At 41.0% G+C, this 57,671-nt stretch carries 52 protein-coding genes and 1 riboswitch (2 of these 53 running past the window's edge); of the genes, 40 read left to right on the top strand and 12 right to left on the bottom strand.

Annotated features, from left to right (window positions below; genetic code table 11):
• On the bottom strand, positions 1 to 556 hold the 5' portion of the coding sequence (locus T344_RS0107615) for a hypothetical protein (protein WP_027628207.1). Its footprint begins 266 nt before the window's first position; the window shows 556 of its 822 coding nt (coding positions 1-556); the start codon lies at positions 554 to 556; its stop codon lies off the left edge, out of view.
• A 270-nt stretch (positions 557 to 826) separates the two neighbouring features.
• Here T344_RS0107615 and bcp point away from each other — a divergent pair, with 270 nt between their 5' ends.
• Positions 827 to 1,288 carry a thioredoxin-dependent thiol peroxidase gene (bcp, locus tag T344_RS0107610; RefSeq protein WP_027628206.1) on the top strand — a complete coding sequence of 154 codons (462 nt, stop codon included), beginning with the start codon at positions 827 to 829 and terminating at the stop codon, positions 1,286 to 1,288.
• A 62-nt stretch (positions 1,289 to 1,350) separates the two neighbouring features.
• Entirely contained in the window at positions 1,351 to 2,502 is a 1,152-nt protein-coding gene (locus tag T344_RS0107605) for a copper amine oxidase N-terminal domain-containing protein (protein ID WP_027628205.1), read from the top strand.
• Here T344_RS0107605 and T344_RS0107600 read toward each other — a convergent pair.
• Positions 2,494 to 3,372, bottom strand: a complete 879-nt coding sequence (locus T344_RS0107600) for a PHP domain-containing protein (RefSeq protein ID WP_027628204.1) — start codon at positions 3,370 to 3,372, stop codon at positions 2,494 to 2,496. The genes T344_RS0107605 and T344_RS0107600 overlap by 9 nt on opposite strands.
• Before the next feature lie 91 nt (positions 3,373 to 3,463).
• Positions 3,464 to 4,210 carry a 3'-5' exonuclease gene (locus tag T344_RS0107595; RefSeq protein ID WP_027628203.1) on the bottom strand — a complete coding sequence of 249 codons (747 nt, stop codon included), beginning with the start codon at positions 4,208 to 4,210 and terminating at the stop codon, positions 3,464 to 3,466.
• Positions 4,211 to 4,410: 200 nt separating this feature from the next.
• On the opposite strand from T344_RS0107595, the gene T344_RS0107590 reads away from it, so the two are divergent.
• The 8 genes from T344_RS0107590 (at position 4,411) to T344_RS0107555 (ending at position 15,471) form a co-directional block, all read left to right on the top strand.
• A complete protein-coding gene (locus T344_RS0107590) occupies positions 4,411 to 5,325 on the top strand; it encodes an NUDIX hydrolase (RefSeq protein ID WP_027628202.1) in 915 nt (304 codons plus the stop codon).
• A 75-nt stretch (positions 5,326 to 5,400) separates the two neighbouring features.
• The gene (locus T344_RS0107585) at positions 5,401 to 6,072 is read left to right on the top strand and encodes a cysteine hydrolase family protein (protein WP_027628201.1); all 672 of its coding nucleotides are present in this window, start codon (positions 5,401 to 5,403) and stop codon (positions 6,070 to 6,072) included.
• A gap of 13 nt (positions 6,073 to 6,085) precedes the next feature.
• Positions 6,086 to 7,525, top strand: coding sequence for a nicotinate phosphoribosyltransferase (locus T344_RS0107580; RefSeq protein ID WP_027628200.1), 1,440 nt, complete (start codon positions 6,086 to 6,088; stop codon positions 7,523 to 7,525).
• 113 nt (positions 7,526 to 7,638) lie between these two features.
• Positions 7,639 to 10,179 carry a DUF2339 domain-containing protein gene (locus tag T344_RS0107575; RefSeq protein ID WP_027628199.1) on the top strand — a complete coding sequence of 847 codons (2,541 nt, stop codon included), beginning with the start codon at positions 7,639 to 7,641 and terminating at the stop codon, positions 10,177 to 10,179.
• The gene (locus T344_RS0107570; protein ID WP_027628198.1) at positions 10,157 to 11,356 is read left to right on the top strand and encodes a hypothetical protein; all 1,200 of its coding nucleotides are present in this window, start codon (positions 10,157 to 10,159) and stop codon (positions 11,354 to 11,356) included. The genes T344_RS0107575 and T344_RS0107570 overlap by 23 nt, the downstream gene beginning before the upstream one ends.
• A 19-nt stretch (positions 11,357 to 11,375) precedes the next feature.
• Positions 11,376 to 12,050 carry a response regulator transcription factor gene (locus tag T344_RS0107565; RefSeq protein ID WP_027628197.1) on the top strand — a complete coding sequence of 225 codons (675 nt, stop codon included), beginning with the start codon at positions 11,376 to 11,378 and terminating at the stop codon, positions 12,048 to 12,050.
• A gap of 245 nt (positions 12,051 to 12,295) precedes the next feature.
• Complete coding sequence (locus tag T344_RS0107560) at positions 12,296 to 13,687, top strand: sensor histidine kinase (protein WP_027628196.1); 1,392 nt, start codon at positions 12,296 to 12,298, stop codon at positions 13,685 to 13,687.
• 140 nt (positions 13,688 to 13,827) lie between these two features.
• A complete protein-coding gene (locus T344_RS0107555; protein WP_027628195.1) occupies positions 13,828 to 15,471 on the top strand; it encodes a vWA domain-containing protein in 1,644 nt (547 codons plus the stop codon).
• 50 nt (positions 15,472 to 15,521) lie between these two features.
• Here the strand turns inward: T344_RS0107555 and T344_RS0107550 are convergent, their stop codons facing one another.
• Positions 15,522 to 17,390: an APC family permease gene (locus tag T344_RS0107550; RefSeq protein ID WP_027628194.1), complete on the bottom strand. Its 1,869-nt coding sequence runs from the start codon at positions 17,388 to 17,390 to the stop codon at positions 15,522 to 15,524.
• A 348-nt stretch (positions 17,391 to 17,738) separates the two neighbouring features.
• Between T344_RS0107550 and T344_RS0107545 the strand changes: the two genes are divergently transcribed.
• Positions 17,739 to 18,395, top strand: coding sequence for an S-layer homology domain-containing protein (locus T344_RS0107545; protein WP_027628193.1), 657 nt, complete (start codon positions 17,739 to 17,741; stop codon positions 18,393 to 18,395).
• Between the two features lie 113 nt (positions 18,396 to 18,508).
• Here T344_RS0107545 and T344_RS0107540 read toward each other — a convergent pair whose 3' ends face one another.
• Positions 18,509 to 19,831, bottom strand: a complete 1,323-nt coding sequence (locus T344_RS0107540) for a helix-turn-helix transcriptional regulator (RefSeq protein ID WP_027628192.1) — start codon at positions 19,829 to 19,831, stop codon at positions 18,509 to 18,511.
• 291 nt (positions 19,832 to 20,122) lie between these two features.
• On the opposite strand from T344_RS0107540, the gene T344_RS0107535 reads away from it, so the two are divergent.
• The 6 genes from T344_RS0107535 to T344_RS0107510 all read left to right on the top strand — a co-directional run bounded on the left by T344_RS0107535 (position 20,123) and on the right by T344_RS0107510 (position 24,571).
• A complete protein-coding gene (locus tag T344_RS0107535) occupies positions 20,123 to 21,433 on the top strand; it encodes an MFS transporter (protein ID WP_027628191.1) in 1,311 nt (436 codons plus the stop codon).
• Positions 21,434 to 21,587: 154 nt separating this feature from the next.
• Complete coding sequence (locus T344_RS0107530) at positions 21,588 to 22,211, top strand: hypothetical protein (protein ID WP_027628190.1); 624 nt, start codon at positions 21,588 to 21,590, stop codon at positions 22,209 to 22,211.
• Between the two features lie 105 nt (positions 22,212 to 22,316).
• Positions 22,317 to 22,871 (top strand): PadR family transcriptional regulator, encoded by a 555-nt coding sequence (locus tag T344_RS0107525; protein ID WP_027628189.1) that lies wholly within the window; start codon positions 22,317 to 22,319, stop codon positions 22,869 to 22,871.
• A gap of 38 nt (positions 22,872 to 22,909) precedes the next feature.
• On the top strand, positions 22,910 to 23,662 hold the full coding sequence (locus T344_RS0107520; RefSeq protein ID WP_027628188.1) for an MBL fold metallo-hydrolase: 753 nt from the start codon (positions 22,910 to 22,912) through the stop codon (positions 23,660 to 23,662).
• 140 nt (positions 23,663 to 23,802) lie between these two features.
• Positions 23,803 to 24,081, top strand: a complete 279-nt coding sequence (locus T344_RS0107515; RefSeq protein ID WP_004623510.1) for a hypothetical protein — start codon at positions 23,803 to 23,805, stop codon at positions 24,079 to 24,081.
• Positions 24,068 to 24,571, top strand: a complete 504-nt coding sequence (locus T344_RS0107510) for a GAF domain-containing protein (protein WP_027628187.1) — start codon at positions 24,068 to 24,070, stop codon at positions 24,569 to 24,571. The genes T344_RS0107515 and T344_RS0107510 overlap by 14 nt, the downstream gene beginning before the upstream one ends.
• 172 nt (positions 24,572 to 24,743) lie before the next feature.
• Here T344_RS0107510 and T344_RS0107500 read toward each other — a convergent pair whose 3' ends face one another.
• Entirely contained in the window at positions 24,744 to 24,956 is a 213-nt protein-coding gene (locus T344_RS0107500) for a hypothetical protein (RefSeq protein ID WP_004623544.1), read from the bottom strand.
• Between the two features lie 253 nt (positions 24,957 to 25,209).
• Between T344_RS0107500 and T344_RS0107495 the strand changes: the two genes are divergently transcribed.
• The 3 genes from T344_RS0107495 to T344_RS0107485 all read left to right on the top strand — a co-directional run bounded on the left by T344_RS0107495 (position 25,210) and on the right by T344_RS0107485 (position 28,108).
• Positions 25,210 to 25,461 (top strand): hypothetical protein, encoded by a 252-nt coding sequence (locus T344_RS0107495; protein WP_004623569.1) that lies wholly within the window; start codon positions 25,210 to 25,212, stop codon positions 25,459 to 25,461.
• A 325-nt stretch (positions 25,462 to 25,786) separates the two neighbouring features.
• The gene (locus tag T344_RS0107490) at positions 25,787 to 26,509 is read left to right on the top strand and encodes an NfeD family membrane protein (RefSeq protein WP_027628186.1); all 723 of its coding nucleotides are present in this window, start codon (positions 25,787 to 25,789) and stop codon (positions 26,507 to 26,509) included.
• A 159-nt stretch (positions 26,510 to 26,668) separates the two neighbouring features.
• Complete coding sequence (locus tag T344_RS0107485) at positions 26,669 to 28,108, top strand: flotillin family protein (RefSeq protein ID WP_027628185.1); 1,440 nt, start codon at positions 26,669 to 26,671, stop codon at positions 28,106 to 28,108.
• Positions 28,109 to 28,219: 111 nt separating this feature from the next.
• Here the strand turns inward: T344_RS0107485 and T344_RS0107480 are convergent, their stop codons facing one another.
• Both T344_RS0107480 and T344_RS0107475 read right to left on the bottom strand, forming a co-directional pair.
• Positions 28,220 to 28,561: an ArsR/SmtB family transcription factor gene (locus T344_RS0107480; RefSeq protein ID WP_027628184.1), complete on the bottom strand. Its 342-nt coding sequence runs from the start codon at positions 28,559 to 28,561 to the stop codon at positions 28,220 to 28,222.
• Position 28,562: 1 nt separating this feature from the next.
• Positions 28,563 to 28,802: a hypothetical protein gene (locus T344_RS0107475; protein ID WP_027628183.1), complete on the bottom strand. Its 240-nt coding sequence runs from the start codon at positions 28,800 to 28,802 to the stop codon at positions 28,563 to 28,565.
• A 241-nt stretch (positions 28,803 to 29,043) separates the two neighbouring features.
• On the opposite strand from T344_RS0107475, the gene T344_RS0107470 reads away from it, so the two are divergent.
• Positions 29,044 to 30,600, top strand: coding sequence for an ABC-F family ATP-binding cassette domain-containing protein (locus T344_RS0107470; RefSeq protein ID WP_027628182.1), 1,557 nt, complete (start codon positions 29,044 to 29,046; stop codon positions 30,598 to 30,600).
• A 74-nt stretch (positions 30,601 to 30,674) separates the two neighbouring features.
• Here the strand turns inward: T344_RS0107470 and T344_RS0107465 are convergent, their stop codons facing one another.
• Complete coding sequence (locus T344_RS0107465; protein ID WP_004623565.1) at positions 30,675 to 31,052, bottom strand: L,D-transpeptidase; 378 nt, start codon at positions 31,050 to 31,052, stop codon at positions 30,675 to 30,677.
• A 190-nt stretch (positions 31,053 to 31,242) separates the two neighbouring features.
• Between T344_RS0107465 and T344_RS0107460 the strand changes: the two genes are divergently transcribed.
• The gene (locus tag T344_RS0107460; protein ID WP_027628181.1) at positions 31,243 to 33,114 is read left to right on the top strand and encodes an LTA synthase family protein; all 1,872 of its coding nucleotides are present in this window, start codon (positions 31,243 to 31,245) and stop codon (positions 33,112 to 33,114) included.
• A 374-nt stretch (positions 33,115 to 33,488) separates the two neighbouring features.
• On the opposite strand, the gene T344_RS0107455 is transcribed toward T344_RS0107460, so the two are convergent.
• Positions 33,489 to 33,830, bottom strand: a complete 342-nt coding sequence (locus T344_RS0107455) for a P-II family nitrogen regulator (RefSeq protein WP_004623500.1) — start codon at positions 33,828 to 33,830, stop codon at positions 33,489 to 33,491.
• A gap of 256 nt (positions 33,831 to 34,086) precedes the next feature.
• Here T344_RS0107455 and iorA point away from each other — a divergent pair, with 256 nt between their 5' ends.
• The 11 genes from iorA to T344_RS0107400 all read left to right on the top strand — a co-directional run bounded on the left by iorA (position 34,087) and on the right by T344_RS0107400 (position 47,735).
• Entirely contained in the window at positions 34,087 to 35,877 is a 1,791-nt protein-coding gene (gene iorA, locus T344_RS0107450) for an indolepyruvate ferredoxin oxidoreductase subunit alpha (RefSeq protein ID WP_027628180.1), read from the top strand.
• Positions 35,870 to 36,499 (top strand): indolepyruvate oxidoreductase subunit beta, encoded by a 630-nt coding sequence (locus T344_RS0107445; protein ID WP_027628179.1) that lies wholly within the window; start codon positions 35,870 to 35,872, stop codon positions 36,497 to 36,499. Before iorA ends, T344_RS0107445 begins: the two co-directional genes overlap by 8 nt.
• 57 nt (positions 36,500 to 36,556) lie before the next feature.
• The gene (locus T344_RS0107440) at positions 36,557 to 37,018 is read left to right on the top strand and encodes a methylglyoxal synthase (RefSeq protein WP_027628178.1); all 462 of its coding nucleotides are present in this window, start codon (positions 36,557 to 36,559) and stop codon (positions 37,016 to 37,018) included.
• A 528-nt stretch (positions 37,019 to 37,546) separates the two neighbouring features.
• Positions 37,547 to 38,788 (top strand): phenylacetate--CoA ligase family protein, encoded by a 1,242-nt coding sequence (locus T344_RS0107435; protein ID WP_027628177.1) that lies wholly within the window; start codon positions 37,547 to 37,549, stop codon positions 38,786 to 38,788.
• Positions 38,789 to 39,345: 557 nt separating this feature from the next.
• On the top strand, positions 39,346 to 41,262 hold the full coding sequence (locus T344_RS0107430; protein ID WP_027628176.1) for an efflux RND transporter periplasmic adaptor subunit: 1,917 nt from the start codon (positions 39,346 to 39,348) through the stop codon (positions 41,260 to 41,262).
• A gap of 110 nt (positions 41,263 to 41,372) precedes the next feature.
• On the top strand, positions 41,373 to 42,050 hold the full coding sequence (locus T344_RS0107425; RefSeq protein ID WP_027628175.1) for an ABC transporter ATP-binding protein: 678 nt from the start codon (positions 41,373 to 41,375) through the stop codon (positions 42,048 to 42,050).
• Positions 42,051 to 43,229 (top strand): ABC transporter permease, encoded by a 1,179-nt coding sequence (locus T344_RS0107420; protein ID WP_027628174.1) that lies wholly within the window; start codon positions 42,051 to 42,053, stop codon positions 43,227 to 43,229.
• Between the two features lie 65 nt (positions 43,230 to 43,294).
• Entirely contained in the window at positions 43,295 to 45,274 is a 1,980-nt protein-coding gene (locus T344_RS0107415) for an S-layer homology domain-containing protein (RefSeq protein WP_027628173.1), read from the top strand.
• Positions 45,275 to 45,434: 160 nt separating this feature from the next.
• Complete coding sequence (locus T344_RS30965; protein ID WP_154669425.1) at positions 45,435 to 45,707, top strand: hypothetical protein; 273 nt, start codon at positions 45,435 to 45,437, stop codon at positions 45,705 to 45,707.
• A gap of 223 nt (positions 45,708 to 45,930) precedes the next feature.
• A riboswitch (THF riboswitch) is annotated at positions 45,931 to 46,033 on the top strand.
• A 159-nt stretch (positions 46,034 to 46,192) separates the two neighbouring features.
• On the top strand, positions 46,193 to 46,711 hold the full coding sequence (locus tag T344_RS0107405) for a folate family ECF transporter S component (protein WP_242842037.1): 519 nt from the start codon (positions 46,193 to 46,195) through the stop codon (positions 46,709 to 46,711).
• Between the two features lie 88 nt (positions 46,712 to 46,799).
• The gene (locus T344_RS0107400; protein ID WP_027628170.1) at positions 46,800 to 47,735 is read left to right on the top strand and encodes a DUF4097 family beta strand repeat-containing protein; all 936 of its coding nucleotides are present in this window, start codon (positions 46,800 to 46,802) and stop codon (positions 47,733 to 47,735) included.
• A gap of 61 nt (positions 47,736 to 47,796) precedes the next feature.
• On the opposite strand, the gene T344_RS0107395 is transcribed toward T344_RS0107400, so the two are convergent.
• Positions 47,797 to 48,387 carry a hypothetical protein gene (locus T344_RS0107395; RefSeq protein ID WP_027628169.1) on the bottom strand — a complete coding sequence of 197 codons (591 nt, stop codon included), beginning with the start codon at positions 48,385 to 48,387 and terminating at the stop codon, positions 47,797 to 47,799.
• 312 nt (positions 48,388 to 48,699) lie between these two features.
• Between T344_RS0107395 and T344_RS0107390 the strand changes: the two genes are divergently transcribed.
• The 5 genes from T344_RS0107390 to T344_RS0107370 all read left to right on the top strand — a co-directional run bounded on the left by T344_RS0107390 (position 48,700) and on the right by T344_RS0107370 (position 55,481).
• Entirely contained in the window at positions 48,700 to 49,704 is a 1,005-nt protein-coding gene (locus T344_RS0107390; protein WP_027628168.1) for an alpha-L-fucosidase, read from the top strand.
• 244 nt (positions 49,705 to 49,948) lie between these two features.
• Positions 49,949 to 51,931 (top strand): DNA gyrase/topoisomerase IV subunit B, encoded by a 1,983-nt coding sequence (locus tag T344_RS0107385; RefSeq protein WP_027628167.1) that lies wholly within the window; start codon positions 49,949 to 49,951, stop codon positions 51,929 to 51,931.
• A gap of 83 nt (positions 51,932 to 52,014) precedes the next feature.
• Positions 52,015 to 54,204 carry a DNA gyrase/topoisomerase IV subunit A gene (locus T344_RS0107380; RefSeq protein ID WP_027628166.1) on the top strand — a complete coding sequence of 730 codons (2,190 nt, stop codon included), beginning with the start codon at positions 52,015 to 52,017 and terminating at the stop codon, positions 54,202 to 54,204.
• 23 nt (positions 54,205 to 54,227) lie between these two features.
• The gene (locus T344_RS0107375) at positions 54,228 to 54,791 is read left to right on the top strand and encodes a flavodoxin family protein (RefSeq protein ID WP_027628165.1); all 564 of its coding nucleotides are present in this window, start codon (positions 54,228 to 54,230) and stop codon (positions 54,789 to 54,791) included.
• Between the two features lie 45 nt (positions 54,792 to 54,836).
• Positions 54,837 to 55,481, top strand: coding sequence for a histidine phosphatase family protein (locus T344_RS0107370; RefSeq protein WP_027628164.1), 645 nt, complete (start codon positions 54,837 to 54,839; stop codon positions 55,479 to 55,481).
• Positions 55,482 to 55,488: 7 nt separating this feature from the next.
• On the opposite strand, the gene T344_RS0107365 is transcribed toward T344_RS0107370, so the two are convergent.
• Positions 55,489 to 56,799 (bottom strand): MFS transporter, encoded by a 1,311-nt coding sequence (locus T344_RS0107365; RefSeq protein ID WP_027628163.1) that lies wholly within the window; start codon positions 56,797 to 56,799, stop codon positions 55,489 to 55,491.
• A gap of 188 nt (positions 56,800 to 56,987) precedes the next feature.
• Here T344_RS0107365 and T344_RS0107360 point away from each other — a divergent pair, with 188 nt between their 5' ends.
• Positions 56,988 to 57,509, top strand: coding sequence for a peptidylprolyl isomerase (locus T344_RS0107360; RefSeq protein ID WP_027628162.1), 522 nt, complete (start codon positions 56,988 to 56,990; stop codon positions 57,507 to 57,509).
• Positions 57,510 to 57,622: 113 nt separating this feature from the next.
• Positions 57,623 to 57,671 carry the start of a hypothetical protein gene (locus tag T344_RS31810; protein ID WP_027628161.1) on the top strand. The gene runs 302 nt beyond the window's last position, so the window shows 49 of its 351 coding nt (coding positions 1-49); its start codon is at positions 57,623 to 57,625; its stop codon lies off the right edge, out of view.

The raw sequence follows: 57,671 nt of genomic DNA, 5'->3' as shown, positions 1-57,671 counted from the left end.
TGGCCTTGTTTTCCACATCTTCAAACATATAGGTAAGACAAAATTCTATTATGTCACCTTTCTTATAGCTCTTGCCGAAATAAACCTCAAGCTGCTGAAAAGCATCTCTCTTTGCAGTCATTAAAATCTTATGGTCTTTCACATTGCTTGTAATGCTGACTTTTCCGTAACCGGTCCAATTGTATTTATCATAATACCTATCAATATTTTTTCCAGTTACTTTGAGTTTGATTCTCTTTTTATACTCCATGGTTGTATAACTTTTATATTGATAGGTACAGTACTTTTTTAGTATTACGTATTTAAAATCGGTTTTTAAATAAATTTTATATACGGGATTATGCAGACGGAATATATAAATGCAGAAAAAGCCTATGCCTAATGCGGCAGACAGGGACAGAATTATCGTATAAGGAAGCAGATATTTGTTATTAGTGGCATAGGCATGTGTTATAACACCGGTAATTCCGGCCAGACAGATTGCCAGCTGATACCTTAGTGCCTCATAAGCTATTTTATTCAAGAAGCCCGCAAGAAATTTTTTTATACTGTCCATAGCTTACCTCCCTAATACCAAATATATTTAATAGTATTGGTCGCGATAACCGCAGCAGGTTATTTGTACAACCTATTGGTATATAGTATTAAGGAGTGAAACAAAATATTCCATTTTTCATTTTTTTCTGATATAAATAATATAGAAACCTATTTTAATAAGAGTACAAACTTTACCATCCGCAACCCTTATGTTTACCATTGGCCATAGGTGGTACATATATTCAATAGATGTTAATATTACGTAGCGACATAGCGGAGGTGTATGCAAATGCTCAAGGCAGGAGAAAAAGCTGTGAATTTTGTGCTTAAGACAACTGATGATAAAGAAGTCAGTCTCTCTGATTTCAAAGGCAAAAAGATCGTTTTATATTTTTATCCCAAGGATGATACCCCTGGCTGTACCAAAGAAGCATGCGGCTTCAGGGATGTTTATGATTATATTCTCGAGGCAGGAGCGGTAGTTGTGGGAATCAGTCCTGACGGGGAAAAATCTCATGATAAATTCAGGAATAAATACAATCTACCTTTTTATCTCCTGAGCGATGAGGATCATAAGGTTTCCGAAGCCTACGGTGCCTGGGGAGAAAGGAAGATGTATGGAAAAACGTATATGGGCATCATAAGGTCTACTTTTATTATTGATGAGGAAATGGTGATTCAAAAAGTGTTCCAAAAGGTATCTCCTGAAGGACATGCTGAGGAAGTACTGGATTTGTTGACAAAAAGGTGACCTTTTTGTCAGTTAAATTAAATATGTGTGATAAGCATTTATAGTAAAAGGTGAAGAAATACATGAAGAAAATTATAGCGGGATTATTGTCGGCATTGTTAATTTGCCTGGGTGTTAACAGTTATTCATATGCTGCCGTCAACATTGCGGAAAGTGCAAATGTTAAAGTGTTTGTCGGCGGGCAGCAGGTCAGGTTCAGCAGCAATCCGATTACTGTCAACGGTCAGATACTGTTAAACGGTAAAGAACTGCTGGTCAAGCTTGGGATTCCCAATGACAACAAGCATATCCAACTGGACAAAAACCAAAAGAACCTGATAATCAATACCGGCAAAAAGCAGATCAAAATGACGGTTGACAGCACAAAGGCAGCAGTGGGTAAGTCCTCGGAAGTACTCAATGCTGCGCCTGTTTTTTATAAAAATATATATTACATACCTGCAAAATCCACAGCGCAGCTGCTGGATATGAAATATGCATGGGATGCTGAACAGAAAAGCGTATATATTCAAAAGCCCAGCGATTATAACAGGGTTAAAGCTGCTCTTGATAAAGCTGTTGCCGCATCAAAAGCGGCTGGCAGATATGAAGTGGAATACTCAAAGGAATCCATATCGGATTACGGGGATTATCCGGTGACCGGTAAAGCGTCAACAGTGAGCAAGGTTGATAAGGAAAAAATGATAATGACTATAAAGGGTAATGGAAGGGACTCTGCGAATGGTTCAGATACCGGTATCAGTGAGTATTATCTAAATAATAACTATATATATTCAAAGAATTTCTTTAAGGACCGGTGGGAAAAGAAATTAATTTCAGAACAGGAGTATAAGGACTGGATACTGAACTATGATGCAGGCAGCTTTGAAATTTCCGACATATTGTATTGCGGGCTGACCATTCAGGAAAATAAAAAAGACAATACAATTCTTCTGAAAGGAAATGCATTTCTGCATGCAAATAAAGAAGATTATGAATTTGAACCTGTAGATACTTATCTGGAAATCAGTATAAATAAAAACAATCACCTTATAGACAGGATCACTCTAACCCATAGTGAGTATCTGGATTCGGATTATTTCGGAAGGTATCTTTACAGCTCAAGCGAAACCTATGAATACCGCAATTATAATGGGAATTTTGCTGTTGAAACACCGGATGAAAGCCAAATGGAGGTTGAAGGCGACCAACAAGCATTAAATGCTTTATATTAAATTTGACGGAAGCCATGGTGCCAATATATCGTAAGGTATTTTTACCCCTCTGATGCTTTCTCCAAGGTTAACGGCGGGTTTAAGTTTGCCGTGATAATCACTTCCTCCCGAAGAGTACAAATTGTGCTCACGGCAGTAATCGAGAAGATACCTTGTCCTGTCGGCTGAATGGAGAGAGTGGTAGCATTCTATACCATCGAGAACGTTGAGCATTACTATGGAGTCCAGAAATTCTTTATAATCCGTTTCAAAATATACGTAGGGATGAGCCAGAAATGCCTTCCCGCCTGCAGCTTTGATCAGGCCGGCAGTTTCCCCGGCCGATAGGCAGTCTTTTAGCTGATCCAGGAAAAAAGGACTGCTTTCATTGGTGACACAAGTCCTGTAAAAGGCATTCAAATTCTCCCAGATAGCTTTTCCCATATATTTTTCATTTTCGGGATACTTTCTCAAATCTGAATGCAGCACCTGTGATGCAAAATATTTCGTACCCTTTATTGACAGCTCTTTGCTATACGTAAGATTAAGGTCTTCACACACTTCCATCAATTTTTTCAGGTATCCGTTTTCTCTTTGAAGGAATTTTTCATCTGAAACAATACCGGCGGCTTCTATTATATCTAAATCAATACCGTAACCCAGTATTTCAATGGGTTTTCCATTGTGTACCGCAGTGAACTCACAGCCGGGTATGATTTTACCTTTGAAAAGATTTCTTGTATTATTCCTGCTCAGCTTTTGGTACGCACCAATAGAATCGTGATCAGTGATGGAGATATACTCCAACCCCAATTGACCGGCTTTCTTAAGAATTTCTTCAGGTTCCTCGGAGCCGTCCGAGGAGGTTGTATGAATGTGTAAATCAATCATTGGCTTGCCCCCGTAAATAACTCTTTTAAATAGTATAAATTATGTTGAGTAAAATTGCAAAAATGTATGCATATTTAAATGGGTAAATAAGTTATTTTAGGAACTGGCCTGTTTTTCCCATTTTAAACGCAAGTAATATCATGCCTTTCTCTTCATGGGTGAGCTCTCTGTCATACATTTTTTCAAATTGCATTACAAGACCTTCAATATCGATGGACCTCTTAGGCTGTCTCGGAGGCCTGTCAGGAATAACAGAGGGATCATAAAACTTTGGCTGCATAAAGCAATTGTAGATTTTCTTAAATATTTCGGCGGTATAGTAAGCATCATGAAAGGCATTGTGAAAGGCATAATCAATGGGAATGTTCAGGGCTTGAACCGCATGTTCAAGTCTTAGCAGGTTTTTTACCGGAAAGTTGAAATATAAGGAGGCATATGGCTGAATATTAATATATTTTTTTGACAAAAACCCGGTGCTCAAACCATGGATTCCCGCATTTCCGAATAATACCTTCACATCGGAGGAACCCCATACACAGAAAACAGAGCCGGTCCCCCCTGTAAATTCTTTAAAATGCCTGTATACTTCAGGAAATGTTTCTTCTGTCTGAAGCTGTTCGGTGGTTATTCCTGTCAATCCTGTTATAAATGGATTTATTTTTTCATAAAACGCAGGTTTTACATACCGGTTAAAGGTATTAACGGTATTGAACTCCCCGTCCAGTTTAACAGCACCTATCTGAATGATCTCAAAGGGTGCGGAGGCTCTATTGGCATATTTATTCTGTGATGAAGAGAAGTCCTGATTAAGTTCCAGATCAAAAACAATATAATACATGCTGCACTCCTGAAGGCTGATATTTGATCATTTTTAATATATACGATCCCTGATAGAAATTATATAATGAAAAGCTGCATACTGGAAGGGGGAAGATTGACAATAAACCATGTCTGGAATATAATGTTATTAACAATATGATAATAACAGAATGGTAAGAACAAAAGCAAATAAAATAATAGAAAAAATAGGTGGATGTAATGGCTTCTAATGAAAAACTAAATTCGCACGGGCAGACAGAAAAAGAATTCCTTGCAGCCTATAATCCGTACAAATACGAAAGGCCTTCGGTTACGGTGGATATGCTTATATTTACTGTTACCGACGCGAAGAAAAGGAATTACAGGACTCTTCCCGATAAAGAGCTTAAGCTCCTGCTGATCAAAAGGGGCGAGCACCCGTTTATCGGCCAGTGGGCCTTGCCGGGCGGTTTTGCAAAAATGGATGAAAGTCTTGAACAGGCGGCTGTAAGAGAATTAAAAGAGGAAACCAATATAGACAGTATCTATATGGAACAGCTGTATACCTGGGGGGAGGTGGACAGGGACCCCAGAGCCAGAATCATAAGTACATCCTATATGGCATTGGCTGACAGCAGCACTTTGGAAGTGGTAGCAAACAATGACGCAGCCGATGCCAAATGGTTTTCGGTGCAGTGTAAATTGTTTCAGGAGCACAAGACTTTGACAGGCACCGGATATGAACAGCAAAGGCTCTATAAGTTAAAACTTGCCTGTGAGGGCGAAAAGGATCTGGAGGCTGTAATAAAAAAAGTAAAAACCGTCAGCGGAAGAACTGTAAGAACTTATGGAAGTATAGAAGAATGCAGCGGAATTGCCTTCGACCATGCCGGAATAATCGAATATGCCCTGGAAAGGCTCCGATCCAAAATAGAGTATACCGATATAGCCTTCAATTTGATGCCGGAGCTTTTTACACTCACACAGCTTCAGCAGGTGTATGAGGTGATTCTTGATACTGAGCTGTTAAAGGCTAATTTCAGAAGAAAAACCGCCCATATGGTGATTGAAACGAACCAATATACAAAAGATGCAGGACACAGACCATCTAAACTTTACAGATTCAATACCGACTGGAACAAGGAAAATGAATAAAAGAATAATTTGTAAGGAAAATTGTTAAAGAGTAGTTGGAAGAACAGATTAATGAATTTTAAGGGGGTTGTACCTATGAAATTTACAAGTATGGAGGATTTTGCAAGAGATAGCTCCAAAACTCTGTATGATTTATATAAAATGTTTGAGGAAGCAGGAGCAATAGAACTGGAGAAACTGCCTTCAACACGTACTGCATTGGTAATGATAGACATGATAAACGGTTTTGCCAGGAGCGGAGCCTTAATGAGCAAAAGGGTGGAGGAGCTGATAGCTGAGATTGTAAGCTTATCTGTAAAATGTGATGAACTGGGGATTTCCAAACTGGCTTTTGCCGACAATCATACAGGGACATCACCTGAGTTTGAAGCTTATCCCGTTCATTGCCTGAAAGATACTTACGAGGCAGAGGTGGTTGATGAAATTAAAAATGCGGGAGGTTACAAACTTATCCCGAAGAACTCTACCAATGGCTTTTTGGAAGAGGAATTTCAAAACTGGCTTGGGCAAAATCCGGACATAAATACATTTATTGTCACCGGCGACTGTACCGACATCTGTGTACAGCAGTTTTCAATCACCTTGAAAACCTGGTTTAACAAGCAAAACAGAAGTTCACGGATCATCGTTCCCATAAACTCAGTTGATACCTATGACCTGGGCATTCATAACGGTGATCTGACCAATTTAATGGCCCTCTATAATATGCATATTAACGGGATCGAAATTATTGCCGCACTTATATAAAGGAGATATCTATATGAATAATATGAACTTGACAATGCTTACCGATTTCTACGAAATAACAATGGCCAATGGTTACTTTCAAAACGGCTGGAAGGATAAGATAGCATACTTTGATATGTTTTTCAGAAAGGTGCCTGACAATGGCGGCTTTGCAATTATGGCAGGAGTCGAGCAGGTGATCCGTTACCTTGAAAATCTTAAATTCAGCCGGTCCGATATGGAATATTTGAGAAGAAAACAATTTGGCGAAGACTTTCTTGAATACCTGATGAATTTCAAGTTCAGCTGCGATGTGTGGGCTGTACCCGAAGGAACACCCATATTTCCGGGTGAACCTGTGGTTATTGTGAGGGGGCCTGTAATAGAGGCCCAATTTATTGAAACCATGATTTTACTTACCGTCAATCATCAGAGTCTTATTGCCACAAAGGCAAACAGAATTGTAAGGGCTGCGCAGGGCAGGGAAGTTATGGAGTTCGGTTCCAGGAGAGCACAGGGCTATGACGGTGCCATTTATGGTGCCAGGGCCGCCTACATCGGCGGCTGCGTAGGAACGGCCTGTACCATAGCCGAAAAGGAATTCAACATTCCTGCAATCGGTACAATGGCGCACAGCTGGATCCAGATGTTTCCGGATGAGCTTGAGTCATTCCGCATGTATGCGCGGACCTACCCAGATAACTGCACCCTTCTGGTGGATACCTATAATACGCTGAAGTCAGGGGTTCCCAATGCCATTAGGGTATTCAATGAAGAAATCGTGCCCAGGGGATTCAGACCAAAAGGCATAAGGATAGATTCGGGGGATATTACCTATCTGTCAAAAGCCGCCAGAAAAATGCTGGACGCGGCAGGTTTCCACGATTGTAAAATAGTGGCTTCAAACTCCCTGGATGAGTTTATAATCAGAGATATTTTGATCGAAGGAGCAAAGGTTGATTTGTTCGGAGTCGGAGAGAGATTGATCACTTCCAGATCCGAACCGGTTTTTGGAGGGGTCTACAAACTGGTTGCCATTGAGGAAGACGGAATTATCATACCCAAGATCAAGTTGAGCGAGAATGTGGGAAAGGTGACCAATCCCTGTTTCAAACAGGTTTACAGGTTGTATGACAAAGAGAGCAGCAAGGCAATTGCAGATGTGCTGACAATGCATGACGAAGTGATTGATGAAAATGAGCCCTATGAAATATTCGACCCTGAATATACCTGGAAGAGAAAAACCTTGACCGGCTTCAGAGCTCAAAAGCTGTTGGTGCCCGTTTTTGAGAAGGGCAAATGTGTGTATGAAAGCCCCAATACACAGCAGATAAAGGAGTTTTGCCAAGCCCAGTTGGACACCATATGGGACGAAGTAAAAAGGTTTGAAAACCCGCACAAATATTATGTGGATCTTTCAAAGAAACTCTGGGATGAAAAGCAGGGGCTGCTGCAGAGTTATTCCGTAAAGTAAGTTAATGGCCGGTGTATTTTTGTGTAGAAAAATATACTCTTTATGCAGCTGGTTACAAATTTGATATAATTATGATAAAATTTGGTATGTATAATCGAAAGGGGGCGAAGTTTGTGTTAGAGGTGAATAACCTTAAAGGTATACTAGCCAGGCATAAAGAGATGGTGTCAGACCTTGAGAAGGAAATTTCATCAATTGAAGCCACAGATTTGTTGGGTGAAAACCAAAAACTGGAAGCGGAAATTTCCCAATTAAAAGAGTTTTTTAATAGGGAAAAAGCAGACAATCAAAGGCTGTCCGAAGAAAACAAAAATCTCAGGAATGCTGTTTATGAACAGTTATACAACGAAAAGATCCAGATTCTCAACTCAACAAATAAAAAGTTGGAGGTTTATTTTAAATCCAATATCGAAGGTGAATTAAACAGACTTACTTACTTTGAAATGACCGAAAAGAAACGGATAGATGAAATGGCCGGTATTTTGCAGGCCAACAGGGTGAATCTCCAGGATGAGATATATCCCAGGATATACGAACTTAGAAAATTGCTTGAAGAAAGGGTCAGGGCTGCCAGGGAGGAAATATTAAGGAATTCAAAAGCCTTGAATGAAAGCCGGGCTGCCGGATTCCAGAAGCTGCAGCAGGAACGGCTGACCGAAGAAGAGATTAAAGGCCGGATAAAACAGAACAACATAGAATCCTTTATAGGACTGAATATCATAAATAAACTGGGGATTTTTCTTTTGATAATAGGAATCATAGCAGCTTCCCAGTTTACATATTTCAGGTTGCCGGACATTCTGAAAAGTATTTTCACCTTTGTTATTGGCCTGGTAATGCTGATGGCCGGTGAATTCTTCAACCGCAGGAAAACCAACATTTTTTCAATCGGGCTTACAAGCGGGGGGATTGCAATTTTATACGTAGGATTGGCCCTGAGCTATTTCAACTTTAATCTGCTGAGTATGTTCCCTGCTCTGGGATTAACCGTTCTGGTAACTGCAGGCGCTTTTGTACTGTCCCAAAGATATGGCTCCCAAACCATATCCTGCTTTGCAATTATAGGGGGGTATCTGCCCATACTTTCCATTGAAGGGGATAAGAACATTGTTTACGGTGCGATGGTATATTTTGTTCTGCTCAACCTGCTGGCATTGGTTATTTCGGTAAACAAGCGGTGGCTTGTAACTGCATATATGGGCTTCTGGCTTAATGTTATCGGTTCAATCTATATATTGGCCATCATGTTTGGCGGACGTACAGGCAACACAGGATTTTCAGCGGATGATTTGATATCGATTGCCTATATTGTTCTGGCTTTTATAATATATACCCTCATACCTGTTGCCGGTGCATACAGGTATAAGCTCAATTTCAGGACCTCTGACATTGTACTGCTGGCAAAAAACACTGTTATAAGCAGTATTTTGCTTTACACGGTATTTTACATCACCGGGCTTGAAGACTTCACAGGTGCCCTGGCTGTCGCTTTTGCAGCCGTATATATTGCCATGGGAAGATTTACTGAAAGCTTTATGGAAGAAGAGAGAAAGGCAAGGGCTCTGTTTTACATTACCGGACTTACCTTTGTTGCGCTGATAATCCCCTTCCAATTTGATAAGACCTGGTTCTCACTGGGGTGGCTGATTGAAGGCACAGCTCTGCTTACATACGGCACAATCAGGAATGTAAAAGGCTTTAAGAGAGCGGGAACGGTAATTACCTTCCTGTGTCTTGCCGCGTTTATATTATTTGATATACCAAATTATCACAGCTCGCTGTTTGTATATAAATATCTGGCTGTAACGGCCGGAAGTATCGTAGTTCTAAGCGCATTGCTTTATAAAAATGAAATCTCGGCCGGGTCAACTAAAGTTTATAAATATATTACCCTGATAAATATATGGTTTTTCTCTTTATATTTATTAGGAGTTGAGTTGAAAGACTACTTGTATGAGCCTTTATTGGGCAGTGATTTTAGTCTGGATTATCTGATCAATGCTGCGATGATTTTAGCCGGCTTTATAATTGCATACCTTATACCTAAAATCAATATTATTAAGGATAAAGTGACGGAGGTCATATCCTCCGTACTCTATTTAATAGGAGTTGCCTCATTATTTATCCTTAGTTTCTTTTCACCGGTTGCAGGTTTTCTGAGCAATGCTTCGAGAGGAACGTGTATCCTCGGGACGGTTGAAATAGCCGTAATCTCACTGTTATCCCTATTGGCGGTACGTGAGTTCATAATGAAGCTGGTGGCCAAACGGAAAATCGGAATTGAATTATATCCTCTTATTATCTCATTATATTTTATTGTCATATTGACTCAAAATCTGATAATGCAGTTTAATCTTGGATTTAATAATGCATTAATAAGTGTTGTCTATTTAGTGACCGCACTTTCGTGGATTATTTTCGGATTCATTAAGAAGTATGTGTTAATAAGAAGATTTGGTCTGGGTTTTTGCATTATGGCAGTGGCAAAATTGTTTGTTATTGACTTATCCTTCCTGACACAGGGCTATAGGATCGTTTCATACTTTATATTTGGTTTGACTCTCCTGGCCATTTCCTTTGTCTATCAATACTTTAGCAGGAAGATTAATTTTGTTGGTGAGGTAATGCCTGATGAAAAAAAGAATAATACTTAATATTGCAATATTCATTGTATTCAGTTCAGTGTTTGCATATGCGGCTGATTTTTCATACAGCGCGGATGTAAAAAATCATGGGGAAAAGAATTATAAGGCTGTTAGACTGACGGCTGAAGTTTATAATAATCTGTCTGAAAACATGGCGGATATAATGGTCTTTGATAATAATAACGAGCCTGTGCCATATTTTATAAACAGTTTCAGGGAAAGCAGGGAAAGTATGCATAAGAGCTATGAGCTGGAACTGGTCAATTCCTTTGTCAAAGAGGATTGTTTTTATTATGATTATGTCCTGAGGGATAATGTGCCGTCAGATGTTGCAGCCACGTCCATGGAAATTTCCAGCAGCAGCACAAACTTTGCCAAGCAGCTTGAGCTTTGGGGAAGTTACGATAACACCCATTGGGAAAAAGTTCAGGATGATATTATTTATAATGTGGACGGGAACAGTAAGCTGAATATAAACTTCAGCGGCAGCAGGAAGTATACCTGCTACCGTTTCAAACTTTTCAACAACCTGGAGAGAGTGGAGTTTTCAACTGTTACACTAAACTATGACGGGACATTGCAGAATAAGGAATACTTCATTGAAACACTGGCTCCTGAGTATACTGCCGAAGAGAAGGGAAATACAACTGTTATCAAATTAAAAAATATGAAAAATCTTAAGCTTAATAAGGTCTCACTTAAAACCGGAAGTACCTTCAAAAGAAATGCAACCTTCAACGGCAGCGTGACAAAAACACTTTATAATCTTAAATTTAATAACGTACAGTACCGGGATTTAACAATTCCTCTTGAGTCTTATTTGAGTGTAGAAAATGAAGCTGAAATAACTATAGAAAATAAAGACGACAAGCCTGTGGAAGTAACGGGTGTTGAGGTGGAATATCTGGTTGATGAGCTGGTTTTCAAAGGCTCTGAAACAAAGAATTTTACTTTGAAGTATGGCAGTAATGAAATAAATACCCCGAAAAGTTATGATATCTCAAATTATAAGGATCAAATACTGACAGAGGGCTATGACCTTTTAAATGTTGAGAATACCGACAAAGTTTCGTCTTTAGGGAATTCGGAAGAAATAAATATAAACTATAAACTGATATTTAATATAATCATTTTGATAGTTGCCGGTGTCCTGGGCTTCATAATAATAAGGAAGCTTAAAAAGTAAACAAATTTGAGGTACATATATGAAAAAGATATTGGTAGTAGATGACGAACCTTCCCTGAGGGATCTGGTGGAGCTGGTACTGAAACGGGAAAAATATGAGGTTGCCACGGCAGCTGACGGCAAAACGGCTTTGGCAATGGCGGAAGCCTTTAAACCGGATCTTATTTTACTGGATATTATGCTGCCTGACATGAGCGGTCACCAGGTCTGCAAACAGCTAAACACAAATAAAAGAATTCCCACTATTATGGTCACTGCCAGGCTTGAAACAATAGACAAGGTTCTGGGATTGGAGCTGGGAGCAGACGATTATGTCACAAAGCCCTTTGAGATAATGGAGCTGCTGGCCAGAATCAAAGCACTGCTGCGAAGAGCCAATAAGGAGGAAGAAGCCGAGTCAATAACACACCTGGAGTTAAAGCTTGATATTGCCAATATGGCTGTCTATAAGAATGAAGAGGAAATTGTACTGACAGCCAAGGAATATCAGCTTCTGGAGCTGATGGCCCGGAACATGAGGAAAACCTTCAGCCGGGATGAACTGCTGCAAAAGGTTTGGGGCTATGACTACATGGGTGACAGCCGCGTGGTCGACATATGTATTGCCCGGCTGAGAAAAAAGATTGAAGATGACAGCGGCAGCCCGGCGCATATTGTGACGGTTTTTGGATTGGGCTACCGTTTCGGAGGTTAGAATGTGGCCGCTAAGCGGCTCAAAGCCATAGTATGGCTTGGGAGGTTAGTTTGAAAGACTTCACTTGCGTTTGTCTTCCAAACTAACCTGTGAATTTATGGCCGTGCGAAATATTCAAAGTATTTACCAATACTTTGAAAGCGCACATGGCCAATTAACCTCCTTTATTCACCTTATAGCGGATGAGGGAGTGAACAAATTTCATTATTATTTTGTGGCCGCTATTGCGGCTCATGGAGGTTAATATGAAGTTTAGCACGCGGCTGGTTCTGTATTATTCCCTGACCTCTGTGGTGGTGCTGCTCATAGTAGGAATTTTTGTTTTGAAAAGTATAGAGTTTTATTGGATCAACACCGTTGAGCAGCAGCTGATACAACAAAACAGCACCGTACAGGAATATATAAAACAGGTATTTTTATTTGAAAAAAGCAGCAAAAAAGAACTGAATGAACAAAATGCCAAAATGACAGCGGCCAATCTGAGCTCCGGAATAGGGCAGCTCCTGATATACAATAATGATTTGCAGCTGCTGAGCGGACTGGTTGATGTCTTTGAGCATCCTGATTTTAATATGGGGGAATATGAAAAAAATGTGCTTATTCCTGCTCAGAAGGGTGAAACCGTTAATTATATACAAAATAATATATATTATCTTTCTTCTCCTGTTGAAATGAATGGAAGAACCCTGGGTATTGTAGTAATCAATTACAAACTTGACCTGCTGAACCTGGTTTTAAATAAGGTTGTTTTATTTTTATGTGTTGGTGCGGGAATATTCTGTATGATTATTGTGGTCCTCAGTGTTTTTATATCCCGGAGACTGGCGGTGCCCATAAAAAAGCTTGTGACAACAACCGAAAAGTATGCCAAAAGGGACTTTGAAATGCTGAGAATTGACCGGAATGATGAATTGGGACAGCTGAGCAGGAGTATCAATGATATGGGTATGCAGCTCAAGGAGCATATTGATCGTCAAAAGCAATTTGTTTCCAATGTATCACATGAGCTGCGGACACCACTGGCTGCAATTAAAGGGTACACCGAGTACCTGGCGGATGAGGTGATTGGGGAACCGGGTCTGGATAAAGTCATATATCACCTTAATAATGAAACTTCACGGCTGACAAACATGGTTAATGATCTTCTGCAGATGTCCAGGATGGATTCTTTCAAAGAGAAGTTTACTTTTGAAAAGGTTAATTTGTCCCTTTTAATTGATGAAACTGCAGACCGGATGAAGGAAAGAGCTGCAGGGCATAAGATAGAACTTGTATGTAAAACATTCCCGGATATTTATATCAATGGGGATAAGGATAAATTAATTCAGGTTATGGTTAATCTATTGGATAATTCCATTAAGTATTCACCAACCGGTACCTCAGTAATAATACAGCTTACAGCAGATGATACCAACGCAATCATCACAATAACAGATGAGGGAATAGGAATACCGGAAGAAGATCTGGAAAAGGTATTTGACCGTTTCTATAGATCTCAGAATATTAAAGGGACCGCAGGCAGCGGTCTTGGACTTGCAATATCCAGGGAAATCATTGAGAAGCACAATGGGAGAATTTTCTTGGATACTGCTGAAAAAGGAGGAACCATAGCTACTTTGATATTGCATCTGGCATGATCTGCCGGCAGATTTTTAATGTGTCATTGTACTATAATGTTACAATTTTGTTACAACATTGAATTAGAAAAGAAATAAGCCCAACATATAATGAAATTGAATTTAAAAACAGCAGAGATATAGATAAAGGGGGCTTAAAAATGAAAAGTTTATTAAATGGCATCAGAAGATGGGGAACTTTATGGTTATTACTTATTTTAATTTGTACGGTCCTTTTGGGCAGCTGCGGAAAGTCAAACCGGTCAGACACGGCAGAAGCTACTGCAGGCAATAACAATGAAACCTTAAATGGTTATGTAAGGCCTTCGGAAGATACTTATTCCATCGATGAAGATTCCGGAAACATAAGAGACGGCGGATCCCAAACTGCCGATAATGAAACTGAATCAGGCAAAGCGGCACAGTCACAGGATAAAAAATACAGAGGTACATATTTTAAGGACTATGGAGTAAATCCGTTCAAAGATGTAATGGAGCAGCCGCTGTCAACATTTTCTCTGGATGTGGATACGGCTTCCTATTCCATAGCCAGAAAGTACATTAATTCAGGTTCTTTGCCGCCTAAGGACGCTATCAGGGTCGAAGAGTTTATAAATTATTTTAACCGGGATTATCCCGTCTCATCAGGAGACACCTTTTCAATTTTTACAGAGATGGCTCCTTCTGCTTTTAACAGGGGATATCATGTTCTGGAGGTCGGAATACAGGGTAAGGAGGTTTCTGCTGCCAATCTGAAAAGAACGGCACTGACCTTTGTTATTGATGTCTCCGGCTCCATGGGAATGGATAACAGGCTTACACTTGTCAAGAAGAGTCTTAAAATATTGGTGGATCAGATGGGCAAAAATGATAAAATCGGTATAGTGGTATATGGAACAAACGGAAGAAAGCTGTTGGAGCCGGCTTCGGGAGATGACAAAAAACGTATACTTGGGGCTATTGATAAGCTGGAACCGGAGGGTTCCACCAATGCCGCCGAAGGTTTGATATTAGGTTACGATATGGCTTACAACAGCTTTATGGAAAATGGCAATAACAGAATAATTCTTTGCACCGACGGTGTGGCAAACCAGGGTATAACAAAAGCGGAAGATATTCTGAAAATGGTTGAGGATTATAAAGCAAAAGGAATAACTTTAACAACGCTTGGTTTCGGAATGGACAATTTTAATGACATATTCCTGGAGACACTTGCCGACAAAGGCGATGGTAATTATGCTTATATCGATACACTTGATGAGGCCGGGAAGGTCTTTATAGACCAACTGGCAGGTACATTGGAGGTTATAGCTAAAGACGCAAAGGCACAGATTGAATTCGATAAAAACAGTATTGAAAGTTACAGGCTTATAGGTTATGAAAACAGAGCGTTGGAAGATAAGGATTTCAGAAACAACAGTGTAGATGCGGGAGAAATCGGAGCGGGGCATGCCGTTACGGCATTATATGAGGTGAAGCTTAAGAATACGGCGCAGGAATATATCGGTACGGTTAAGTTAAGATATAAGAACCCCGACACAGACAGAATAACTGAAATAAGCAAGAATATAAAGTCTTCCTTAATCCGTGACAGTTTTTATAATGCGACGCCGAGATTCAAATTTATTACAATGGTGGCCCAGACCGCTGAAATTCTCAAGGGCAGTCCCTGGGCAAGCAATACAAGCCTTGAAGACGTATATAAGGTGTTAAAGGATGAAATGGGTGATATGGACTTAAATAAGGAAGATTCTGAGTTCATAGACTTGATAAGGACCGCTGTTGAGATAAAGGGCAGGGATTGACAAATAAAAAGAGCTGGATGCGCAATAAAGGGTCATCCAGCTCTTTTTATCTATTTATATTTATGCGATTTAAGAACCCTGTCATCATCCTTCATTTGAAGAGGCATGGTACAGATAACAATATGTTTATGCCTTATGAGCTGCCTTTCTATTATAGCTCTTGTATGATTGTGAAGAGCGTTGTTCCACCACCTCTTTACCACAAACTGCGGCAGAATAACGGTAATGATATCACCCTTCTGATAATCGTATTCGGCAGATTCTATAAACATCAGAAGAGGTTCAACTACCCTCCTGAAAGGTGAGTATTTGACAATTAAAGGTATATCGGTGTCCAGCATGTTGTATTTTTCACGTACTTTTTTGCCCTGTTCCTCATCAATAGACACATTAAAAGCCACTACATTGTCTGAGATTGTTCTGGCATATCTCAATGCACGTATACTGGCCCTGTTTATACTTGCAATGGGCACAATAACTCTATTTGTATAAACATCTCTGGGGATACTGACATCCTTCAATTCTTCAGGGCTGATTTTTAACTGCTTGTGCAGAGCCATGTAATGGGTCTTTACTTTCAGCATCAGGAAGATCATAACGGGGATAACAATTACAACGATCCAGGCTCCCATGGTGAACTTTGTTACTGCAATAACGATTACTATTACAAAGGTCACAAATGCCCCAAACCCGTTTATTGCTGCTTTAACGACCCAATTGTCACCCTTGTTTTTTATCCATCTGAAAAACATGCCGGCCTGTGACAGAGTAAATGATATAAAAACTCCAATGGCATATAGACCAATAAGTCTTGTTACATTGGCATTAAATATTAAAATAAGCAGGGCTGCTATAGCCGACAAAGAGATAATTCCATTTGAAAAACTTAATCTGTCCCCTCTCATACTCAGCTGCCTTGGGACATAACCCTCTCTTGCCATTACCGATATAAGATTTGGAAACCCGAAATATGCGGTATTGGCGGCCAGTACCAGAATGGCGAAGGAAAGAACGGTTATGGTGTAAAAGAATATATTTCTTCCGAAAATCATCTGGGCTATCTGGACCAGCATTGCACCCTTCTCGGGATTTATCGGATAGTAATTGACAATAATAGATGTTCCTCCGAAAACAATTAAAACCAGGGTTGACAAAAGAGCCAGCACCGCTTTTGCGTTTTTAGTGGAGGGTTCTTTGAAATTTGGTACTGAGTTGCTCACGGCCTCGACACCTGTAAGTGCAGCACAGCCGTTTGTAAATGCGCTGAGGATTAAAAACAGTGTTACAGGCTGAAAGCTGCTTTCATCCAAAACAAGGGGCTCCGGCTTATATCCTGCAAAAATCTTTATAACGCCTACAACAAGCATTAGAAGGATTGAAAAAATAAAGAAATAAGTAGGAAGGCTGAAAAGCTTGGCAGATTCTTTTATACCTCTCAGATTACCCAGCGTCATGAGTATTATTACAAGCACGCACAGGTAGGAGGTATATGGCTTTAAAACAGGAAATGCAGATACAATTTGCTGGACACCCGATGCAATACTTACAGCCACTGTCAGTATATAGCTGATGCACAGTGATGAACCGGCTGTAACTCCTGCAATCAAACCTATATTTTCTTTAGCAACCACATAAGCACCGCCGCCATTGGGGTAACAGTCGATTGTCTGGCGGTATGAAAGAGTCAGAATACCTAAAAGCACAATAATCGCCAGAGAAATGTAGGCCATGTATTTAAAGGCCAGAAAACCGGCGATGGGAAGCAATACCAGCAGAATTTCCTGCCCTGCATAGGCAACCGAGGAAATTGCGTCGCTGGAGAGTATGGGCAGTCCCCATAAGACACCAAATTTTTCTCCATGAATCTCTTCATTTTTTAATGGTCTGCCGATTAATAATCTTTTTAATCCTTTGTTCATAAAATCCACCTGCGTGTATCATATTATTGTATGCAAAGCATAAGCATATTCCTTTATTATAATTGATAGTTGGATAAATTTAAACAGTATTTATTTAATATTAGAATTTACTTATATCAAATGAATAATGTTTGGAAAATAGTTGATTTATCATACAACCGGTACAGTGAATATTGCGGCAAAGTTTTACCGGGAAGGAGGGATCATATATTATGTGAAAGTAATCATACTGAAATAAATCTGAGATAAATTTGAGATATATATTAGAGCTCTGAAATGGAACATTTTTCTTTTATATATTGTCTAATATTGCATAGTCCTTATAACAAGATAATAAGAGGTGATTTCATGACATTTAAAAAGAAAATAATTACACTTTTATCCGCAGCAGTTCTTTCACTCTCGGTTACACTCAGTGCAGTAGCAGTTTCAATACCATTTAAGGATTTGTCCGACGTACCTGCAAAGGATAAGATAATTTCACTGCAGGAAAGGGGAATTGTAGCAGGTACCAGTGAAGGTATATTTTCACCAAATTCAAGGGTGACAACAGTCCAGGCACTGCACATGCTGGTAAAGGCTCTGGACTTGAACCTTAATCTGGTACGTTTTGCAAAAGAACCAAAAGCCACTGATTATTTTACCAAAGCCGATAATGATGCGTGGTATGCAAATGCTCTGATCACTGCTTCCGTTAATGGAGTAGAAGTAGATAAAGACATAGAGATGAACCGGTTTTGGACAAAAGAACAGTTTACAAACACCCTGGTTACTGCGATGGAAAGGCATTACAAACTGCCTTTGCCGAAAATCATGCCGCCTGAAATAAAGGATGCCGACCAGATGTCGGAGCAGTATGGCGGGGCCATTCAGAGAGCGTTGATATATGGTGTGGCAGAGCTTGATGAAGAGGGGAATTTCTATCCCAAAGACGAGATTACCCGCGCCGAAGCTGCCGAACTGCTCTATAATGCCGTTGAACTTATCAAAGACATTCGGAAGTAATGGTATAAATGGTATAATAAGAAATCTTAGAGAATAATAACAATTTTATTATGCAAAGGATCATAACAAGATAAACAGGTTATGATCCTTTAATGCGATGGACGGTATGTGATTTAAAACAAAATGCTGCCGTTATTTACCTTCTCCTGAAGCTCGTTGGCAATTTTTAAAGCGGTAAAGGCGTTTTTGAAGTCACCTGCTTCGGAATAAATATCGCTTAAGGCCCTGTATGCGTTTACCAAAAATTTTGATTCCTTGAAAAGAGACATTTTCTCAATCCCGTATTTTACCGCCTCAACAGCTTCGTCATATCTGCCGAGTTTATTCAGTATCAGCCCTTCATATACTTTGGCCGACCACATGTTCAGATAGTCAAACCAGTGTGCCTCGCCGGATGGATAATCTACCTTTACTATGCTTTCGTATGCCCGACGGTAATTGCCTGCCAGAAACAGTGCCTTGCCGCGGACCAGATGGTATATGTATGTTTCATATCCCAGGTGGAATTTGATTTTTTCCGAATATTCCAGGGCTCTTTCCCAATTATTCTCTTCCAGTGAAAAATATGCTTCAACAGTGTATATCTTTGCAATGCAAACATTATCTTCTGTAAACTCGGCATATTGTTTTGATTTATCAAGGTTTATTCTATACAGCTCCCGGTCGGAACTCAGATAATTAAAAATTGCATTGAGCCTGTATAATTCTCCGGTTTTGAAGTAAACGGACGTCTGGGAAGAAAGTTCTATTGTCTTGCTGATTGCATCGGATGCACTTTTCATATCCCCTACTGCAAAAAACACCAATATTTTATAATAATACAATTCGATTTCAAACAAGGGTTCTTTATTTATTTCCTTATCATATAGCTCAAAAGCCTTTTCGGACAGTTTGAGGCATTCCTGGTAATCGAACTGCCGGTAGAAGCTGAAAGCCAGCTCGACATAGGCCTTTGCGGCTTCCACGTAAAGATTGGCGGAGACATATTGTTTAATGGATTTATTCAGACAGGCCCTGCTTTCCTCAATACGGCCTGAGCTGTTTAATTTACTGCCCAGCTTTAATAAAAGGTCTGCATATGTTTTTTTATTAATAAAAGCTGTTAAAATAATTTCAGGAACATCAGCAAGCTGTTTTTGGGCAAGCTCAAGCTGGCCTGAGTCTATTAATCGGTTGATTTCGGTTAATATAACCATATCCTCATAAACAGACTGGTCCTGCATGCCCCTTTCAATGTAATTTTCCTCAAGAAAATAGCTCACAGGTTTTCCCAGTCTGTCAGCAAGATACTGAAGTGTTTTAAAGGATGGGTTTGAAATATTGTTTTCAATCTGGCTTAACATACTTTTGGTCAATTCATTGCCGGCCAATTGAGATTGAGTCATTTTATGGGCTTTTCTCAGCGCTCGAATCTTTTCTCCTGCTTTATCTATCAAGATATCCATCCTTTCAAATTGTTTGTTAAACAGAATTTAACTTTATGGTAAACTCTGTTACTGAATTATCTTACTTAATAGAATTATAGTATATTTCTAGAAGATATACAATAGCAGGGTTAAAACTGGATTACCAAAGTTTAACTGTATTAAACAAATTTGTTGACAATATTGGTTTTGGGGATTAATATGAAATATAAGTTAAGTCAAATTAAACTTAACTCGTGAAATACCTGAATGTTTCAGGATACGACGGGTCTTTCAAAATTATATAATTGAGGAGATATTCATATGGATTACTTGGAAAATGTACAGGGTGGGAAAAACAAAAAGAATACATATGCAGAAAAGTTAAATATAACTTTATATTTGACATCCAAAACTATTTCACTGCTTGGAACAAGTATTTATAATTTCGCACTATCGTTGTTCATACTGAAAATGACAGGCTCAGGTGCTTCCTTTGCATTGAACGTTCTGATCGGAATGCTGCCGAGAATAGTCCTGGGCCCCTTTGCCGGTGTGCTGGCGGATAGGATGGACCGGAAAAAGCTCACCATTGCTTTTGATATATTAAGCGGACTGATAGTTGCCGGGCTGCTGGGTTATTCGGAAATGGCCGGGTTCAAGATTCTCCAGATTTACATTGTCAGCTTTCTGCTGTCTGCAATAAATGTTTTTTATGACACATCTTTGCTGTCCTCGCTCCCTGATCTGGTGGATGACCGGAGCCTTGTAAAAATAAATTCCTTTACATCGACGGCAGGGGCTATTGCAGGTGTTATATCTCCCATAATTGCAGGAGTGATATTTGGAATGGTGAGCATTTATTTATTTTTAATCTTGAATGCCGCATCCTTTTTCATTTCAGCTGCCCTGGAATTTTTCATAAATTTTCACTTCAATCAAAAGAAAGATTCATCTGCAATTCCGGATAAGAAGAACTTAAAAAACCTCAAACAGGAAATAAGCGAAATAATTAGTTTTTTGAAACAACAAAAAGTAATTTGTTCATTGCTTAAGTATGTCCTGATCATAAATTTATTTCTCAATGCATGTCTCAGCGTCGTTTATCCATATATCATCAACACTGTACTGAAAATGAATTCTACATATTTCGGAATATTTGAAGGCTGCTATTTCAGTGGAATGATTGTCTGCTCGATTATACTCGGAAGCAGGAAAGAAAGCCGGAAGACCACAAAGGAACTTGCTGCCCAGCTTGCGCTGATCGGAATAATTGTTATAATGGTAGGTCTGCCGGCTTTGGGGCTTCCTGTGCTGAACCTTACAGTCGTATTGGTTGCCTATAACAGCATTCTTCTGCTTGGCTTGGGAGTGGTATTGGTTGCAATCAACACTCCCATATTGGTGGCGCTTCAGAGATTGACTCCCGAAGAGCTGAGGGGGAGATTAACAGGAATACTGGGGACTTTGGCCAATGGAATAGCGCCCCTTGGGATTATTATTACCGGGCTGACAATTGACAGAATACATCCGTTTATTATACTGTCGGTATCAGGACTGGTGATAATCCTGTCGGCAGCTTTTATGTACAGGGACAAAAAAGCCAATTTAATGCAGGCAGTCCATGGGCTCTGAGTATATGCTCAAAGTACTAAAAATTCAACAAAAATACCTGCACTTAAAAATAGTATTGACATTGATGTACTGCCAGCCTATATAATGTAAATTAAGATAAATCAAGGAAATGAATACCGGTCAAATATTTACATGAAAAGAGAGGAACGGGCAAATGGCAAGCAAGCTTTCGGATTTTTGGTATTATTACAGGAATTATGTAATAGTGGGCATACTTCTTCTTGTTACTGCAGTGGCGATTATTGTACTTTCAAGCGGCGGTACCGAGCCGGATATTCAGATCGGATATGTTACCGACGGAAGGGAGATCGAAGAGAAGGCACAGGAGGATGTCAATAAATATTTTGAGACAGTTATCAGGGATGTCAATAATGACAGTAAGAAGGCTTTGGGTTTTGTGCCTCTGATGGGACCCAGGGTTGATCTTGAATTCTCCTCGGATGGCGCCCAGATTGTGCTTGTGGATGGGAATACTCTGCAAATATATAAAGAGCAGGGAGTTTTTGAACCTTTGGATGATGTGGCAAAAAGCCATGGACTGGATGTGGGAAATAACCCCGAAGTAATGTCAAAATTGGAGGGACAAAGCGAAACGCATATATATGCCCTGCCCACCGAAAAAATTAAATTTCTGCTTGATCTGGGCTTTCCCGAAAAAGATTATTATTTGGCTGTCAGGGTTGAGTATACGAAGGATGAGATGGCAAAAGCAAAAAATAAAAATGCTTATTCGGTCCTGGAAAAAATGTTTGATTATAAAGGCGTGGCACAAAACTAATACAAATTTAAATATATGTGAGATATTTTTATGTTATTGACAAAATGTATCAGAGTGATATACTTTCATTATATCACTCTGATACATTTTGTTTAAGGAGAACTTATGAAAAATAAAACGATGTACGCTGTGCTTGGAGTGCTCAGCCTGTTAGGGCCAATGTCTGGCTACGACATCAAGAAATTCTGCGACAAGAGTATATCCTACTTCTGGAATGAAAATTTCGGACATCTCTATCCGGTATTATCACGGCTGGAGAGTTCGGGCCTTATTGCAAGGGATTCCCCCGATGAAGCTGTGAGAAGGAAAAGCTACCATATCACCGATAAAGGAGCTGCAGTTTTGAGAGCCTGGCTGGCTGAACCGGTGGAATACCAGCCTGAAAGATCTGAGCTGCTTCTAAAATTATCCTTTGGCAACAGGATGGAACTCGAAGATATCCTGGCAATGCTTGAGGAGGCAAAGGTAAGGAACGAGCTTAAGTACAAACAGCTGGACCAGATTCATTCCTACTATATGGGCAGTGATGATGCTAAGAAAAAGCCGCAGTACCCTTTCTGGCTGGCAGCCTTAAGATACGGGATAACCTCTCTTGAGGCATCGCTTAAATGGGTTGATGAAACAAAAATTTTTCTGATGGATTATCATAAAAATCAATAAATACAAGATGGAGGTGGAGAGGCCAAGCCTCGCTTATTATGAAAGTAGAAGAAGGATTTGCCGTGCTTGAACTGGAACCCAATGTTCCAAATATGGGATTTATTTATCCTGTTTTATTATGGGATGAAAAGGAGGTTGTACTAATCGATGCAGGACTGCCGGGCCAGACTCAAAGCATAATGGAACTCATAAAAAAGGAGGGGTTCCAGCCTGAGGGGCTCACGAAAATAATTATTACACATCAGGACATGGATCATATCGGGAGCCTGGCGCAAATTGTTAAGACTGTAAATAACGATAAACCGGAAGAAAGTAAAATCCAGATATATTCACATGAACTTGAAAAGCCGTATATCCAGGCCGAACGGATGCCAATCAAATTTACAAAGGAAATGCTGGAGAAAAAGAAACAGGAACTGGCTCAATTGACCCCTGAACAGAGAAAAGAATATGATGAAATGTTTTCAAGCAATAAGCCAGAAGTGACGGATACCCTTAATCACGGGCAGGTGCTGCCCTGCGGCGGCGGTCTGAAGATTATCCATACTGCAGGACATACTCCCGGACATATCAGCATATATCTTGAAAAATACAGGACCCTTATTGCTGGCGATGCACTGAATGCCGGCGATGGAAAGCTTGCAGGACCCAACCCGGTACATACCTATGATATGGTTCAGGCAAGAAAATCACTTGAGACCTTATTGGACTATGATATTGAAAGAGTGGTCTGCTACCACGGAGGACTTGTATCGGGAGAGATCGGAAATCAAATAAGGTTGTTTATATAAAACGTCCCTAAAACTTAATATTCGGATAAATTATTACCAAAATCCGCTGGTTATGTACATGTTATATGTGCTATAATTAAAGTATTATTGGGCAAATAGGATTTGCAGGTTAATGCGGATGTACGGAGGATTTATCATATATGGGTAAAGATATTCTTATTCCTGTAGTTGCGCTGGTGCTTATATTCGGGCCAAGATTGTTTCATGAGGTTAAGGATTACCTGCTGAAAAGACAGCAGCTGAAGGCTGAGATCGAACTGAAGGCCGAAGCCTTGAGACTTAAGAACAGCCTGGAGCTTGAGAAATTCATAAACTCGGAAAATATTTTTAATACGCAGAATGACAGGAAACAAGCAAAAAAGGCTGAACCTGATGACAGCCTCAATCAAAAAAGGAATTCACAATATGAAAGATATTAATGCATCATATCCCGAAGAAAAGGCTGAAATGTATAAATTGCTCCACTCCCAGATGAAAGCATTGCTTGAAGGCGAGCATGATATGACTGCCAATCTGGCAAATGTGTCGGCACTTCTCAATGAAGTCCTGGACAATATCAACTGGGTCGGTTTTTACCTTATGAAAAATAATGAGCTGATATTGGGCCCGTTTCAGGGGAAAGTGGCCTGTGTCCGTATTGCAGCAGGAAAAGGTGTATGCGGAACAGCGGTACTGGAAAACAAAACCCAGCTGGTTGAGGATGTGCACCGGTTCCCCGGGCATATAGCCTGTGACTCGGCCTCGAATTCCGAAATAGTTATTCCATTGAGGTGCAAGGGTAAGGTCGTCGGGGTTTTGGACATAGACAGTCCTTTAATAGGAAGATTTGATACCGAGGATGCTTCCGGACTGGAGAAGCTGGCCGGTGTCATTGAGGAAGCCTGTGACTGGATGCAGGACGGCAAATGAGAAGGTATATGCATGAAATTTTATTTGAATACAAGTGTTTTAGCCGGCAAGCCGCAGAGGCCTTTTGAGCAGCCGCCCGTGACAGGCTGTCCGGGTAATTCTGCCCCAGCCAAAACACTTGAATTCCAATATTGCTGCCATCGGGAACCACTTGAAGCTTTGCGCAATGTGGTTATTTGTTTCTCCAGGAACCGTCCTCGCAGCATACTGACTGTGTGCCGTCTTCGTTGACAATTATTGAACCCACAGCATGTCTTTTATGATCGTAGACACAGAAGGGATCCTTTCCGGCATTGCCGGACGGTTTTTGGGCCGCAGGTTTTACCTCGTTCTGCTCACTTATTATATTAACTGATATACTGTCCTGCTTTTTATGATTTTGCATTATATCAATCCTTTCAAAAATTTACTTGGGTCAATATAAATATGTGTAAATTTTATTAAAAACATTCAAATATATAATTCCAATATGATGTTATTAAGTTGTTATTTGACCGGCTATTAATAACTTCTTAAATAATTTGCATTAAAAGTAATATAATCTTCATAAAATCTACACAAATTATTAATAATTTTAAAGTATAATGTTTATGAAGCATTAAATGGTGGTATAAAATTATTGAAAGGAGTGTGTAGCTTTGTTGGATTCTAAAAAATGTTTGGAAATATATGAATTTTGCCAGCAGCAATATAAAAAGCTGGAAAAGAAAAACGGACTCTACAGTCCCAAACATGACAAAATTGTTATGGAACTTGCAGCTAAAGAGTTTCAAATGAGTGATGCAATCATAAATAAAGCATTTGATTTAGCTGCACAAACACTCAGTAAAAATAACAGGGCAAAGTCTGAGAAAATCATCAGGAATAAGCTGATTGGAAAAATGATTTAAACAATAAATACTTAAAAAAGGGGCATTAACTACTTCGTTAATGCCTTTTTCACAATAAGGCCGGGAACAACACCGGCTTATAGTCTAAACGTATGTCTCAAATTCTGGCAGCAGTGCAAAAACGAGAGAAATGGCAATAACAACACTAAATAAAAGCTTTGAACTGCACCTGTACACAAAGCAAATGCAAATGCTTAAAACAGTTGAGTTCATTCTAAATAGGTTCATATTGCTATTTGTGAAAAGCAAGTGATTCAGTTATAATTAAATCAATGAATTCAGAGGAAAATTTATACAATTGGTAAATGATGGGGGTGAAGGCGGTATGTATTACTTTTATATAGTAGTATTTTTGGTGGGGGTTTTTTACACCTTTGTATCTCTGGTGATCAGCGGTATATCAGGTGCCTTTCACGGAGGAGGGGATGTGGGCTCCGGCGTGGACGGACATTTCGGACATCACGGTCATGTGGATATAGGCCATGCTGAAATAGGGCATGCTGAAATAGGGCATATCCATTCGGATGCCGGAAGCATGGGGCAGGTAGACCACAGCCCGGGACACCATGGCGGTGATATGCATGGGGATCATGGTGCTCCTGAAAACACAGGAGGGTCCCATGGCATATTATCCTGGTTTTCGGTATTGATTAACCCTTTGGTGGCCGTATCCTTTCTTACGGTTTTCGGCGGATTTGGAATAATGGGAGTCAAGCTTTCCAGCTGGAGTTCGGCAATTGTTTTTGCCGCAGCACTGGTATCGGCCATAGTTGTTTCTGCCATTCTTTATAACTTTGTTGTAAAGCCTGTCTACAAAAGCGAAAACACCTCCAACGTATCAAGAGAGCAGTTGATAGGAATACAGGCTGAAGTTACGACCAATATTTTGGAAGAAGGCTTTGGCACCATTCAGTATACTGTCAATTCCTTAAAGTGTACCGGACCTGCCAGACATATCGAAGATAAAGCCGTAAGCCAGGGACAGAGGGTAATCATCTGCAGGATCGAGAACAATACCTTTTATGTAAGCGAAATGCAGGAAATTTAGGCAAAAGATGAATTGATCTAATGCAATAAATTGTGTTATAGAAACTCCCGGCGGAAATTATATGCATCGGCAGTACTGAAATGAATGGATTCATAATAACGGTGCAGTATAGTGTCTGTAAGAGAGTTAATATATAAATAAACAAAAGGAGTGTCAAAAATGGATTATTCAGTATATTTAATACCAGCATTGATAATTGTGGTTCTCTTTATTTTACTGTTTACATTTATTTCAATGTACAAGAAGGTTCCACAGGACAAGGCATTGGTTGTTACAGGTTTTAGAGGCAGAAGAGTCATTACAGGCGGAGGCGGAGTTGTAGTTCCCATGCTGGAAAGAACTGATGTCATATCTCTGGAAAATATGCAGATTGATATCAGAATTGACGGTGCATTGACCTCACAGGGTGTTGGTATAGTTGCTGACGGTGTGGCAGTTGTAAAAGTCAAGTCGGATAAGGACTCCATCCTATCGGCTGCTGAACAGTTCAATACCTCAAAGGGTCTGGACTACATGTTGGGTATTATTGCTAAAACCACTCAGCAGGTACTCGAAGGTAAACTGCGTGAAATTGTTTCAAGAATGACAGTTGAAGAGATATATAAGGACAGGGAAACCTTTGCATCACACGTTCAGGGAGTTGCGGCAACCGAATTGCAGAATATGGGCCTTGAGCTCAAGGTTTTGACAATCAAGGACATATCCGATAAGAACGGATATCTGGAAGCTCTCGGAAAACCAAGGATTGCCGAAGTAAAAAGAGATGCACAGATAGCCGAAGCAAATGCAACAAAAGAGACTAAAATTAAAACTGCCGAAGCAAACAGAGAAGGTGAAGCTGCAAGAATCCAGGCTGAAACCCAGATAGCCGAAGCAATAAGAGACAAGGAACTGAAGGTTCAGTCCTACAACAAGGATCAGCAGACTGCCAAAGCGGATGCCGACCTGGCGTATGATATCAAGTCAAATATAGTCAAGCAGGAAGTTGCTGAAACGGCTATGCAGGTTGAGATCGTCAAGAAACAGAAGGAGATCCAACTTGCCGAGCAGGAAGCACTCAGAAGGGAAAAGGAACTGGAGGCAACCGTAAAGAAGCAGGCTGATGCTGAAAACTATCAGGCGTCAAAGATCGCTGACGCCAGCAAGTACAGGGAAGTTGTGGCTGCCGAGGCAAGAGCGAAGGCTATTGAAATGGAAGGTGAAGCCAAAGCAAAGGCAAAGAGAGCCGAAGGTATGGCAGAGGTTGAAATCATCAGAGCAAAGGGTGAAGCTGAGGCCGCCGCAATGGCAAAGAAGGCTGAAGCCTTCAAGATGTATAATGATGCAGCTGTAACCCAGATGATCATTGAAAAATTGCCTGATATTGCGCAGGCTATTGCAAGTCCTCTTGCAAAAACCGAAAAGATTGTTATTGTTGATAATGGTAATGGCGGAGAGGCCAAAGGTGCTGCCAAGGTTTCCGGTTATGTCACCGATATCATATCTCAACTCCCCGAGACAGTTGAAGCTTTGACAGGAATGAATGTACTGGATCTGCTGAAAAAGAATCCGGCAATAGCGCAGGAGGTTAAACCCGCAGAGACCAATACACCTGAATAATAAATACAGATCAAAAGATTAAGAGGTTAACTGTTAGTCTAGTTCCAGAAAAAGAGCCAGTTTAATCCCATTCAGGATTAGCTGGCTTTAATTTTTTTATATTCCAGGAATTTAAGTTTTACTCTCTTGAGTAATTGTCACACTTTGGGCAATTTCGGACAGTAATTCGGGGGTAATGTGCAGGTCAAAATTACTTATTTCATAATATTTCATTGCCTTACCGTCTTCTGAAATTTCATGATTTCCTCTTATTAAATTTGCTGCCTCCAACTTGCGCAAGTGCATGTAGAGAAGAGGCCTGCTGATATTGACCGTTCTGGCAAGCTCACTTACATACTGTCTGTTCTGAAATAAAATGCCCATAATTTTAATTCTTAATGGGTGGGACAGAGATTCAAAAACTTTAATCAAATCATTGCCGGAAGTACCTGCGGATTCACTGGCCGATGACATCTTATTCAACTTCCTTAAGCAGCTTTTCTATGGAATTTATCTTTTCTTTCAATTCCGCCAGCTCTTCCCGCACTTCCTGGTTGGACAGCGTTAAATTATTGGCCATAGATTTATAGGCATTTAAATCGTTCAGTTGATTTTGAGTTTTTGATCTTGTAACTACTACAACAATAACGATTGCTGCGGCAATTATAGCCAGAAAAACTACAGCAGCAATTATCAACAATAAAAAACTTGCCATTGGACTACCTCCAGATAAATAATTTCATTTTAATATAAATAGTAAATATGCTAAGAAATAAATACATTTCACATGTAATAATTTTATTACATGTGAAATGTATTGTCAATGTTCACTTTTCTTTTGACATTGTAACGGCTTATACATTATACTATTTGATGATTAAATATGTCCTTTTTGATTCTGATAAGATTTTGTCTAAAAACAACTAATCATTTGTATATATTGCGGAGGCAAATAAATGAGTATATTGACCGTAGAAAACGTAAGCCATGGCTTCGGAGCCAGAAAAATCCTGGAAGATGCCTCTTTCAGACTTCTGAAGGGAGAGCATGTGGGGCTTGTAGGGGCAAATGGGGAAGGTAAATCAACCTTTTTAAATATTATAACGGGTAAACTTATGCCTGACGAAGGCAGGGTCGAGTGGTGCAACAGAATAACCACCGGATATCTGGACCAGCACACTGTGCTGACGCCGGGTAAAACCATCCGGGAGGCATTGAGAGAAGCCTTTCAATACATGTTTGATCTGGAAAGGGAAATGCTTGAGTTGTATGAAAAAATGGCGGATGTTCCCGAAAGTGAAATAAATGCCATGATAGAGGATGTAGGAGACATTCAGAATGTACTTGAACACAACGGCTTCTACATTCTGGACTCCAAGATAGAAGAGGTGGCAAATGGTCTCGGCCTTGGAGACATAGGTCTTGAAACCGATGTGGGAAATCTCAGCGGAGGCCAGAGGGCCAAGGTTCTGCTGACCAAGCTGCTGCTGCAAAATCCCATGATACTGATTCTGGACGAGCCTACCAACTTCCTGGATGAGAACCATATAAACTGGCTTAAAAACTATCTGAAGGAATATGAAAATGCGTTTATACTGGTATCCCATGATATCCCGTTTCTTAACGATGTTGTAAACGTGATTTATCACGTTGAAAATGCGGTGCTCACAAGATATTCAGGAAATTATGACGAATTCCAGAGAATGTATCAGCTGTCAAAGCAGCAGACCATGCAGGCCTATGAAAAACAGCAGAAAGAAATAGAAAAGCTCGAGGACTTCATTGCCAGGAACAAGGCGAGAGTTGCCACTACAAACATGGCCAAGAGCAGACAGAAGAAACTGGACAAAATGGAGATCATCGAGAAGGTGAAGGAAAAGGTAAAGCCTGTATTCAAGTTCAGAGAAGCCAGGGCCCCCGGACGGTATGTGTTCCAGACACATAACCTTGTAATTGGATATGAATCCGCCCTCACCGGCACTTTGAACATATCTCTCGAACGTGGGCAAAAGGTGGCAATAAAAGGCGTCAACGGTTTGGGCAAATCCACTTTATTAAAAACGCTGCTGGGGATTCAGAAACCTTTTGCCGGTGAAGTAAAACTGGACGATTATCTGTATTCCGGGTATTTTGAGCAGGAGTCGGAGAGGTATAATTCAAATACGGCACTGGATGAGGTATGGAATGACTATCCGGGCATGTCAAACGCGGAGGTGCGGGGTGCGCTGGCCAAATGCGGCCTGACCACCGAGCACATCACCAGCCAGATGATGGTTTTGAGCGGCGGTGAAAATGCAAAAGTGCGTCTGTGCAAGCTTATGCTGAGGGACGTGAACTGGCTCATACTCGATGAGCCCACAAATCACCTTGACGTGGATGCAAAAGATGAGCTCAAACGTGCTTTAAAGGAATTCAAGGGTACGATTCTTCTGGTATGCCACGAACCCGAATTTTATGAGGATTGGGTAACTGAAGTATGGAATGTGGAAAACTGGACAACGAAAATAGTTTAGAAATCAGAAACTAACGTTGAAATCGTAAAGGCAAATGAAAAATCATGAGCTTAAGTTTTTTTAAGTTAATCCAATTATATTATATTAACAACCGTACCGATTGAAACAAGATTGCTCAATTCAATCACGTTGTTATTATACATTCTTATACAGCCGTTTGAAATATTTTTGCCAATTGAAGAAGGGTTATTTGTTCCATGGATGCCATAGTCTCCGTTGGGCACATTCAAACCAAGCCATCTCACTCCAAACGGGCCTCCGGGATTTACGACCCGGTTAATTATCCTGAAGGTTCCTCTGGGGGTCGGAGTGGAAGATTTTCCAACTGCAACGGGATATGTTCTAAAAACATTATTATCTCTGAATAAAGTAAGCGTGTGAGTCCGGGTATTTATTGTAATCCTGTATACGACTCTGTAAGGCTGGTCAAAAGGATTCTGATAGTATAGCATTATTAAGCCTCCGAATTATCCTATATTAACATAATATTGAGTGTCATATTGTTATGTGCAGCTTAAGTGTCATAAATAAAACATTCTTTTTATATGTTTTTCCGGAATGCGTTATAATGGCTTTACAATAAAGGCTCATAAGTTTACAATGGGTTTTGTGCATATTTTATTTGAGGGCGAAGTGAAATCCATGGAAATAAATCTTAATACCGGCAGGCCGGTTAAAAATAAAAATAATCTGAGAAATATTCTAACAAATCTGATTCCGAAGGACTTTATCCCGTTATATACTTTACTGTCCATATTTGTGAAGAATGTACTGTTAATAGGCTTTATATTCGACCAGACCCATCAGCTTCCCCTGATGAGAGAAGCCTTTAATGCGGTGTTTCAACTCTACAGCTTCCGTCCGGTTTACTATATGGCCTTTTCATTGGCATGTATATGTGTTATTTTCCTGTTTAAAAACAGGGGAAGATTTTTAGTCTCAATCATTTTGAATTTCCTGATATCCTTCCTGCTGCTGGCGGATTTATGGTATCTGAGAGGCTTTAATACCTTGCCTACACTTCACATGCTGAAGGCCGGAGGTAATCTGGGGGATTCCATAAACAGCTTTTTCCCGCTCATACATTTAATTGACCTGGTATTTGTTCTGGATATCCCATTTTTGCTGATTGCATTTTTTGCTAAAAAGAATTTATATAGAAATGTAAGCAGGAATGTAGTGTTTTCAGTATTTATACTCTTTGTATCGGTATTTGGTGTTTTATACATTGCCCCGCAGGTTAATAACCGGGCAGCCAAGCCTTTGCCCATTACATCCATATTTAACAGGTTCAATCCCGTAACCACCATAAGAAGCTTGTCCCCGTTAGGCTATAATATTTACAGTTCATATAACTTTTTTACCGAAAAAAGTACGTTAAGCCTCAGTGGGGCTGACAGAGACAGGATTTCAGCCTGGTATGAGCAAAAGAATGAAAAACTGCCCGATAATGAGTACAAGGGTATGTTTAAAGGGAAAAACCTGCTTCTGATTCAGGTTGAATCCCTGGAGAACTTTGTTGTAAATCAGAAGGTGAACGGTCAGGAAATTACGCCAACACTGAATAAGCTGTTAAAAAACAGTCTTTATTTCAGCGGGATCCACGAACAGGTCGGAGGGGGAAACAGTTCCGACAGTCATTTGATGGTCAACGCTTCGGTATATCCGATTCAACTTGGGACAACCTTTATAAATAATGCATTTACAGAATACAATTCTCTTCCTAAACTATTAAAGGGGATAGGTTATTATACTTCGACATTTCATCCTGTGGATGGAGCCTTTTGGAACTGGAAGCCTGCTTTGACTTCCATGGGCTATGACAGGTGCTATGACTCCACCAGCTATAACATAACAGAGAAAATAAACATGGGCATAAGTGACCGTTTGTTTTTTGAGCAGATCGAACCAATGATCATAAAGCAAAAGCAGCCATTTTTTACCTTCATGGTTACACTTTCCAGCCATTCACCCTTTGAGCTTCCCGAGCAGTATAAAGAACTCAATCTGGAGGGGGAGCTTGGCAGGTCAAGGCTGGGCGGGTATTTGCAGTGCATCAGGTATACCGACAAACATATTGGTCTGCTGCTGGACAGGCTGGACAAGGACGGAATACTGGACAATACTATTGTAGCAATAACAGGTGATCATGAAGGAATACATAAATATTTTCCCGACGAAATCAAATCAATGAAAAACACGGAGGATTGGTGGTTGAATAATGATAAATTACTGCCTCTGATACTTTATAATAAAAATATAAGCCCGAAAGAAATCAGTACCGTCGGAGGCCAGGTGGATATCATGCCTACACTGGCATATTTGATGGGAGTGGACGAAGAGCGCTACATCAATACCGCAATGGGCAGGAATCTATTAAAAACCAACAAGAGCTATGCCGTTTTGAGAGACCGGACCCTGGTCGGAAATCCTGATGAAAGTGATGAAAAACTGGCCCTTCAGGGTATGGAACTTTCAGATATAATTATCAGAGGGGATTATTTCAAGAAATAGATAGCTGTAACAGGATTAAACAAAATGGAGATTTAAGCAATTCAGAAATAAAGTGCGCTTTCCTGTTGAAGGAAGCGCACTCTATACAGTATAAACCGCAATTTGCTGTTATGTGTTATTTATGTTTGGTTTTTTGAGTAAAGGCTGCTATTGCTGTAGTTAATACGTAAACAGCAAAAAAGTATTAACAATGTTACAGAAATTTTTAAATTTTGTCACAGGCAGATGGAAAGCATTTCATTCCCGGCAATAAAAAGTGAGTGTCGTAAAATGAATTTACTTTCATTTTACGACACTCACTATGAAAAACTTTGCATATACGTTTTGCAACAGTCATATCTAATCCTGGTATTTTCTTGCATTAATGGTAATTCTCAGCCTATGGCATCATGACCTTCTTCTCCGGTTCTGATTCTAAAGCATTCTTCAATTGGGAGGACAAATATTTTTCCGTCACCGATATTACCGGTTCTTGCAGCTTTCATTATTGCGTCAATTGTCGGCTTAACAAATTCATCATTCACTGAGATTTCAAATTTTACCTTGTTAAGAAGATTAACCTCGGTAACTGTACCGCGGTAACTTTCGGTATAACCCATTTGCTGCCCGCAGCCTTTAACATGGCTCACGGTCATTTTGTGTATCTCGGCATCAAACAAGGCTTGCTTGACATCCTCAAAGGCTTCAGGCTTCACTATTGCAACAACCATTTTCATAACAAATCCTCCTGAAATACAGAATGTATTTTCCATAGTTATATTATATATAATTTTCCATACAAACACTATAGATTTATTTGATATTGGCAATGTAGTTTTTTGTCCAAATATATAAAATCTATGTTATAATTTTTTTACACAGAGATTCATGCATATACTTTAACAGTATGTCTGTTAATAAATTTTATATGTATCGATTAATAACGGGTTAATTAATATATTAAGGCCAATTTTTCAGGCCTTAGGAGGTCAAATGGGGAAAAAATTACTTATGGGTAATGAAGCGATTGCCCTTGGAGCTATAAAAGCAGGTGTCAACGTAGTTACAGGATATCCCGGAACCCCCTCCACCGAAGTATTGGAGACGGTAGCACACAATAATCCGGGCGACATATATGTTGAATGGTCGGTCAATGAAAAGTCTGCTATGGAAGTTGCCGCAGGAGCGGCTTACAGCGGAGCCAGGACAATGGTGACCATGAAGCAGGTAGGGCTGAATGTAGCATCAGACCCTCTGATGAGTCTGGCATATATAGGTGTTAAGGGCGGAATGGTTGTTCTGGTTGCAGATGATCCGGGACCTTTTTCTTCCCAGACAGAGCAGGACACCAGACATTTTGCAAGGTTTTCAAATCTTCCCGTGCTTGATCCGGCAACACCGGAGGAAGCTTTTGAAATGGTACGGTATGCCTTCGAACTGTCCGAGCTTGTGGAACTTCCGGTCTTTCTGAGACCAACCACCAGGGTATGTCATGCCTGTGCGACAATAGATATTGATGACAGTAGAGCAGAGCATAAGCCGGAGGGTTTTGTAAAGGATCCTAAATGGGTCATATTCCCAAGCCTTGCCTATAGGAAGCACCTTCACATAGAACAGCTGCAGCACAAGCTGGGAGAGATTTTTTCGGGACTGGACTTCAACAAAGTCTGCGGAGACGGAAAGCTGGGCATTGCTGCGTCCGGTGTCGCCTATACCTATGCGGTTGAAGCACTGGACAGACTTCAGGCCCAAGTAAAGGTATTCAAGGTGGGTACGCCGTATCCTCTTCCCGGGGCAAAGGCTGAGGAATTTCTTTCGGGGCTTGAGCAGGTGCTGGTTTTTGAAGAGCTTGATCCGGTTCTGGAAGAGGAACTTGCCATGCTGTGTGCTTCAACAGGCAAAAACACAAAAATACTTGGGAAAAAATCAGGAAATCTTCCTTTTGCAGGAGAGTACACTTTCGAGTTGGTTTATGAAGCACTTGCCAAATTTCTCGGGCTACAAACCGACGCTGCACCAAAAGCGGCTTTGCCGGAGCTGCCTGTAAGACAGCCGGTATTGTGTGCGGGCTGTCCCCACAGAGCTTCCTTCTATGCCGTCAAGATGGCTATGAAGGGGCAGAAGGCGGTTTTTACCGGCGATATCGGCTGTTATACTCTTGGAAATGCAAAGCCGCTGGAAATGGTGGATACCTGTTTATGTATGGGAGCCGGCATCACGGTAGCACAGGGTATAAAGAGAACAGAGCCCGGCACACAGTGTATTGCCTTTATAGGGGATTCGACCTTTTTCCACACAGGGATTCCCGGAATTGTAAATGCCGTATATAACAAAACAGACATCACTATAGTTATACTTGACAACAGCACAACAGCAATGACAGGCCATCAGCCCCATCCGGGCATTGGCAGGACAATGATGGACAGCATATCCGAGAAAATCGATATTTATGGAGTTGTAAAGGCCTGCGGTGTCAAGCACATAGCCAGGGGAAACCCCCTGGACCTTAAAAATTCAGTGGAACTTATAAAAGAGGCGGCAGACTTCAAAGGACCTTCGGTTGTCATATTTGAAGCTCCATGTATTGCACTGTTCAAGCCTGTTGTAAAAAATACAGTCGGGGAAAATTGCAGGAAATGCAAAAAATGTATCACTGAAATAGGGTGTCCGGCCATATCAACCTCAGACGGGAATGTGGTTATTGAGCCTTCGCTTTGTTACGGCTGCGGCTTATGCATAAACGTATGTCCTTTCAATGCCATAGGAGGTTCTCAAAATGGATAATAAAGCAAACATCGATCAGAAGTATGATATATTGATAGCCGGGGTTGGAGGCCAGGGAACCGTACTGGCATCCCGTCTGATTGCGGCTGCGGCCATCGGGCAGGGAAGCTTTGCCAGGACCTCCGAAACCATAGGAATGTCTCAAAGGGGAGGCTGCGTGGTAAGTCATGTGAGAATAGGCAGCGAAAAAGCCGGTTCAATAATTCCCATGGCAAGCGCGGACATGATTATAGCTTTTGAATTGTCAGAGGCTGCCCGCAGTCTGCCGAGGTTGAAGAAAGGCGGCTGCTGTATAGTAAATACACAGATAATCAAGCCTGTTTCGGCATCTCTGGGCACCTCACAATATGATATCAATAAAATAACCGATTATATAAGGGATAATGTCGGGCGTATTCATTTTATTGACGGGTATGCCATTGCAAATGAGGCAGGCAGCGTTAAAGCCGTAAATGTTGTTCTGCTGGGTGCTGCTGCGGCAGCAGGCCAAATGCCTTTCAGCAGGGAAACCATAGAACAGGCTATTATTGAAAATGTACCTCAGAAATTCAGGGAATTAAATCAAAAAGCGTTTAAACTCGGGTATGACTGTATCATAAAGGAAAAATCAAATTGTTCTTAAGATATAATAAACACATTAAAAATTGAGGCATTTATCATGTCGGAAACGGAGACATTTATGAGCGGAAACAGATTGGGAAAGCAGAAGCACATAGCGCTTGTAGCACACGATAACAGAAAACAGGATTTGATCAACTGGGTAAAAAGCAAAGCGGATATTCTGGGCAGACAGTTTTTGTGCGGAACCGGAACAACCGCCCAGCTCATATCAGAAAACACAGGCTTGCCTGTTAAACGCTATAAGAGCGGACCTCTGGGCGGAGATCAGCAAATTGGTGCATGTATAGCCAACGGTGAAGTGGATTTTATGATTTTCTTCTGGGATCCGCTCACTTCACAGCCCCATGACCCCGATGTCAAGGCATTGCTGAGAATAGCCGTTCTCTATGATATACCTGTGGCCATGAACCAGTCCACCGCTGATTTCCTTTTGTCATCGGAACTGATGGAAAGCGAATATGAAAGAAATGTTGTTGATTATTACAGCAGGATAAGAAAAGAACATTTCGGGGGTTATTAAATAAACAAAACAGTTGTTGGAATTTGCAGTTTATAATACTTCGGTACAGACACATATAAATGGTTGCTCAACTTTACCGGTAAAAGGTGTTATTGGGTATACTGGTACTCCCGTACTAACTTCAAGCAATGGATTGCACACAAAGCGCTTACTTGAAATGGTAGGGTTCAAAACAAGAATTTTATAGCCGTCGCAGCGACTCGACCATCCGGGTCTCGGATGCTGCTCAAATTGACCTCGTGTCAATTTGCCGGCAAAAACACTTGTTTTTCACCTACGTATTTAAGTAAGCACTTTTACCATGCAAATCCATTGCTTGAAGTTGTACTCGCGTACCGGTAAAATGCATAACATATTTAACGGCAAATTATAGAGTCAACTAAGCATCCTGGTTATGTGTGTTGTACTCGAGTAATATAAATCAGTTTCTTAACTGTATTTGTTTAATAATAAACAGCCTCAATGGACAAATAAAGAGAAAATTTATATAATTAAATAAAAAATAATAGAAAGAAGAGATGAGTCGAGATGAGTCGAGGTCAATTTGAGCTTTTTAAGGAAATGCTTGCAAACGTATCTGCCAACAGTCCTTTTTACAGGGAAAAATTTCAAAAGAGTGGTATTGATGTAAATGAAATCACTTCCATGGAGATGATTGCGGAACTCCCTTTTACCACAAAGGAGGAATTGAGACAGGCATACCCGCTGGGGCTGCAGTCGGTTCCGGATGAAAAGATTGTCAGGATTCATTCTTCCTCGGGAACTACGGGAAAACCCATTATAATTCCATATACGGCACAGGATGTTGCCGCTTGGGCTGAAATGATGGCCAGATGTTTTGAAATTGCCGGCATCACCCCTTTGGACCGGATTCAGATAACTCCCGGTTACGGATTGTGGACTGCAGGCATAGGATTTCAGGCCGGCTGTGAAAAACTGGGTGCAATGGCGGTGCCGATGGGACCCGGAAATACCGACAAACAGCTCCAGATGATGATGGATCTTAAATCCACCGTAATAATTGGCACTTCCTCATACGCTCTGGTTTTGGCCGAGGAGGTCGAAAAGAGAGGACTTCGTTCCGAAATTAAGCTGAAAAAAGGTGTTATAGGTTCCGAACGCTGGGGAGAAAAAATGAGGCAGCGCATCAGAAATGAACTTGGTATTGAAATATATGACATATATGGCCTTACTGAAATATATGGTCCGGGTATTGCAATAGATTGTGACTGCCATGAAGGAATGCACTATTTCGATGATTTTCTTTACTTTGAAATAATAGATTCAGTCACAGGTGAAGTACTTCCGGAGGGAGAAGTAGGTGAGCTGGTCATCACTACCTTGAGAAAAGAAGGTGCTCCGCTGCTGAGATACAGAACCAGGGACCTCACCAGGATAATTCCAGGTAAATGTGCCTGTGGGCTTTCCTATCCGCGTATCGACAGGATCGTCGGCCGTACCGATGATATGGTAAAGGTCAAGGGAGTGAATATCTACCCCGGCCAGATCGACGAGATCCTCAGGGAAGTGGAGGGTGTCAGCAGTGAATACCAGATCATTATCGACCATGTGAACGGGAAGGATGTCATGACCCTAAAGGCGGAATACAATTCCGACGGGGATACCGAGCGTGAAGATATTGAATACAATATAGTCGACCTGTTCAAAAAGAGGATAGGAATTCATATCATAGCTGAAGTCAGCGGAATTGGAAGCCTTCCCAGAAGTGAGAAGAAAAGCAAAAGGATCATTGATTACAGGCAGAATTAAAACAGGATACTTTAAAAGGCTTGCTCAAATACTAGCAGGTCTTTTTTTGATCTGTTTTTTCAGATGCATACTTAACTTAACGCTTTGTGCCGGATTAAATCACTCTAAACTTTGCCATTATAAGGAGTATGCTGATTACACCGGTACGCGAGCACAACTTCAATCAATGGTCAGCACGGTTAAAAGTGCTTGCTGAAATTTGTAGGTGAAAAACAAGTATTTTAGCCGGCAAAGTGACAGGACGTCACTTTGAGCAGCACGCGAGACCTGGATGGTCGAGTCGCTGCGACGGAGGAAAATACTTGTTTTTCACCGTACTATTTCAAGCAAGCGCTTTGTGTGCAACCATTGATTGAAGTTAGTGCGAAAGTAACGGTATAATTAATAAATTTCTATTTGCGAAGTTTATCACCAACCGGCACAAAGCATTAACTTAGACACTTTACATTTTGTTCACAATTCAAACACAGGTTTGACATAAAAATTTAATACTATTGTTATTAGTACAAAGGTATAATTACCCATTTCATTACAAAACAAATTGAAGAGGTGGAATCATGCAAAAAGGCATAAAGTGGAACAGAAAGAGATTCATAACACTTTCTATTGTTGCTTTGGTTATTATTTCAATAGTCATAGGATTTTTTTATGTTACAAAGTACAGGGCGGCCAAAAGTACTTCGGCGTCGGCCAAAAGGACTACCCAGGTCGTAAGAGGCAATATGGAAGTCGCACTGTCGGGTTCGGGAACTGTGACATCTTCCAACACATCGGATGTCATGTCGAATGTCCAGGGAAAAATCACGAAAGCCTATTTTAAGGAAGGCGACAAAGTAAAAAACGGAGATTTACTCTTTGAAATTGATGATACCGATGCCAAGCTTAACATTCAAAAGATAGAGAATCAAATAAGCCAGGCACAATTAAGTGTCAGCAGCAACCAGAAAAGTTATTCAAGCTTAACCGTTACGGCGCCTTTTGATGGAAAGATCACAGATATAGCGGCAAAAACAGGGGAGAATGCAAGCAGTAATATGACACTGTTTACAATAACGGATACTTCAAAGCTTACATTAACTGTTCCCATAAGCACAACAGACATTAAAGACATCAAAACCGGCCAAAAAGCCCAGGTTTCCATCCAGGAGATATTTGATACCGTTGAGGGGGAAGTAACCGCCATAGACGATTATACATACACAGCTTCAGACGGAGGCACGGTCAGAAATGTTGAAGTTACCGTAAAAAATCCAGGAAGGATTACCGATTCCAACACAGCCAGCGTTGAAATTTCCACCCCCGACGGAGCCAGGAGAAGCAATGAGATTTCACAGTTTGAATATGCAAGCAAGCAGGCTATGAAAGCTGCTTCAAACGGAACTTTTGCAGCGGTTAATGTCAAGGAGAATCAATATGTTAAAAAAGGCGATGTTTTGATCAGAATAGAAAATGATGACCTGGAGGTTACAGCTCAGACAAATGATCTCAAGGTCCAGGATCTTCAAAATCAGCTGGAGGCTGCGAAAAAACAGCTGGAGGACTATAAGATATATTCGTCTATCGGCGGGACAGTGACCGGGGAAACGGCTGTTGCAGGAGACAGTGTAAAATCGGGAGATGTCCTTATCAGCATAAGGGATTTTGAACAAATGCAGTTTACCATATCGGTGGACGAACTTGATATTTCAAAAGTCAAGGTAGGACAGCAGGTCTCGATTACTATTGACGCACTTGAAGAAACGAAGCAGAAACCTCTTACGGGAGAAGTCTTCTATAAAGCGATGGAAGGTAATTCAACCAATGGTGTTGCTACATATGACGTCAAGATAAAGATAAATGAGACAGAAAGTCTGCTGGCAGGAATGAATGCCAACGCAAACATAATATTAAGCCAGGCTGAAAATACGCTCATGGTACCTCTGGAAGCAGTGACAAAAATGGGTGACAGAGCTTTTGTCAGAGTAATTGGAACAGAGGATTCAAATCAGCAGCAAACCGGAAACGGAAGAATTCGCGGTAACCGGGGACAAAATGGAAACGGAAACAGCGAAACTGCCGGCGGAGCAGACAGAAAGGCTGCTGCCGGTACGGCCGCTTCAAACAATGACAATTCAAATCAGGGCAGGAATCAGAACAATGCCGGTACATCCGAAAGAAGGCAGATGACAGGTGCATTAGCCGCAAATCAGGAATATTATGCAGGTACTGTTATGAAGGCTGTTGAACTTGGTATGAACAACGATGAATATGTTGAGATCAAAAGCGGATTAGCTGAAGGTGATGTGGTTGTACTTCCACCGCTTGTTGCCAATTCCACCACCGGCACAAATTCCCAGCAGAATGGCTTTAGCCTGGGAGGTTTGGGCGGGGGCTTCGGAGGTGGAGGCATGACCAGAGTAATGCCTGCAGGCGGTGCCGGCGGCTATCCGGGAGGCACGCAGAACAACAGAACCTCCGGAAGTTCAAACAGGTAGTCAAGTTCACAGGGACAGCGGTAATTAACCTCCTTTATCCGCCTTAGCGGTAGAGGAGAGACCAAATTCCATAACTATTTATGGCTGCTATGCGGCTCATGGGGGTTGAAATGATTCAAATAACAAATATGTGTAAAATCTACGAGATGGGTGAGAACTCGGTTTATGCACTTAACAATGTCTCGCTGCACATTGCAAAACACGAATTTGTTGCAATTGTGGGTCCGTCCGGTTCAGGCAAGTCTACGCTGATGAATATGCTGGGCTGCCTGGATGTGCCCACCTCGGGAAGTTATTATCTGGATGGGCATGAGGTCAGTAAACTCAGTGACAACCAGCTTGCCGAAATAAGAAATAATAAAATAGGATTTATATTTCAAGGCTTCAATTTACTAAAAAAGCTTACGGCTGTTGAAAATGTGGAGCTGCCTCTGATATACCAGGGGGTGGGACATAAGGAGAGGGTAAGAAAGAGCATAGAGGCTCTGGAATTGGTGGGACTGGGGGACAGGACCCACCATACTCCCAACGAATTATCGGGAGGCCAGCAGCAGAGAGTTGCCATTGCACGTGCGCTGGTAAGCAACCCTCCTCTCATTCTGGCCGACGAGCCGACAGGAAATCTCGATTCCAAGTCGGGAGCTGATGTGATGGGAACTCTGCACCAGCTTCATGAGAACGGGAATACCATAGTGCTCATAACACACGACAACAATGTCGCGGCGCAGGCCGGCAGAATAGTAAGAATCCAGGACGGAATGATCACAGAAGATAAGGAGGCGGTGTAGATGGGGTTTTTTCAGGCCTATAAAATGGCATTGAAAAGCATAGCCGGCAACAAAGTCCGATCCTTCCTTACAATGCTGGGTGTCATAATCGGAGTAGGCTCTGTTATAACAGCGGTTGCATTTGCCCAGGGGAGCACAAAGAGCATAACAGATTCCATTGAAGGTCTGGGAAGCAATATTATCACCATAAACATAACCGGCAGGGGCAGCAACAGGAATATAACCTATGAAGAACTAAAGACCTTTGCAGAGGAAAACAGCGGGGATATAAGCATGATTGCGCCCATTGTCAATGGCAATATGACACTTAAAGCCGGAAGCAAGAGCAGGGATACCACCGTTATCGGATCAAACGAAGACTATGAATACATAAGAAACAGACATGTCCAGTCGGGACGGTTCATTTTATCCTTTGATAATGATTATAAACTGAAAACAGCGGTGATTGGAAGTGCTGTGGCCAATGACCTGTTTGAGGGACAAAACCCCATAGGACAGCAAATAAAAATAAACGGGCAGATATTCAAGGTGGTAGGGCTGCTGCAGGAAATAGACGGTGGCCAGGATTCTTCCGACGATGACCAGGTAATCATTCCGGTTACAGTAGCCCAGAGACTCGGGCGAAATGCCAGGATATCGAACTTTACGGTACAGGCGGCTGATTCCGCCACTGTTGACCCGGCAATGGCGAAATTAACTGCATATCTGACCGACAAATTCGGAAATTCCAATGCCTTTTCGGTTAGAAACCAGGCTCAAATGTTATCCACACTCAATTCCATAACCGATACCCTTATGATAGTGCTTGGGGGAATAGCTGCTATTTCATTGATTGTGGGCGGTATAGGAATAATGAATATAATGCTGGTTTCTGTTACTGAAAGAACTAGAGAAATTGGCATAAGGAAAGCCATAGGCGCCAAGAGGAAAAACATAATGGTACAGTTTCTCATAGAAGCCGTTATGATAACAGGAATAGGAGGGGTGCTGGGTATACTGATAGGCTTGTTCTGTATACGTTTCATAATAGGCGGTCTGAAAATAACCACACCTGTTTACTCACCGTTTTGGATGATGCTCTCCTTTGGGATATCGCTGGGAGTAGGAATAATATTCGGACTGTTCCCGGCATATAAGGCTGCCAGGCTGAATCCCATAGAGGCGCTTAGGTTTGAATAAAATTAAAATTTTCCTTGTGATCTTAGTAAATATTTATTATGACATGGGGATGCGGAGGTATTGAGATGCTTAAATTTAATTTCAAAAAGGTACTTGTAAAAATAATTTCCATGGCCATGGCTTTCATACTTATGTTTTCAACCATAGCTGTATTTGCCGCAGCTGAAAAAAGCCGGTCGGAGTATGATGATGCCATTGCAAAGCTGGAGCTTTGGGGAGTCATAAAAGCTTCTGATGTAGGAACCGACGGAAAGATGACCAGAGAGTTGTTTTCAAAAATAATGGTCAACTCCACCGGAAACAATGAACTGGCTCAATCCATGGAAGGTTCCACTACTTTCCCGGATGTCTCGTCAAAGTCGGAATACAGCGGGTATATCAATGCTGCGGCCAAGCTGGGTTACTTATCGGCATATTCCGACGGCAAATTCAAACCGCAGGAAGCCATAACCTTTGCACAGCTGTGTACTGCGGTTGTAAAGGCATTGGGTTATACCCAGGCCGATATAATCGGAGCCTGGCCCAACGGATATATGGATAAGGCAAAAGGTCTCGGAATTACAACCGGTTATAGTTATTCCAGCAATAGCACCATTCCTGCAAATGCTGTTGTGATTATGATTACAAGAATGCTTAATACCAATATAAAAAAAGCCAGTGCACAGGACCAGGATATAACTCTGGTGGATTCGGCAGGTCTGATGGACGATCAGGATAACTGGGTCTATGGCAAGCCGGAGGTTGCATTGAATTTCAATCCCGATACAAAAAAACTCGGTAACATAACCTTTAGAGATGATATACCTATCCTGAGGGATACATATAATAACACTGCATCACCGGCTACAAAGAATGTTGGTGAAATCATTGCTTTAAAAGATATCAAGGACAAGGATGTAGTTTATGAGGTATACAACAGGCTCAATGTGCTGATTTACTATCTTGTGGTTGATAACAAGGTGGAGGGCGAAATAACAAGTATCCTCCCAAGCAAGTATTCACCAAAAACCCTGCAGATCAACAGTGTGGATTATGAATTGGGACAGTACGCCAACCTGAACAGATTTAATTCATCCCCGGGTTCCTTTAACACCGGTGACGGTGTGACGGCCCTGTTGGGTTATGATGGAAAGGTTCTCGATGCCTATTTTCAAGTTGACGAAAATAACGAGGACTATGCCTTCGTCTTAAATTGCTCCACAATGGTTTCGAAAAAAGCTGAAGATTACAACAAGCAATACTATACGGTAGAATTGCTTCATGTGGACGGCTCGCGTAAAACCTACAAGGTGAACATCGACCCCTATGCATTCAAGTGGAGGCTTGTACAGTATTCACTGATAAATGATGATACGGTTGCTTTACTGAATATGACATATGATATCAGTTCGGCTTTTCAGGTGGATATAAATAATAGAAAGATAGGTGATAATTATGTTACCGACAATGTAAAAATCTTTAATTACACAGACTATGCAGTCAATCTGGTAAGGTGGAGCGATATACCAAATGGAAGACTGCTGTCGGGGAAAATAAAGTATTTGGGATACACAGGCGACTTCAACGATGTCAATGTAATATGTGCATATGACATATTCAATGAACAGGATAAGGATATGGTGGTCCAAAGTATTGAGAAGCCCACGGGTACAGGCGGATCATACAAATACGAACTGCTCTCGGGCAGCAGCAAGTATACCTATACATCAAAAAGTGAGATTCCAAACGCCGAAGTCGGTACTGTGTTAAGCATGAAAATGAATAATGATGTCATTGTGGACTACAATCATATAACAAATCCCGAGGAACAGTGGTGGTATGTTCAGGCAGTGGATTCAAAGCGCATAAAGATGAATAACGTAATTTACCAGTTCAGCAGCACTGTGGCGGTATACTTTAATGATTATTCCGGCAAATTAAATCCACAGCCGGTTTCAAACATCAGAGTGGGTCCGAATCAAGGTTACAGCAATATCAGAGTATATACCGACCGGCCCCTGGATAACGGGGGAAAAGTTACAATGCTGGTCTTCGATCTGAAATAGGGTTCTCAATCCGATCGAATGTGTATAAAAAATAAAAACGGCTTTATTGCCGTTTTTATTTTTTTTTTATGGAAAAACCTGCATATATTTAGCAATTCTACTAATAATATGAATACAACTTTTTAAATATTTTTAATTTAAAGGAGGATATTTTAAGGAAATGAAAAAATTGTTTGCTCTATTTATAGCAGTTGCTTTGGTTCTTAGCCTTGGAGCCTGTGCGAAAAAGGAGGAGCCCGGAACCAGTACATCGACAGTAACTTCAACACCGACAACTACTCCCATCAGCCCTGGTGTCGCAACTCCCTCACCTGGAATGGCTACAAAATCACCGGGACTTGCAACTCCCTCACCAGGGACAGCTACAAAGTCGCCGGGGACGGCAACTGCTACTTCAACAGCATCTGCAACTGCTACCGCTACCAAGAAATAGCAGCAAGGAAGATTTTTAAGAAATCAAGTATTTCATATATACCTGATAAGAGGAGACTGTCTCAGAAAATGAGACAGTCTTTTTTTACATAGGGAAAATATGATATCGTATATTTTTATAATTGCACATATTGCCATATGGTATATATTAATATAAAATTAAAGAGCCGATAAAATATATTATTCGTTTATACGTTGCTGTATGTTTATTGGCTGAAAAAATTGGCAGAGTAGAATTTTGCGCGTTAAGTGCCAAAGGGACGGGAAGTTGCCTTTTGGACGAAAAACACTTCAGTGTTTGCGGTGCAGATTTCGCATTCCGCTGCCACAAAAAGAGAAACCTCTTTTATGTGGCTTTTTACAGTGTGTTCTTATTGCACTGTAACCCCGGAACGGGACACAAAAAATGAGGCGTTTTTTTATTTTTGGGCTGTTAATGCTAAAAATAAAAAATCGCACTCGCACATTATAAAGGAGGTAGTGCCGATGATGCACAACAAAATCAGAAACATTCTGTTGTTGGGGCTTTTTATTGCCCTTGAAGTTATCCTGACAAGATTCCTATCCATTGAAAACACTTTTGTAAGAATTTCCTTTGAATTCATTCCAATAGCGGTTTCGGCTATTTTATTCGGGCCTGTAATGGCCGGATTGGGTGCTGCGATTGCAGATGTACTGGGAATGCTGATATTTCCAAAAGGAGCCTTCTTCCCGGGCTTTACTTTCACTGCGTTTGTATCTGGCTTTCTTTACGGTATATTTCTTTATAAAAAGAAAATAACCATTAAGAGAACATTTTTGGCAGTGTTGTCAGTTATAGTAATCTGCAGTCTTGTACTTAATACATTATGGCTGGTAATACTATACAACAAGGGGGCTTATGCCGTTTTAACAGCGAGATTGGTTAAGAGCGCCGTTTTTTTGCCGGTTCAGACTTTTATGATCTATTTTATCTGGAAATATGCCGGAGGACTGATTAATCGTTCCTTAAACAACGAGATTTAAAAATATGCGAAAATAATTCCCTTATTTTAAGACATTTTATTAATTACTGCGTATTCTAAGTATATTATTAAAATGGGAGTTGAAAATATTGAAAAAAAGATATTTTTCATTTATAGCATTGACAATGATTTCGGTGGTGCTTATAGTTTCTGCAGGCTGCGGAGTAAGAATCAACGGAAAGGAATATGAACTGTACAAATCAAGCCAAAGCGACAAGAAAAATAACAACATTTTCAGCGGCATTGGTTCGGAATCAACTTATACTCAGAATATTTCACAGGATAAAATTGAAGGTGAAGAGCTTAAGGTTGAAACCAATGCAGGAAATATAGATATCAGAAAAAACGACAGTTCACAAATCAGCATTAAAGCCAATAAAAAGGTAAGGGGAACTTCAGAGGAAAGCAAGAAAATAATACTTGAAAACATGGTTATTTCACTGGAACAAGACGGAAAAGAAGTTTTAGTTGCGGTAAAAACAAAGGATGGCGAAAATTTCTGGGACTGGCAGAAGGACAACTATAAAACCTATCAGATAACAATAAACTATGACATAAAAGTACCGGAGAGCATCAAAGGTTTAAGCCTCAGTACCGGTGCAGGCAATATCCAGGCCGAAGCCGGGGTGGATAAGGTAAAAGCTGACACCGGAGCCGGCAACATCGACCTAAAGGGTATGAATGCCCAATTTGATGTCAGTACCGGAGCCGGAAATATTGATATACACAACTCGGGAGCAAAGGGAGACTGCAAGCTGAGCACCGGTGCAGGCAATGTTGATTTTAAGGGGAAATTGGATGATTTAAGCGTATTTGATGCATCCACGGGAATGGGAAATGTTGATTTCAGAGTTCCTGCAGAGACAGAAATGTCACTGGATGCGAGTACCGGTGTGGGTATACTGGAAGGTAGTTTTATAAGCAGCAAGGACGACAAGTTCCATTTCAAAGGGGATATTAACGGAGGCGGCCCTTCCGTTAAACTGAGTACAGGTGTTGGAAACGTCAGCGTTGATAAAGATTGATCCCAAATTACAAGGGAGTGTCTGGAAATTAGACACTCCCTTGTTAAGCTTTTACTCAGATTTATAAAATAGCTTTTATTGATTCCCAGAGAATATCACAGAGCTCACCGGATTTGTTATTTTCATCATAAGGAACAGAGCCTGAAAAACCGTTCTTTCCCATTTCCAGCACATAATCACCGATTGAGGCCGATAGGAAAAAGTCACCCTCACCGAAATTCTTTCTTTCAAGGATGTCAATCATCTGACCGATATCCAGAAGAGGCAGGCAATCCTGCTTGGAATAGGAATCAGGACGTTGAAACTCAAAATTGAAATCCTCATCAAAGTTAAATTCCTCTTCGGGAGCCGGTTCGGAATCAATGCCGTCAATCCTGTCCGAGGCAATATTATCAGAAGATGCCTCCTCTTCCTTGATTTTAAAGGTTTCATCCGGCATGAACTTCAAATCGTGCAGAAGCATATCGTGATGCTTCAATAATTTTATTCCGCCTATCACGTAAATAATTTGTTCGTATCTCTCTTCAGCAGCATCCACACATACATTTGCAACTGCGGTATCATAAATATGCGGAATCCAAAGGTCACAGAGATTTTGTTTTTGTTCGAGGGTCAGGTCCTCCAGATCTTTCCGTGTAATTCTTAACTTCATGAGGTCATCCTCCATAAAAGTATTCAAACGGGAGCTTGTCTGATTTATTAAAAGTATGGCTCCTCTGTTTCAGTAATATTATAATATAATTATAATTTATTGTCATACATTTTCCTGGAAAGTTGAAATTTTCCTTATTGAGGCCCGAACAGAAAACTTGTTGCCATGGTCTCCATAATTGTATTATATTTATTAATGCAGAGGTATATTGTTTCCGGAATAATGTCAGGTGCGGTAAAGGGATAAAACCGTCCTGACAAGGAAGTGCTGTTTTTAAAATTATAGGTTGAAAGTTAAGGGAGGTAATTGTTTATGGCTGAATACATCTCCATGATACCGGATACAAAGCCTTCAGAGGCCCAGAAGGAACAGATTGAAAGAAAATTCGGAATGTTCATCCACTTTGGAATAAACACTTTTGCAAATGTTGAATGGTCTGAGGGGAACATTCCTGCAGCAGTCTACAATCCGTCGGCAATAGACGCCGATCAGTGGGTGAGGGTGGCATATGAGGCAGGTATGAATTATGTGATTCTCATTACCAAGCATCATGACGGATTTTGCCTGTGGGACAGCAAATATACCGATTACAGTGTGGCAAACTCCGGCAACAGGACAGATGTGATACGGGAAGTGGCAAATGCATGCAGCAAGTATGGAATAAAACTGGGCCTGTACTATTCCCTGTGGGACAGGCACGAACCCACGTATGAGAAGGATTTTGACAACGGATACATACAGTATATGTGCGATCAGCTTACTGAGCTGCTTGACGGGAGATATGGGGAAATAGTGGAGTTATGGTTTGACGGGGCATGGGACAAATTCCACAGGCAATGGCAGTTTGACAGGGTATACGATCTCATAAAACGGCTCCAGCCCAAATGCCAGGTGGGTATAAACCATACGATAGGAGATCATTATGACAGGCTTGGTGACCCGGATCAGCGGTATTTACCTGAAAACTATCAATTATTGGATCCTATCAGGAATTTTCCTTCCGATTTCAGATTATGGGACCCATACATCGGCAGGGAGGACGATCCAAAGCTTTATACCTTTGGAGGCAATACGTACTATATGCCGTTTGAGGCAACGATCTGCTCAAGGGAAGGCTTTAGCTGGTTCTATTCGGACATATACGAAAGCAAGCCCCTTATTGATGCCGGATATATAATAAAAAGCTATACCCAGCTGGTAAAGCAGGACAACATCATGGTGGTAAACATGCCCCCGGATATACACGGCAGGCTTACCAAAGGTGATATCGACAATTTGATGCTTGTTGCGGACGGATTGGGTATTAGAAGAAAATAAGCAGTGTTCAGGGTATACGATATATGGCTGGATAAAGATGACGAATATTTTTTATATTTAATGGCATATTGATATTATAAAGGCCGCAAATTCACCAAGCTGAATTTGCGGTATTTTTAATATCCGGGGTAAATCAGGGTGTTATAGAAGCATGATACTTCGAGGATACATCGAAATGACTTGACAGAGAACACTAGTTTGAGAAATAATGTTTAGGGAACAACAAAAAACGGAGGAGTTACTAATGACAAAAGATACAAGAAAGACTGAATATGGCAATGAAAGTATTTCATCCTTAAAAGGTGCGGACAGGGTGAGACTGCGTCCGGGTGTGATATTCGGATCGGATGGTCTGGACGGTTGTCAGCATTCTTTCTTTGAAATCCTGTCCAATTCCATCGATGAGGCACGGGAAGGGCATGGAAATGTCATCGAGGTAACCAGGTTTACGGACCATTCCATTATGGTACAGGACTGGGGAAGAGGTCTGCCTGTCGACTACAATACCAAGGAAGAGCGCTACAACTGGGAACTGGTATACTGCGAGTTGTACGCAGGAGGAAAATATCAGAACAACTCAGGTGAAAACTACGAATACAGCCTTGGTTTGAACGGACTTGGTGCATGTGCCACCCAATACAGCTCCGAATATTTTGATGTGACTGTATTCAGAGATGGATACAAGTACCGGCTCCACTTTGAAAAGGGTGAAAATATAGGCGGTCTGAGCAAGGAAAAATGCAAATACGAGCAGACCTCTACAATTCAAAAATGGAAGCCTGATATTCAGGTTTTTACAGATATAAGCATACCTCTGGAATACTTCCAGACAGTTTTGAAAAAGCAGGCAGTTGTAAATGCAGGACTGCGCTTTATACTGAAGGATGAAGAATCAGGTGAAACCTTTGTGTACTGCTATGAAAACGGTATTGTGGATTACATAAAGGAAATAACCAGGGAAGACGGTTTCACCGAAATTCAATTCTATGAAACATCCACAAAAGGCCGGGACAGGGAGGACAAACCCGAATACAAGGTAAAGATGCAGATTGCTTTCTGTTTCAACAACCACACCAATCTTCTGGAATACTATCACAACTCCAGCTTTCTGGAATATGGAGGCGCTCCTGACAAGGCCGTAAAAAATGCCCTGGTGTATGAAATAGACAAGTGCATTAAAAACAGGGGAAAATATAATAAGGATGAGGCTAAAATCACCTTCGCAGATATCGAAGACAGTCTCATTCTGGTTGTTAATTCCTTCTCTACCGTTACCAGCTATGAAAATCAGACTAAAAAATCAATTACCAACAGATTCATTCAGGAAGCAATGACCGACTTCCTGAAACAGCAGCTTGAGATTTATTTCATTGAAAACAAGATTGAAAGCGATAAAATAGTGGAACAGATACTGGTCAACAAGCGAAGCAGGGAAACCGCCGAAAAGACCAGAATAAATATAAAGAAAAAATTAAGCGGCAGCGTGGACATCTCCAACCGTGTCAAAAAGTTTGTAGACTGCAGAACAAAGGATCTTTTAAAAAGAGAAATTTACATCGTGGAGGGGGACTCTGCCCTTGGTGCGTGCAAGCTGGGAAGGGATGCTGAGTTCCAGGCCATAATGCCGGTAAGAGGTAAGATTCTCAACTGCCTGAAAGCCGAATATGACAGTATATTCAAAAATGAAATCATTATAGACCTGCTGAAGGTGCTGGGCTGTGGTGTGGAGATCAAGTCAAAGCACAACAAGGAACTTAATACTTTCGAATTGGAAAATCTCAGGTGGAACAAGGTTATCATATGTACCGATGCCGATGTGGACGGTTTCCAGATAAGAACACTGATTCTCACAATGCTGTACAGGCTTGTGCCCACACTTCTTCAGGAAGGAAAGGTATTTATAGCCGAATCGCCCTTATTTGAAGTAATCTGCAGGGATAAAAGCTACTTCGCATATTCAGAGAAGGAAAAGGCCGAAATCTTATCCAGGCTTGAAGGCAAAAAGTATACCATCCAGCGCTCAAAAGGACTTGGTGAAAATGAGCCCGACATGATGTGGCTGACTACCATGAATCCCGAAACCCGCAGGCTTATAAAGGTTATGCCGGCCGATGTAGAGCTTACGGCCCGGATGTTTGACGTATTGCTTGGAGACAACCTGCCGGGAAGAAAGATATTTATTGAGGAAAACGGCAACAAATATCTTGATATGATAGATGTAAGCTGATTAAATAAATTATTTAACTGGAAGTTAAATATTAAGTATAATGAAATTCTTATAACTTGAACTTTACGGAAAAGAGGATATGAATGTCTACTCACAAAAATCTGGTTGAACAGGATATAGTTTCAACGCTTGAAAGTAACTACATGCCGTATGCTATGAGCGTTATTGTTTCCAGAGCCATACCTGAAATCGACGGCTTCAAGCCCTCACACAGAAAGCTGCTCTATACCATGTATAAAATGGGGCTTCTGACCGGCAGCAAAACCAAATCTTCAAACATTGTCGGACAGACCATGAAGCTCAATCCTCATGGAGATATGGCCATATATGAAACCATGGTCAGATTGACCAGGGGCAATAATGCTCTGCTTCACCCTTTTGTGGATTCAAAGGGTAATTTCGGAAAGCAGTATTCCCGGGATATGAAGTTTGCAGCACCCCGTTATACCGAGGCAAAGCTGGACAAGCTCTGTGAAGAAATATTCAAGGACATTGATAAAAACACAGTGGAATTCATGGATAATTACGATGGCACCATGAAAGAACCCGTGCTTTTACCAACTACCTATCCCAATATTCTTGTAAATGCAAATCAGGGTATTGCCGTCGGTATGGCCAGCAATATATGCAGCTTTAATCTCCAGGAAATATGTGAAGCCACCTCCGCTTTGATTGACGATGCCGAGGCGGTTCTGGAGGATTATCTCAGGGCTCCTGATTTTTCATCGGGAGGACAGCTGATATATTCCGAAAAGGAAATCAGAGATATCTATGCAAATGGAAGAGGCAGCTTCAAGGTCCGTGCAAAGTACAAATATGACAGGGAAAACAACTGCATAGAAATACTGGAAATTCCATATACAACAACTGTTGAAGCCATTATGGACCAGATAATTGATCTGATAAAGACAGGGAAGATAAAAGAAATCACTGACGTGAGGGATGAGACGGATCTAAGCGGTCTCAAACTTACCCTTGACATCAGAAAAAATACCGATCCCGACGCTTTGATGAACAAGCTTTACAAGTTCACTCCGCTGCAGGACAGCTTTAACTGCAATTTCAATATCCTTATTAATGGTAAACCCAGAGTAATGGGGATCAGAACTATTTTAAACGAATGGCTTGCTTTCAGAGTGGATTGCATCAAACGTCAGACCTTGTTTGACATAGACAGGAAGAGCGACAAGCTCCACCTGCTTATGGGTCTTAAAAAGATATTAATGGATATTGACAAGGCAATAGCCATAATAAGGGGCACCGAACAGGAAGCACTTGTCATACCCAACTTGATGAGCGGTTTCCAGATAGATGATATTCAGGCCGAATATATAGCAGAAATCAGGCTTAGGAACCTTAACAAGGAATATATCCTGAACAGGGTCAGCGAGGCTGACAATCTGGTGAAGGAAATTGCAGAATTAAAGGATATATACGGCAATGAAAGCAAAATCAAAAAAATCATTCAGAAGCAGCTTAAAGACATTACAAAAAAATTCGGACAGCCGAGGAGAACAGAGATAATTCATGAGGAACATGTGGAGGAGATAACCACAGAGCATTTGATCGAGGATTACAATCTGAAGATTTTCCTCACAGAACAGAATTATCTGAAGAAAATTGCGCTGGTTTCACTCAGGGCGAATCCGGAGCACAAACTAAAGGACGACGATGCAATTGTTCAGGAAATTGATACCCATAACAAAGCTGACCTGCTGCTGTTCTCAAACAAGTTCAATGTCTACAAGACCAAGATTTATGATGTTCCGGACTGTAAAGCCAGCAGCCTTGGAGAATATCTTACAAACTTGCTTGGTCTTGAAAATGATGAAAAAATTATCTATGTTACGGCAACAGATAACTATGAAGGGTATATGCTGTTTTTCTATGAAAACGGAAAAGGCGCCAAGATAGAAATGTCCAGTTATGCTACAAAAACCAACAGAAAGAAGCTTGCCAATGCATACTGTGATGGTTCGCCGCTCGTCAGGATGATGTTTATGACCGAAGACATGGACCTTATAGCAACCAGCAGCATTAAAAAGGTTCTGGTATTCAATACGGAAGGTATTAACCCTAAATCCACAAGGGCTTCACAGGGCGTACAGGTGCTGACCTCCAAAAAGGGAAGTACTCTGATTCATATAAAGACTCTGGAAGAAATGCAGCTGTCTGATTTGGATTACTACCGCACAAAGAATATCCCGGCAATCGGCTGCTATATTAAAGAAGAAGACAAGGCTGATATCCAGCTGTCCCTGGACCTGGAATAAAACCGCCAGTCCGGATGGTATGATTGTCCTATCACTATTTAATACGGGTTCAAATCATTTCCCTTGTCGATTATGAGCTTAAACCCTGCATTGGATGCGGGAGATGTTATGATCGGGACAGATGTGTAAATGATGATGAATTTAACAGTATATACAATATTCTTGGTAAATCGGACGCATTGTTTGTCATATCGGCTCATTATGCACCAATACCTTCAAAGCTTGCCATGCTTCTGGAAAAAATTGAGCAATTGGCGTTCCTGAAAAGATTTAATGATGAATCATACTGTGCCCCGTTATTTGGAAAGCCTGCCGGAATCATAGGACATGGCGGGGGAACGGCGGAAATACATAAATATTATAGAGAACCGGTTATAAATACTATCTGGAATGCTTTAGCATACCCTGTAGAAATGAATGTTATTGGTATAGATGAAGAACAGCCGAGGGGTATCACTTTTCCGGTTAAGACTGTCAGTAAAACTGCTGACTCCATATTTCCGGTGCAGGAATACGATTGGAATGATATTGAAACCAGGTTGGACCCTTTGGTAAATAAAGTTGTTGAGGAACTTCAAAAAAAGTAGCTTATTATGCTTTATCATGGCTGCAGCACTGAGTTTGGAGGTAAAATGCTTAATTTGTATATTACAAGACATGGTGAAACCGAATGGAATGTTGAGGGGAGAATGCAGGGCTGGAAAAACTCCGGCCTGACTTTAAAGGGCATTGAAAATGCCAAAGCCCTGGGAAAGCGTCTTGAAAGCGTGGACATCAGGGTGATATACTCAAGCTCAAGCCAAAGGGCCGTACATACCGCAGAACTTATCAGAGGTAATAGGAAAATTGACATAATTACTGACGATAACCTCAGAGAAATCAACCTGGGAGAGTGGGAAGGGAAGGCAAAAGATGAATTCGGTGAGTCTGACAAGGCGGGATTGGAGGCCTTCTGGAACAGACCCCACCAGTATAAAGCTGTCACAGGGGAGGATTTCTTTCAGGTCAGAGAACGGATCGAAGCCGTACTGGACAGAATTATCAGTGAGAACAAGGACTGCAGCATTCTGATAGTTACCCATGCCATCATTGTTAAGACCATAATGTCAATTTTTAAGGGCATTCACATAGAAGATCTGTGGAAACAGCCCTTTATACACGGTACAAGCCTGTGTGCAGTTGAAATAGACAATGCACCCCGGCACGGAGAACACCAGACCGGAAAGTTTACAGCAAAAGTGCTTATGGAAGGCGATATGTCCCATGCTGCCGGATAATATTTATTTATTCATGGGGCCCAGTGTTATGCAAAACGGGCTGTTCCTGCTGTACACCTGGCTGGGAGGATTTTTTCCTTCCGGATATATATCTAGCAATGAATAAAGTACCTGCCAGCAGCCTGAATACCCCGACAAATATCAGGGCAGTTATGATCGAAGTATGCTTGTAGAACCATACGCCAATAAGTGGGGAGATAAACTGCGACAGGTTGATGAAAGTTGTATAAACTGCAATATTGATTGTTTTATTCTTTTGAGGCACAACTTCAATGAGATTTGCGAAAATAGCCAGAGTGAAGGCTGAAAAGGTAAGTCCGGTCATAGTACTTTGAAACAGCAGCAAGTAGGGTGTCCTGACCAAAACAATTGTTAAAGCATTGATTGCCAAACCCAGGGTACCGAAAATAAGAATTAAACGTGCCCCTCTTTTTTCAATTTCTTTTCCCCAGAAGGTATATGTCAGCACTCCCGCAAAACCAACCGCCACATTTACATAGCTCAGCCAGGCTTCATTAATCCCGATTACATCAACCTGGTAAATAAAAAATAAAGGCCAGCCCATATGCCAGGATACATGAAATATAAATGCCAGGATAATAAAGGTCCGGAATTCCTTATATACCAGCAGGTTGTTCAGGCACTCCCTTACCATGGCAAAACCGTTACCTTTATCCCCGCCGGATTTTAAAACGGTCGGTGCTATAACTCTTTTGAGCAGCCAGCTTTGAATTAATGCCAGGATAAGTGACAGGCAGAAAAAGAGCTGGTACATAAGGATTCTTTCGCCGTCGTTTTTAGGTATATATGCAAGTAACAGCCCTGCTGCCAGGGAGGTGCTTGTGCCTACAACGGTTGCAGCTCTTGTCCTCTTCGTAAAGGCCGAATTGAATTGGGATACCATTACATCCGAGAAAAAAGACTGCCAGGATATATTGAAAACCGAAAATGGCCAGTTCATTAAAGCAATAATTGTAATATAAAGCGGTATTTTGTAATTGCCCAGTAAAGGGGACAAAGCCGCAAGGGGGTACATTATCCCGAAAAGCAGTATAAGCAGTGAAACGATTCGCTTTTTGCTGCCGCTCCGGTCCACAAGAATACTTCCCGGGACCAGCGCCAGTATGCCCACCAGGGCCGGAAGCGAGGAAATGAGTCCTATCTGGTAATCGCTGGCGCCCATTCGCCGTGCAAACATTGAAAAGAAAGGATTGGCCAGATTCAGAATAACCGCTCCTACTGCACCTTCAAAAGTAAAAAACCATGCATTTTTTGATGTAGTGTCTAATGCTTTAAATTTTGAACCAATACCATTCATAAATAACTCCGGCTATATATTTAAAAAATTACATTATTACCCAATGTTTTACGTCAACATAATGAGTATATCACAAAATCTATGAATATACTTGACATCAGCTTCGAAAACTATAAAATAATACTGACAATACATTATAGCTAAAACTTCCAGCATAGGTTTGCTGCAGTTTTGAAAGGAATGAAAAAATGAGTAAAAATCCTATGGTAACAATCGAAATGGAAAGCGGCAGTATAATGAAAGCCGAACTTTATCCTGAAATAGCACCCAATACGGTCAATAACTTTATATCTCTTATAAACAAGGGATTCTATGACGGCGTAATATTCCACAGAGTCATTCCAGGTTTCATGATTCAGGGAGGAGATCCGGACGGAAGCGGTATGGGCGGCCCTGATTACAGCATAAAGGGCGAGTTCTCGGCCAACGGTTTTAAAAATGAGCTGAAGCATGACAAGGGTGTTTTATCAATGGCCAGAACCATGGCGCCCAATTCAGCCGGATCACAGTTTTTTGTTATGGTGGCCAAAGCTCCTCATCTTGACGGCCAGTATGCGGCCTTCGGAAAGGTTATCGAAGGAATTGAAGAGGCCGACAGAATTGTCAGCGTCAAGAGGGACTACAATGATAAGCCAAAGGAAGAGCAGAAAATGAAGAAGGTTACGGTGGAAACCTTTGGAGTGGAATATCCCGAGCCTGAAAAAGTGTAAACCCCGATAATTTAACTTGTAATATTTATAAATACCATAATTTCCTTAATATTAAAGAACGCACAAGCATCTATTAAGAGGAACTCTCCTTCTGAGGCTTGTGCGTTTGCCATATGGTGCTAAATAATATACTCCGCATCAACAACAGTCTGAATATGGTCC

The sequence above is a fragment of the Ruminiclostridium cellobioparum DSM 1351 = ATCC 15832 genome, from assembly GCF_000621505.1.
GTDB classification, from domain to species: domain Bacteria; phylum Bacillota; class Clostridia; order Acetivibrionales; family DSM-1351; genus Ruminiclostridium; species Ruminiclostridium cellobioparum.
This window is presented reverse-complemented; position numbering and strand designations above follow the sequence as displayed.

What these genes read in the sequence shown, in the direction of transcription:
- T344_RS0107525 (WP_027628189.1), top strand. Translation starts at nt 22,317, where the DNA reads ATGAAAAATAAAACGATGTACGCTGTGCTTGGAGTGCTCAGCCTGTTA.
- T344_RS0107605 (WP_027628205.1), top strand. Translation starts at nt 1,351, where the DNA reads ATGAAGAAAATTATAGCGGGATTATTGTCGGCATTGTTAATTTGCCTG.
- T344_RS0107415 (WP_027628173.1), top strand. Translation starts at nt 43,295, where the DNA reads ATGCTTAAATTTAATTTCAAAAAGGTACTTGTAAAAATAATTTCCATG.
- T344_RS0107500 (WP_004623544.1), bottom strand. Translation starts at nt 24,956, where the DNA reads ATGCAAAATCATAAAAAGCAGGACAGTATATCAGTTAATATAATAAGT.
- T344_RS0107395 (WP_027628169.1), bottom strand. Translation starts at nt 48,387, where the DNA reads ATGAAGTTAAGAATTACACGGAAAGATCTGGAGGACCTGACCCTCGAA.
- T344_RS0107470 (WP_027628182.1), top strand. Translation starts at nt 29,044, where the DNA reads ATGAGTATATTGACCGTAGAAAACGTAAGCCATGGCTTCGGAGCCAGA.
- T344_RS30965 (WP_154669425.1), top strand. Translation starts at nt 45,435, where the DNA reads ATGAAAAAATTGTTTGCTCTATTTATAGCAGTTGCTTTGGTTCTTAGC.
- iorA (WP_027628180.1), top strand. Translation starts at nt 34,087, where the DNA reads ATGGGGAAAAAATTACTTATGGGTAATGAAGCGATTGCCCTTGGAGCT.
- T344_RS0107555 (WP_027628195.1), top strand. Translation starts at nt 13,828, where the DNA reads ATGAAAAGTTTATTAAATGGCATCAGAAGATGGGGAACTTTATGGTTA.
- T344_RS0107595 (WP_027628203.1), bottom strand. Translation starts at nt 4,210, where the DNA reads ATGTATTATATTGTTTTTGATCTGGAACTTAATCAGGACTTCTCTTCA.
- T344_RS0107485 (WP_027628185.1), top strand. Translation starts at nt 26,669, where the DNA reads ATGGATTATTCAGTATATTTAATACCAGCATTGATAATTGTGGTTCTC.
- T344_RS0107460 (WP_027628181.1), top strand. Translation starts at nt 31,243, where the DNA reads ATGGAAATAAATCTTAATACCGGCAGGCCGGTTAAAAATAAAAATAAT.
- T344_RS0107440 (WP_027628178.1), top strand. Translation starts at nt 36,557, where the DNA reads ATGAGCGGAAACAGATTGGGAAAGCAGAAGCACATAGCGCTTGTAGCA.
- T344_RS0107535 (WP_027628191.1), top strand. Translation starts at nt 20,123, where the DNA reads ATGGATTACTTGGAAAATGTACAGGGTGGGAAAAACAAAAAGAATACA.
- T344_RS0107600 (WP_027628204.1), bottom strand. Translation starts at nt 3,372, where the DNA reads ATGATTGATTTACACATTCATACAACCTCCTCGGACGGCTCCGAGGAA.
- T344_RS0107380 (WP_027628166.1), top strand. Translation starts at nt 52,015, where the DNA reads ATGTCTACTCACAAAAATCTGGTTGAACAGGATATAGTTTCAACGCTT.
- T344_RS0107530 (WP_027628190.1), top strand. Translation starts at nt 21,588, where the DNA reads ATGGCAAGCAAGCTTTCGGATTTTTGGTATTATTACAGGAATTATGTA.
- T344_RS0107445 (WP_027628179.1), top strand. Translation starts at nt 35,870, where the DNA reads ATGGATAATAAAGCAAACATCGATCAGAAGTATGATATATTGATAGCC.
- T344_RS0107515 (WP_004623510.1), top strand. Translation starts at nt 23,803, where the DNA reads ATGGGTAAAGATATTCTTATTCCTGTAGTTGCGCTGGTGCTTATATTC.
- T344_RS0107425 (WP_027628175.1), top strand. Translation starts at nt 41,373, where the DNA reads ATGATTCAAATAACAAATATGTGTAAAATCTACGAGATGGGTGAGAAC.
- T344_RS0107580 (WP_027628200.1), top strand. Translation starts at nt 6,086, where the DNA reads ATGAATAATATGAACTTGACAATGCTTACCGATTTCTACGAAATAACA.
- T344_RS0107365 (WP_027628163.1), bottom strand. Translation starts at nt 56,799, where the DNA reads ATGAATGGTATTGGTTCAAAATTTAAAGCATTAGACACTACATCAAAA.
- T344_RS0107455 (WP_004623500.1), bottom strand. Translation starts at nt 33,830, where the DNA reads ATGAAAATGGTTGTTGCAATAGTGAAGCCTGAAGCCTTTGAGGATGTC.
- T344_RS0107545 (WP_027628193.1), top strand. Translation starts at nt 17,739, where the DNA reads ATGACATTTAAAAAGAAAATAATTACACTTTTATCCGCAGCAGTTCTT.
- T344_RS0107435 (WP_027628177.1), top strand. Translation starts at nt 37,547, where the DNA reads ATGAGTCGAGGTCAATTTGAGCTTTTTAAGGAAATGCTTGCAAACGTA.
- T344_RS0107385 (WP_027628167.1), top strand. Translation starts at nt 49,949, where the DNA reads ATGACAAAAGATACAAGAAAGACTGAATATGGCAATGAAAGTATTTCA.
- T344_RS0107550 (WP_027628194.1), bottom strand. Translation starts at nt 17,390, where the DNA reads ATGAACAAAGGATTAAAAAGATTATTAATCGGCAGACCATTAAAAAAT.
- T344_RS0107420 (WP_027628174.1), top strand. Translation starts at nt 42,051, where the DNA reads ATGGGGTTTTTTCAGGCCTATAAAATGGCATTGAAAAGCATAGCCGGC.
- T344_RS0107360 (WP_027628162.1), top strand. Translation starts at nt 56,988, where the DNA reads ATGAGTAAAAATCCTATGGTAACAATCGAAATGGAAAGCGGCAGTATA.
- T344_RS0107465 (WP_004623565.1), bottom strand. Translation starts at nt 31,052, where the DNA reads ATGCTATACTATCAGAATCCTTTTGACCAGCCTTACAGAGTCGTATAC.
- T344_RS0107405 (WP_242842037.1), top strand. Translation starts at nt 46,193, where the DNA reads ATGATGCACAACAAAATCAGAAACATTCTGTTGTTGGGGCTTTTTATT.
- T344_RS0107430 (WP_027628176.1), top strand. Translation starts at nt 39,346, where the DNA reads ATGCAAAAAGGCATAAAGTGGAACAGAAAGAGATTCATAACACTTTCT.
- T344_RS0107590 (WP_027628202.1), top strand. Translation starts at nt 4,411, where the DNA reads ATGGCTTCTAATGAAAAACTAAATTCGCACGGGCAGACAGAAAAAGAA.
- T344_RS0107560 (WP_027628196.1), top strand. Translation starts at nt 12,296, where the DNA reads ATGAAGTTTAGCACGCGGCTGGTTCTGTATTATTCCCTGACCTCTGTG.
- T344_RS0107570 (WP_027628198.1), top strand. Translation starts at nt 10,157, where the DNA reads ATGAAAAAAAGAATAATACTTAATATTGCAATATTCATTGTATTCAGT.
- bcp (WP_027628206.1), top strand. Translation starts at nt 827, where the DNA reads ATGCTCAAGGCAGGAGAAAAAGCTGTGAATTTTGTGCTTAAGACAACT.
- T344_RS0107480 (WP_027628184.1), bottom strand. Translation starts at nt 28,561, where the DNA reads ATGTCATCGGCCAGTGAATCCGCAGGTACTTCCGGCAATGATTTGATT.
- T344_RS0107475 (WP_027628183.1), bottom strand. Translation starts at nt 28,802, where the DNA reads ATGGCAAGTTTTTTATTGTTGATAATTGCTGCTGTAGTTTTTCTGGCT.
- T344_RS0107370 (WP_027628164.1), top strand. Translation starts at nt 54,837, where the DNA reads ATGCTTAATTTGTATATTACAAGACATGGTGAAACCGAATGGAATGTT.
- T344_RS0107490 (WP_027628186.1), top strand. Translation starts at nt 25,787, where the DNA reads ATGTATTACTTTTATATAGTAGTATTTTTGGTGGGGGTTTTTTACACC.
- T344_RS0107585 (WP_027628201.1), top strand. Translation starts at nt 5,401, where the DNA reads ATGAAATTTACAAGTATGGAGGATTTTGCAAGAGATAGCTCCAAAACT.
- T344_RS0107565 (WP_027628197.1), top strand. Translation starts at nt 11,376, where the DNA reads ATGAAAAAGATATTGGTAGTAGATGACGAACCTTCCCTGAGGGATCTG.
- T344_RS0107520 (WP_027628188.1), top strand. Translation starts at nt 22,910, where the DNA reads ATGAAAGTAGAAGAAGGATTTGCCGTGCTTGAACTGGAACCCAATGTT.
- T344_RS0107510 (WP_027628187.1), top strand. Translation starts at nt 24,068, where the DNA reads ATGAAAGATATTAATGCATCATATCCCGAAGAAAAGGCTGAAATGTAT.
- T344_RS0107390 (WP_027628168.1), top strand. Translation starts at nt 48,700, where the DNA reads ATGGCTGAATACATCTCCATGATACCGGATACAAAGCCTTCAGAGGCC.